The sequence below is a fragment of the Thiohalocapsa sp. ML1 genome (assembly GCF_001469165.1).
Lineage (GTDB): Bacteria > Pseudomonadota > Gammaproteobacteria > Chromatiales > Chromatiaceae > Thiohalocapsa.
The window spans coordinates 1-55,973 of sequence record NZ_JABX01000039.1 but is presented as its reverse complement, the minus strand read 5'-3'; the positions used below and the strand labels follow the sequence as shown (position 1 = coordinate 55,973).

The window sequence follows — 55,973 nt, the reverse complement described above, 5'->3', positions numbered from 1 at the left end:
GGAGGCGGCGCGCGCGGCCTTCGCGGAGTCGCTGGACATCCGCCGGCGCATCCTCGCGCGCGTCGGCGAGACGCCAGAGGCGCTGCGCGATCTGTCCGTCTCGCTCGACAACGTCGGCAAGACGGATCAGGCCCTCGGCGACCTCGAGGCTGCGCGCGCGGCCTTCGCGGAGTCGCTGGACATCCGCCGGCGCATCCTCGCGCGCGTCGGCGAGACGCCAGAGGCGCTGCGCGATCTATCCGTCTCGCTCGACAACGTCGGCAAGACGGATCAGGCCCTCGGCGACCTCGAGGCTGCGCGCGCGGCCTTCGCGGAGGGCCTGGAGCTCGCCGAGCGCCTGGCGGCAGCGCTGCCCAACCACGTGGATTACAAAGACCTGCCGGACTGGTTCCGCCGGCGCCTCGCGGAGATCGCCGACGCGGAGCGCGCGCGTCCGTCCGATGCCTGAGTCGCGCGGCGCGGCGGGCTGAATAGAGGTCGCGGCAATGCCGAGGGCTTTCGATGCAATGATCGCGGCGGACTGAAGTCCGCCTTCCCCGGGGGCCGACTGAAGTCGGCGTACCCAGGGGCAGCGCCGCGGCGGGCTAATCCGCGCCCGCCGCCCGCGCAAAGGCCGCGCTCTCACTCAGTCGAAGCTCCTCGCCGATCCGCTCCACGAACAGCGCCGCAAGCCCGCGCTCGTCCGCCAGCGCGCGGCCCCGCTCCGGCCCGAGCACCAGGAGCGCCGTGGCCCAGGCGTCGGCCTCGCCGCAGCGCTCGGCGAGCACGGTCACGGACGCGAGCTGGTGGTCCACCGGCCGGCCGGTGGCGGGGTCGATGCTGTGGGAATAGCGCCGGCCGTCCAGCTCGAAGAAGTTCCGATAGTCGCCGGACGTGGCCATGGCCTGGTCGGTGAGCGCAACCACGCGCAGCACGGCGCGTCGGCCGGGGTCCGGGCGCTCGACGGCGATGCGCCAGGGCTCGCCCTCGGCATTGACGCCGCGCCCGCGCAGCTCGCCGCCGATCTCCGCCAGGTAGTCGCGCACGCCTGCCGCCTCCAGCACCGCGGCAACGCGGTCCACGCCGTGGCCCTTGGCGATGGCAGACAGGTCCACGTAGACATCCGGCCGGTCCTTGCGCAGCGCCGGCGGCTCGGTGCGGGTATGCAGCAGCGTCCAGCCGACCCGGACCAGTGCCGCGTCGATCTCGGCCTGCGCGGGCAGCTCGTCCGCCTGCACCTCCGGCCCGAAGCCCCACAGGTTCACCAGCGGGCCGACGGTGACATCGAAGGCACCGTCGCTCAGCGTGCTGACCGCGAGCGCCGTGTCCACCAGCCGCACCAGCTCGTCGGAGACCGGGAACCAGTCCGTGCTCTCCGCGGCGTTGAAGCGCGACAGCTCCGAGTCCGCCTGGTAGGTCGACATGCGCGCGTTGACCTCCTCCAGCACGGCGGTGATGCCCGCGTACAGCGCCGCCTGGTCCACGCCCGCCGGCGGCCGCGGGAGCTGCACGCTCCAGCTCGTGCCCATGGTGGGGCCGGCCAGCGTCAGCGTGTGCTCGCGCGGGCCGCAGCCGGCGAGCGCGAGCAGCAGCAGCGGGATCACGAGAACGGCGCCGACGCGGAGCCCGGGCAGGCGGCAGCGATGGCTCGTGTCCGGCGCGGGCATGGCGAGTAGAGGCATCTGGGTACAGCGGGCTCGGGTGGATGAGAGGGCGCGAGGCTCGATGCCCGCACGCGGCGGCTGAGGCGCACGGCGCCGCGGCTGGACATCGCCGAAGCCGTTGCCCATGCTGCGCGCCAACCTGGGCAGCGGGCGGTGCAGCCCCCGGATGATGGCGATGTACAAGCTGGTGGTCTCCGACCTGGACGGCACCCTGCTGGGGCCGGATCACCGCCTCGGCGATTATACGCGGGGCGTGTTGGCGCGCGTGCACCACGCCGGGGCGGACCTGGTGCTCGCCTCCGGGCGGCATTTCATGGACATCCGCGTGCTGGCCGGGCAGCTCGGCGGCGACGCGACCCTGGCGGCGGCGCGGCAGCGCGGCGCTCTGGTGAGCTGCAACGGCGCGGCGGTCAACGCCGCGGACGGCCGGCTGCTTCAGACCACCTGCATCGCGCCCGACGCGCTGGGCTTTCTAACCCGCGACCCGCTGTTCCGGCAGGTACAGACCAACGTGTTCGTCACCGATGCCTGGCTCGTGGAGCAGGCGGAGCCGAGCCTGCTGCGATATCACCAAGACTCCGGCTTTCGCTACCGCGTCGTCGATTTCGCCCGCCTGGACGGCGCCGCGGTGCTGAAGGTCTTCTACTACGGCGAGCACGCGCACTTGGTGGATCTGGAGGCCGCGATCCGCGAGCGCCACGACGGCCGCCTCGGCACCACCTTCTCCCTGCCGCAGACGCTGGAGGTCATGGCCGCCGGCGTCAGCAAGGGCGCCGCGCTGGCGCGGCTGCTGGATGACCTCGGCCTCACGCCCGCCGACGTCGTCTGCTACGGCGACGGCCTCAACGACCTGGAAATGCTCGCGCTCATCCACGACGGCGGCGGCCTGGCGCTCCTGATGGCCAACGCCGACGCCCGCCTGCACGCCGCCCTGCCGGACCCGCCGCGCATCGGCAGCCACGCCGAAGAGGCCGTCGCGCGGCACCTGGAGGGGCTGCTCGCGGCGGGGCTGCTCGCCGACGGGCCGCGGCGCCGCGGCTGACGCCCGGGCTGGATGGTCCGCAGCATCCGGTCGCGCCCGCGCCATCCACCTATTGCGCGCGAGTTACCCGATGACGCCAACAGGGGCGCCCCGAGACCGGCATCGGATCCCGACCGACCAGACACGATGTGGGATAGTCGCCGCCAGATGCCGGACGCGCCAGCGCGGCCGACCGATCTCAAGGACAGGAGCCCGCCATGCCCACACCTGCCGCAGCCACCGCCAACCTAGAGCGTATCGACTTGGGCGACGGCCAGTTCGTCTGGGTGCAGACCACCGACGTGCGCCCGGCCGGTGCCCGCCTCGCCGGCGACGAGGGCGCCCCGCCCACGCGAAGATGCCGGCGCTCCAGCGCACATCCTTGTCGTGCCGGCCGCGGGCGGCAGAGCCTCGGCACGAGACGATTATCCGCTGCGCCCCCGCCAGCTCCGCGGTGCCCGGCGCACGTGCGCCACCGCCACGATCACGATCTCGTTGTCCTCTGCCGCGTACAGTATCCAGTACGGGAAGCGCGTCAGCCGGCAGCGCCGAATCGGTTCATCGACAATCGGGAAGGCTCGCGGTGAGTGGCGCACCAACTCCACGGTATCCCAGGCTGCTTGGCGAAAGGACTCCCCGAGGCCTGGCCGTTGGGCTTCGTAATGGTCGAAGATTTCCGCGAGCTCCTGCCGAGCCGCGCGGAGGAATTTGACCTTCACCGATTGCTGCCGCGCAGGTCGGCGAACACCTCATCCGCCTCGATGGCGTCCAGCTCGCCGGATCGGTAGGCGGCCAACCTGTCTTTCGCCTCAGCCGCCCAGAGCGCGGTGATGTCAAGCTCCGTGCGCTCCAGGCTGCGAATCAGCTCGTCGACCAAGGCCGCCCGTTCCTCCGCGGGCAACGCGAGCGCTTGGCTGAGGACGGTTGTGCTGGCTGGTTGCATTGGCATGTCTCCGATGCTGGGCCTTCGGCTGTTCGGGCGTCGAGCGTAGCAGAACGCTCGACGCGGTGGTGCCGAGGCAACGGGGCTCGGCACAGGCGGCGCGCGGAAGATGTCCCACACGGAGCCGCAAAGACACGGAGAAGAGCGCCTCGGCACGACGCTCACGCAGAGCGCCGCGGTTCGGCAGCGGCAGCAGATACGCGGACTCGAACCGCGCCACAGTCCCACGGCCATCAGGGCAGTGGGCTGCCTCTTTGCTCCGTGTCCTTGTGCCTCCGTGAGAGGCCCCCTCTTCTCTCCTGGTGCCGAGGCAGAGCCTCGGCACGAGCAGAAGGCGTTAGGCTGCTCGTCGCCCACGAGGTGCAGCCGGTGGCCCGAGTTGCCGGCGTACCAGGCATGGGCATCGGCACCGGCGGCGTCGTCGCCCGAGTGCCAGCGGGTCTCGGTGCTGGCGCGGCAGGCGTACTCCCACTCGGCCTCGGTGGGGAGCCGGTAGGCGTCCGCATCCCGATCCCAATGCCAGTCGTCGCCGGCCTGGCGGTAGTAGCACGGGCGCAGGCCCTCAGCCTGCGACAGCGCGTTGCAGCAGGCCAAGGCATCGGGCCAGGCTACCCGCGTTGCGGGCAGGTCATCATCACCATCCCGCCAGGCGCTCGGCACCGGGCGGCGCCAGGACTCGGGGGCGCCGGCCATCACCTGCCGCCAGAGGCCGCGGGTCACCGGGACGCTGCTGATGCTGAACGGGCCGACGCGCACCCGATGCCGCGGCAGCTCGTCGTCGTAGGCAGCGGGATCCAGCGCCTTGTCGGAGCCCATCCAGAATTCGCCGCCGGGCAGCGCCACCAGGGGAGCAAGGGCGCGGACTCGGGGCTCGGCTCCGGCTCGTCCGCGGCGACGGGGCCCGCGACGGCGGCCGCCGCTGCCGGCTCGACCGGCCGCGGCGGCGCGGCCGGCGGCAGCGCCTGCGGTGTCCAGTCCTGCCCGCTGACGCGCGGCTGCAACCCGAGCCGGAAGGCGAGCGCCGCCGTGGCGCCGCCGAGCAGCAGTGATGTCGTAAGCCCCCAGCCGCCCGGCAGCCGCCACACCAGGGCGAGCACCGCGGCGGCGGCGAGCAGCCCGAGCCCGTAGCCGAGCGCGGCAGGGAGCGCATCGAGCCGGCGGCGCAGGCGGTAGCGGTCGGGGAGCATCGGGTTGCGGTGCGGACTTGGGTCGTTGCGCAGGCCGTCGGCCGGCGCGGGGTTCGGGATAGGATAGGCCGAGCGACAACGCCCGCGCGACAGAGGAACGGCCGTGGCCCTGCACATCACCCCCGACATCGCCATCGACGAGGACGAGCTGAGCGAGCGCTTCGTGCGCTCGCCGGGCCCTGGCGGGCAGAACGTCAACAAGGTCGCCACCGCGGTGCAGTTGAGCTTCGACGTGCGCAATTCGCCGTCGCTCCCCGCCGCGGTGCGCGCGCGGCTGGAGCGGCTTGCGGGCTCCCGGCTCGACACCGCTGGCGTGCTCACCATCCACGCCCACCGCCACCGCACCCGCGAACGCAACCGCGCCGACGCCCGCGAGCGCCTGGCGGAGCTCATCGCCAAGGCGAGCCACGTGCCTAAGCCGCGTCGGCCCACCAAGCCGTCGCGCGCCGCGAAGGCCCGCCGCGTGGACGAGAAGAAGCAGCGCGCCGGGATCAAGCGCATGCGCGGGGCGGTGCGGGGCGGGGATTGATCCGCCCGGGGCCGGGTCGGTGCGGCGGCGTCCTGCCCAGCGACACACCCCCGCGGTCAGGTGACAACGCTTGGCCATAAGCGGCACACTGCGCGCATCCAACCCCCAGCCCGAGGGAGATGCCGATGGCCCGGACCGCGAGCGCTGAGCCCCGCACCGCAGAGCCTTGGCTCGACGAAGCACCGCAGGAGTGCATGCCGGCACCGCCGCCGACCCAGGATGAGCTGCCCTGCGATGATGGAGAGCCCATGGAGACGCAACGCCACAAGTGGCAAATGGATCTGCTGATCGAGACGCTGGACCCGTGGCTCGCCGCGCGCGGCGAGGGCTATGTGAACGGCAACATGTTCGTCTACTACACCCTGGAGCAGACCCGCGGGCTGCATTTCAAAGGGCCTGACTGCTTCGTCGCCCTTGGCGTGCCGCGGGGCGAGCGCAAGTGCTGGGTGGTGTGGGGCGAGGGCAAGGCCCCCGATGTCGTCATCGAGCTGTTGTCCGCAACGACCCGGCGGCAGGACAAGGGCGAGAAGATGCAGGTCTACCGGGACTGCATGCGGGTGCCGGAGTACTTCTGGTTCGACCCTTTCGATCCTGCGGACTTGGCGGGGTTTCGCCTCAACGGCGGTCGCTACGAGCCCATCGAGCCCGACGCCGGCGGGCGCCTGGCGAGCGCTGCGCTGGGGCTGACGCTGCTGCGCTGGAGCGGCACCTACCGCGGCCTAACGGGCACTTGGGTGCGCTGGGCGAGCGCCGACGGCGAGCCGCTGCCCACCGACGCCGAGGCCGGGGCGTCCAAGGCCGCTGCGGAAGCCGCACGCGCGGACGCCGAACGGCAGCGCGCAGAGCGCGCCGTTGCCGAGCTCGCCGCGCTGCAGGCGGAGCTCGGGCGGCGAGGTGGCCACTGATCAGCGGCGGATCACGCGCGTCGAAGGATGAGTGACCAGCGGTTCAGAACCAAAACGTGCATCTAACAAAACCCGGTCTGGGAATGCCTCGCCGCCGCCGCGTCGGCACGGCGTTGACAGCGGCCGAGGCGACACCGGCTTGACCGCCAAATCCCGGCGGTGGTAACAACCGAGAACCTCCAGTCCGCAGGAGCCCCCGCCATCATGTCCAGCCCTGCCGAACAGCTCTTCGAGCTGCCGCGCCTCCCCACCGAGGATGACCTCCCCTCCGACGACGGCATGCCGATGGAGACCGAACGGCATTTGCTGCAAATGGATCTGCTGCTCCAGGGCCTGGAGCTGTGGGCCGACGCACGCGACGACGTGGTCTTCAACGGCAACCAGTTCCTTTACTTCAACGCCGAGCACCTGCGGGCGCGGGACTTCCGCGGCCCGGATGTCTACGTCGCCGTCGGGGTCCGCCCCGGGGAGCGCAAGAGCTGGGTGGTCTGGCAGGAGGGCAAGGCCCCCGACGTCGTCATCGAGCTGTTGTCCGAGAGCACGGCGCAGATGGACAAGGGCCGCAAGAAGCAGATCTACGAAGGCCAGCTTCGGGTGCCGAACTACTACTGGTTCGACCCCTTCAACCCGGAGGACCGGGCCGGTTTCGCCCTCCAAGGCAGCCGCTACGAGCCCTTGGCGCGCGACGACGCGGGCCGGCTGCCGGTGCCGAGCCTGGGGCTGATGCTCGGCCTCTGGCAGGGCGGCTTCCGCGGCATCGACGCGACTTGGCTGCGCTGGATGGACGCGGCGGGCGAGCTGCTGCCGCTGCCCTTGGAAAAGGCGCAGGCGCAGGCCGAACAAGCGGAGCAGGCCGCGGCCATCGCCCGCCGAGAAGCCGAAGACGCGGAGCTGCGGGCCGCAGCAGAGAAACAGCGCGCAGACGCCGCCGAGGCCGAGCTCGCGCGGCTGCGCGCGCAGTTGCGCCAAGGGTAAGCTTCTCCCTTTTTCTTCTTTACGCCTTTGCGCCTTTGCGCCTTTGCGCGAGACTCTTTTTCTTGACGGCGCGCTCGGTCTCAGCACCGGCGATGCGAGCTGGCAAAGATCGAGTCGCAGGCCCAAACTCAGTGCAACGAACACCGCCCGCCGGAGAAGCCGATGCCCCGGAGCGCAACCGCCGAGCCCTGGGTGAATGACGAAGCACCCGACTACCTGCCGTCGCCGCCGCCGACGCAGGACGAGCTGCCCTGCGAGGATGGAGAGCCGATGGAGACGCAGCGCCACAAGTGGCAGATGGATCTCTTGATCGAGACGCTGGACCCCTGGCTCGCAGCGCGCGGCGAGGGCTATGTCAACGGCAACATGTTCGTCTACTACACGCTGGAGCAGACGCGCGGGCTCCACTTCAGAGGGCCGGACTGCTTCGTCGCGCTGGGCGTGCCGCGGGGCGAGCGCAAGTGCTGGGTGTCATGGGCCGAGGGCAAGGCGCCGGACGTCGTCATCGAGCTGTTGTCCGCAACGACCCGCCGGCAGGACAAGGGCGAGAAGATGCAGGTCTATCAGGACTGCATGCGGGTGTCGGAGTATTTCTGGTTCGACCCTTTCAATGCCGAGGACTTCGCCGGTTTCTTTCTGAACGGCGGGCGCTACGAGCCCATCGAGCCGGATGCGGCCGGGCGCATCGCCAGCGGCCTGCTCGGACTCACGCTCTGCTGCTGGGCCGGCACCTATCGCGGCATCGAGGCCACCTGGCTGCGCTGGGCGACGCCGGACGGCGAGCTGCTGCCGACGGATGCGGAGACCGGTGATGCGCGGGCGGCCGCGGAGGCGGCGCGGGCAGACGGCGAAGCGGCTCGGGCCGAGAGCGAAGCGGCACGGGCCGCAGGCGAAGCCGAGCGCGCAAACGCCGAGCGCCTGCGGGCGGAGCGGGCAGAGGCGGAGCTGGCCGCGCTGAGGGCTGAGCTGGGGCGGCAGGAAGGCGGCTGAATGGACCGGCGCGGGGGCGGTCTGCCCCCGGGGTATTCGGTGCCGGCTCCGCACCCGGTGCCTCAGGACTGATTGGTTGGCAGGGAGCTTTGTCGCGGCTAAAGCCGCCCCCACGAGGCGTCGCGGCTAAAGCCGCTCCCACGGCGGCTCGCGGCTGAAGCCGTTCCCGCTAACGGCGCGCGGACAGCTCCGGGCTGGCTGCCGGCGGCTGCTCGGCAAAGTCCTCATCGATCTCCTCGACGATGTCCATGCTCTGCAGCTCCTTGACGCGCTCCGGCGCGTAGCCCAGCGCCGCGTAATCGAGGATGCCGTCGGGGCTGTGGCAGTCGAGGCAGGTGTGGCCCTGGCGCTCGATGCCGTGGTTGACCATCAGCGTGCCCATCTGGCGCATCCAGTTGGGTTTGACGTTGGGCGTGCTGCCGTCGGCCTCGATGGGGAACACGGTCTGCCAGCCGCCCTCGACGCCGAAGTAGGCCATGAACTCGTCCATCATGTAGAGCTTGAAGGGCTCCTGGTACATGCGCTGGACGATCTCGTCCTGCACCGCGACCTTCATGGCTTCGAGCGTGTTGCCGGTCTGATAGTAGGTCGCGTAGTCGAAGGGCAGGATCATGGCCCCGAACGGGCCTTGGTTGGTCATGTCCTCGTACATCATGGCGTTGAAGGGCTTGAACGGGTAGATCTTGCTCGTGCCGCTCGCCATGGCTTGCTTGAGGTTGTTGTCGATCATCTCCCGGCGCTTGGCGAGCATCTCGGGCGAGAGCTGCGAGAGCGGCTGCGTGGCGGCCTTCACGTAGGCGTCCACGTCGATGTCCGGATAGCGGCTCGCCAGCTCCTCGGCCTTGGCGCGAATGGCGGCGATGGCCTCGGGATCGGTGATCTCGGCGATCTGGTTCATCAGCGGGTCGTAGCTGCCGTCGCCCTCCGGATTGCTGCCCAGCGCGTTGGCGAGGAAGGTGCCGTTGCCGTTGAACCAGAGGTAGATGATGCCCTTACCGGGCTCGCCGGAGCGGTAGATGTCAGTGAACTCCCACAGCCCTTCTTCTTCGTTCCAGGTCGGGTGCACCCAGTCGCGCAGGATGACGTTGTTGTCCTCCAGCTTCTTGATGTGACAGGTCTCGCAGGCGAGGCGGGCGATGTGGCCGTTCAGCAGCGCGCGGTGCTCGGAGGCGTTGTGGGGCGCCTTGCTGTGGCAGCCCTCGCAAGTGACCTCACGGCCCGGCAGGTCGTTGGCCACCAAGTCCACGCCCATGTTACCGCGCGGGATCTTATGGCCCTGCGGCACATGGCAGTCGGTGCACTGGATGTTGGCGGCGGCGTGGGCGTCGTGCTCCGGGCTGAACGGGTTGCCGCGCTTGGCGCCGGTGTGCAGGATGCGCTGGTGCTTCTCGCCTAGGCTCTTGGCCGCGACGTTATGGATGTAGGCATCGCCGCCCATGTTGTGTTGGTGGCAGTTGAGGCAGTTCTCCTTGCGTGTCGGCCCGACCGTGAGCGCCGCGCGCATGCTGCGGTCCTGGTTCCAGCGCTTGCCGTGCTTGTCTTGGAGCACGTAGCGCTGGTTCATGTCGTACTCGCGCGAATGGCAGATGAGGCAGTCGATGCCCTGCTTGGCCGTGTCCGGCACGTCGCCCACCGGCATCATCTTTTCCGTCGCCGGGTGGTAGTTGCCGCCGATGTGGCATTGGCCGCAGCCTTCGCTGCGCAGCACGATGCGCTCATCCGGCAACTGCGCGACATCCGCCACGGCCTCCGAGTGCGGCGCGCTCTCAACCAGCGCTGCCCAACCGGTCCAGGAGAAGCTGCCGGGGATGCCGCAGGCGCGGTTGATCTTGCCGACCGGGATGTGCCGGCTGCCGGGGGCGTTGACCAAGCGCCCGTCGTAGCCGTAGGTGGAGAAGCCGCCGGCGACCGTGCTCTGGAACTTGAAGTGCACGGAGTTGACGATGTCTTCCAGCGTGTCGACAGCGTGTAGCGTGCCGTCCGCGTGCTGCACCTGGATGCTCTGGTGGCAGGTGAGGCAGGTGGCCGGGCCCTCGTAAGTACGGATGCCGGCATCGCGGAAGTACTTGATATGGCTGTACTCCGTGTCCTCCATGAAGGAGGGCGTCTGCATCAGCATCTCGACCTTGAGCTCGCGCGCAAAGGGGTCTTGGTCCTGCACGACGATGGCCTCGGCGCGCTCACGCCGCGATGCCGCGCTCAGCTCAAGCGCAAGCTGATCGATCTCGGCATCGGAGAGCGTATCGCTGTTCGGATAGGTGAGCGGTGCGTTGGTGACACCGGTGTAGGCGTCGAAGACGATGGGGTAGACCAGCTTGTAGAGCAGGTAGCCCGCCGCCAGCACGGCCAGCAGCACGAGCACCCAGCGGGCGCCTTGGGGCAGTTTGCCTGAGTCTTGGGCTTTGGCAGAGGTGTTCATAGTCGCGGGGTCGGCCTGGGTATAGCCTGTTTGACGCTTGGGCTGGTCATCGAGTTTCGGCAGCGGGCTCACCGGTGTCGTCGCTATCGATCGTCGCTTGCCCCTCGGCGCTCTCGCCTTCCTTATGCCATCCGGTGAACATGGCCTTGAGGTTCGTCGTCGGCGTCTCGCCGGTGGTGATGATGTAGACGTGCACCACCAAGAACAGCAGCAGCATCCAGGCAAGCAGCAGGTGCGCCATGGCCACGATCCAGATGCTGCCGTAGCCGAACAGCGTATCGGGAATGTCACCCGAGAACAGGAAGGCCCAACCGCTGATGATCAGCAGCGGCATCAGGCCGTACATGACGCCGACGTAGCTCAGCGTCTGCAAGGCGTTGAGCTTATGCTCGGCACTGACGTGGAACGGGTGCGGCTCGTTGACGAAGATGCCGTAGACGTAGTAGCGCACCTGCCGGTACAGGTCCATCGGCAGCGCCCGGATGTCGATGAGATAGTGCTTGCCGTTGCCGCCGACGACGTTGCCGACGAGGAAGGCAACCCAAGAGACCGTCAGCAGGACGCCGCTGGTATTGTGCACCGGCACCGCGACATCGAACGGGATCAGCCAGCCCAGCGCGAAGTGCATGCTGAGGCCGGTGACCAGCGAGGTCAGGAACAGCAGGGCGTTGAGCCAATGCCAGAGCCTGAGCCAGACGGGGTAAAGGTAAATCGCGCTCATGCGGCCTCCTCCCGCTTGGGCGTCTGCGCCCGCTTGTGGGCCAGATAACGACCATAACCGTGGGCCGCGACGCCGACAACCGTGAGCCCGACGATGGCGAGCCCGAGCAGGTCGATTAAGGGGCTGCGGCTCATGCCGATGATATAGGCGTCGTTGTACAGGGCATGGGCGAAGAAGCCCTCCTGCTCGCGCTCCAGCTCGGCACGGTGCACGTAGAGCTGGGCCAGCAGCTCGCTGCCCTTGCTGTGGCATTCCACGCAGTTCTGGTTGCTCTCGGTGGCGCCGAGCAGCTCGTGCGACGGTGCGTAGAGATCGCGGCCCTCCACCGGCGTGTGGCAGTCGATGCAGCGCACGGCCGCCCAATGCTGCTGCGGGCGCGGCAGCCAGCCATGGCCCTTCGGCACCGGCGAGCGCAGCTCCGTGTGGCAGTCCAGGCAGAGCGCGTTGTTCGCGGCCACCACCTGCTGCACGGGCGTGTCGTGAGCCAAGGGCCGGAACGCGTGCGGATTGTGGCAGGAGAAGCAGTTGAAGGGCTCGCCGCCCTCGGTATTTGCCTCCAGCGCGTGCACGCTGTGCTGGTACTGGAGGTCGAAGCCGGCGAGGTTCGGCGGACTCACGTCCGGGTCGTCTTGGCGCTCCTCGTGACAGCCGACGCAGCTTAGGCCCTCGTCCGCGCTGCTGGTGCGATGCGGATAGTGTTTGTAGGCGCGGTCGTGGCAGTCGCGGCACGCGAGCTCGTGGTGCACCGAATGCTCATACGCCTCGCGGTCGATGGAGAGGTCCACGATCTGCCGCGTGTTCGGATCGCGGTACGCCATGGTCTCCATCCAATGGCAGCGCATGCACTCGGCGCTGTCTTCACGCGTCAGACCCGAGGCCCCATCGGCTGCGCTCGCCGGTGCCTGGACCGAGCCGCCGACCGGGGCATCCATCGGCGGTGCGGCCAGCGCGGCGGGCGCAGGCGCCGGGGCGACGGCCTGGGTCGCCGGTGCGGGCTGGGTGCTCGCAAGCGCCGGCCGCGTCCCGGGCAGAGCAGCCGCGGGCGCAGCCGGCGGCGTTGCGGCAGTGCCCGCGGGCACCGACGGCTGCGCCGAGGCTGGCGCCGCCGCCGGCCAATGCTGCGCGGGCGGCGGCGCGTAGCCGGGCGGCCCGGGCGGATAGCCCATCGGCACCGGCGGCCACGGTTGCGGGACCTGTGCGTAGGTGGCGTCCGCGTCACCCGCGAGCGTCGCCGCCGCATGCATTTGAAGCGCAATCAGCACGACCGCCGCCCAAATGACAGCGCGGCTCCGAGGGAGATTCAGCATGCCTCTCATCAGGGTACTACTCGCGACAGCTCACGGGGAATCCGAGCCGGGTCTGCCCGGCGAGGTTCACGCTACTCGCCCCGGCGGGCGAGTGTAATGACACAGGGCAACGCGGCGAGCGCACCGGCCGCCGGTCCGCAACGCGACATGGCGGCCGCGCGGCTCATCTCGCCGCTGGGGCGCGCCGACGTCGGCGATGGCGACGCCGCTGCACGAGCGTCAGTACCGGACCCGACACCGCATAGGCCAAGAACAGCAGAAACAGCACGATGGGCGGATCCAGCACCACCAGCGCGACACCGAGCATCGCCAGCACCAGCACGACAAAGGGCACTTGCCCGTGCAGATCCAGCAGCTTGAAGCTCTGGTAGCGGAAGTTGCTCACCATGAGCAGCCCGGCCGCCGCGGTGAGCACCGCGACGGGCAAACCCATGCCGGCCCCGGTTAAATCGTTGTCGACACCGATCCAGACCAAGCCCGCGATGATGGCCGCCGCCGACGGACTCGGCAGGCCTTGAAAGTAGCGCTTGTCCGCAACGCCGAGCTGCGAGTTGAAACGGGCGAGCCTGAGCGCCGCGCCCGCCGTGTAGACAAAGGCCGCGAGCCAGCCCAGCTTGCCGAGCCCCGCCAGCGACCACTCGTAGGCCACCAGCGCCGGCGCGACGCCGAACGCCACCATGTCCGACAGGCTGTCGTACTCGGCACCGAAGGCGGTCTGGGTGTTGGTCATGCGCGCGATGCGCCCGTCGAAGCCATCCAGCAGCATGGCCGCGAAGATGCCCAGCGCGGCGGCTTCGAAGCGCCCGGCATTGGCCGAGAGCACGGCGTAGAAGCCCGCGAACAGGGCCGCCGTGGTGAACAGGTTCGGCAGCAGGTAGATGCCGCGGCGACGCTTCGGGCGTGCGCGCTCCGAGGTCGGGTCCGCCGGGGCATCCGGCGCGGTGGTCGGCTCGGGCTCTGTCATGTCCGGTGGTGCTGGCGGTGGCTCGCAGGGGGGCGGGACCGGCGCGGATGCCGGGCCGGTGCGACGCCAGTATAGCCGCGCCACCGACCTGCCAACCAGTACACGCGAACGCGGCGCTGCGAATGTTCGGGCCGACGCCCGGCTCGCCCGCCGTCATCCAATCTTTGCTTTCACAATCGCGGCAAGCACGATTTAATGCGGCCTGAGCGCGGCGTCGGTGATGACCTTCGCGGGGGCCCGTTGCAGGGCCTTGTCGGCATGACCCCGGGCGCAGCGACAGCCCGATGCCGACCATCGGGCGGCCACCGAGCAAGGCCGCCCGCGACGGCCGCCGACCCAGCGGCAACCGACGCCCTGCCCGGGCCAGCCAACCGCCGCCGGCGTGTCTGAACACGCGCGGCTCCAAGCAACTCCGAGGGCCTCCCGACCATGCAGCGAACCCCGCCGGACCTGCCCAGCAACGACAAGCGCTGGAAGCTGGTCAACGCCACCATGCGCCGCAACGGCTACGCCGGGCACGCGCTGATCGAGTCCCTGCACGCGGTGCAGGACGCCTTCGGCTTCCTCGACGAGGAGGCCATGACTTTCGTCGCGGGTTCGCTGGACCTGCCGCTCAGCAAGGTCTACGGCGTCGCGACCTTCTATCACCTGTTCATGCTCAAGCCCCAGGGCCGCCACTCCTGCGTGGTGTGCACCGGCACGGCCTGCTACATCAAAGGGGCCGGAGCGCTCATCGAGGGCATCCAGGAGCGCTTCGGCGCCGCCCCCGGCGAGACCACCGAGGACAAGTCTCTGTCCGTACTCACGGCCCGCTGCGTCGGCGCCTGCGGCCTCGCCCCCGCCGTGGTGCTCGACGGTCATGTCATCGGCAAGCTCGGCACCGAGCAACTGTGTGAGCGCATCGAACGGGAGATCGCAGAATGAACCTGGACGACCTCGAAGAGCTCGCCGCCAAGTACCGCGCCGAATCAAAAGAGCCTGACACCGAGATTCGCGTCTGCATGGCCGCGAGCTGCCAGTCATCCGGCGCCGGACCGGTGCTGGAGGCGCTGAGCGCGGCCTGCGCGGACACGCCGCCAGGCCAGTGCGCCGTCAAAGGCGTCGGCTGCATGGGGCTCTGCTCCGCGGGACCGCTGGTGGCCGTCGCCGCGCCCGCCGCGCCGCTGGACGAGGCGATCATCTACCGCGACGTGACCGCTGCCGACGCGCCGGACATCCTGGCCAGCATCACGCCCGGTGCGGCGCCCGTCGAGCGGCTGCGCATCCCGAGCGACATGCCTTTCTTCGCGCGTCAGCATAGGATCGTGCTTGAGAACTCGGGCATCGTGGACCCGGACAGCTTCCGTGGCTACGTGATGGTCGGCGGCTATGCGGGCATGGTGCGGGCGCTGAGCGAAATGACGCCGCAGGACGTGATCAACGAGGTAACCACGAGCGGGCTGCGCGGGCGCGGCGGCGGCGGCTACCCGACCGGCCTCAAGTGGTCCACGGTCGCCAAGATGCCACCGGGGCAGAAGTACGTCATCTGCAACGCCGACGAGGGCGACCCGGGCGCGTTCATGGACCGCGCCGTCCTGGAGTCCGACCCGCATCGCGTGCTCGAAGGAATGGCGATTGCCGCGTACGCCATCGGCGCGAACAAGGGCTACGTCTATGTGCGCGCGGAGTACCCGCTCGCCGTGGAGCGACTCAAGACCGCCATCCGCAAAGCGAAGCGCACCGGTTTCCTGGGCAACCACATCTGCGAGACGCAGTTCAACTTCGACATCGAGATCCGCCTCGGCGCGGGCGCCTTCGTCTGCGGCGAAGAGACGGCGCTGATGGCCTCCATCGAAGGCGGCCGTGGCCAGCCTCGCCCGCGCCCGCCCTACCCGGCGGAGTACGGGCTCTGGGGCTGCCCCACGCTGATCAACAACGTCGAGAGCTACGCCAACATCCCGCCCATCATCTCCAACGGCGGCCAGTGGTTCGCCGGCATCGGCACCGAGAAGTCCAAGGGTACCAAGGTGTTTGCGCTCGCCGGGACCATCGTCAACACCGGTCTCATCGAAGTTGACATGGGCACGCACCTGCGCGACATCATCTTCGAGATCGGCGGCGGCATCCCCGACGGCAAGGCGTTCAAGGCCGTGCAGACCGGCGGTCCGTCCGGCGGCTGCGTGCCCGAGGAACATCTCGACATTCCGGTGGACTACGACAGCCTGAAGACGCTGGGCACCATGATGGGCTCGGGCGGCATGATCGTCATGGACGAGAGCTCGAACATGGTCGATGTGGCGCGCTTCTTCATGGAGTTCTGCATGGACGAGTCCTGCGGCAAGTGCATCCCGTGCCGCGCGGGCACGCAGCAGATGCATGGGCTGTTGGACAAGATCGCCAAGGCGCAGGCGAGCCGTGCGGACCTGGAGCTGCTGGAAGAGCTGTGCGAGGTGGTGCAGGCCACCAGCCTATGCGGCCTCGGGCAGACGGCGCCGAACCCGGTGCTGAGCACGCTGCGGTACTTCCGGCACGAGTACGAGGAGAAGCTGGGATAAGGCGATCCTGCAACAGGCGCGAGCGGTATGACCGACAGCGTTCAGAACCTGATCTTGGAGCACCTGCGGGGTCTGCGCGCAGGACAAGACAGCATCGTCCGCGAGATTCGAGAGCTTCAGTCGCGCGTCGTCAGCAGCCTCGAGGCTGCGGTGCTGGGCACGAAGCGCGATCTGGTGTTCACTCAAGAAGACGTTGCACGACAGCAGGTGACCCTCGACTCCATCAAGGACCGGCTTAGCCGCGTCGAGCGCCGGCTTGATCTCGTGGACGAGGAATGACTTGGGCATCGCGCAACTGTGGCCCGGTTTGGGCCTGGCTCCCACGCTCCAGCGTGGGAGCAAGCGCAGACGCTCCAGCGTCGCCGCGTGTGCAGCGCCGGGGCTTGATCAAGCGCTTGGAAGCCATGGGCCGTGCGCTGATTTGCCATGGCGGCAGGCACGACTGGTAGCACAACCCGGAGCCCAAAGCGTCAACGGCGGTCCTGAGACATAGCGAAATCCGCGAGCATCTCGCAAACCAAATCATCAAAAAGCCGAGCTGACCGCTCTTTACCTATCGGCATCAAGTCTACGCAACCCCCGGACGAGGACATTCCATGCCCATCCGCGCCGTGCAACCCAACGTCCGCGTCGTCACGCTGAACATCGACGGGCAGGATCTATCCGCCCGCGAGGACGAGACCATCATCGAGGTCTGCCGCGAGAACAAGATTCCAGTGCCGAGCTTGTGCTGGCTGGAGGGGCTCTCGGTGGTCGGCGCCTGCCGGCTCTGCGTCGTCGAGGTGGACGGCGGTCCGCGCCTGCAGGCCGCCTGCTCCACCCGCGTCCGCGAGGGCATGCGGGTGCAGACCAACACCGACAAGCTGCAACGCTACCGCCGCACGCTGGTGGAGCTGTTGTTCGCGGAGCGCAACCACGTCTGCTCCGTCTGCGTCTCCAACGGCCATTGCGAGCTGCAATGGCTGGCGCAGCGCTGCGGCGTCGATCACGTGCGCATGCCCTACCGCAATGCCAGCTACAGCGTCGACTCCAGCCACGAGATGTTCCGGGTTGACCACAACCGCTGCGTGCTCTGCACCCGTTGCGTGCGGGTCTGCGATGAGATCGAGGGCGCCCACACCTGGGACATGATGGGGCGCGGCAGCGGCTGCCAAGTCGTCACGGACCTGGCCAAGCCCTGGGGCGACAGCGAGTCCTGCACAAGCTGCGGCAAGTGCGTGCAGGTCTGCCCCACCGGGGCGCTCGTCAAGCAGGGCACTTCCGTCGGGGAAATGGTCAAAGACCAGCAATTCCTGTCCATTCTGGCGCGGCGGAGGAGTCACCGATGAGCGGCAACGGCAAGATTACGGTCGCCACCACCTGGCTCGACGGCTGCTCCGGCTGCCACATGTCCTTTCTGGACATGGACGAGCGGCTGGTGGACTTGGCCCAGCACATCGACGTCGTCTACAGCCCGCTGGTGGACGCGAAGGAGCTGCCGGAGCACGTGGACTTAGGGATTCTGGAGGGCTCCATCAGCAACGAGGAGGACCTGCACAAGGCGCGCGAATTCCGCGCCCGCTGCAAGCTCCTGATCAGCCTTGGGGACTGCGCCGTGAACGGCAACGTCCCGGCCATGCGCAACCCGTTCAAGCTCGACGACGTGATCGAGCGCGCCTACCGCGAGAACGTGGACCTGAATCCGCAGATCCCGACCGAAGGCGTGCCGGCGCTGTTGGCGCTTGTGCAGCCGATCCACGGCGTCGTGCCCATCGACATCTTCGTGCCCGGCTGCCCGCCGCACGCGGACGCGATCCACTACGTGCTCACCGAGCTCATCGCCGGGCGCACGCCGGACCCGGGCCGCGTGACGCGCTTCGGCGCCTGAGCGGCAGGCGGATGTGGCCGCGGACTGAGGCCGCCGCGCCCACCCCCACCCGCCCGCCACCCGCGGACACCTTCAATCACGCAACCATCGGGCCACGCACCATGAGCCGCACCATCAGCATCGAACCGGTTACCCGCATTGAGGGCCATGCGCGCATCACGCTGCAACTGGCCGACACCGGCGAGGTCGAGGACGCCAAGTTCCACCTCACCCAGTTCCGCGGCTTCGAGAAGTTCTGCGAGGGCCGCCCCTATCGCGAGATGCCGGCGCTGACGGCGCGCACCTGCGGCATCTGTCCGGTGAGCCATCTGCTGGCCTCGAACAAGGCCTGCGACGACCTGCTCGCGGTGACCATCCCGCCGACGGCGGAGAAGCTCCGGCGCATCATGAACTTGGCGCAGCTCCTGCAAAGCCATGCGTTGAGCTTCTTTCACCTGTCATCGCCGGACCTGCTGCTCGGCTGGGACTCCGACCCCAAGGATCGGAACATCTTCGGCGTCATGCGCGCGGAGCCTGAGCTGGCGAAGAGCGGCATTCGGCTGCGGCAGATCGGCCAGACCATCATCGAGAGCTTGGGCGGCAAGAAGATTCATCCGACCTGGGTCGTGCCGGGCGGTGTGAACGAGCCGCTCACGGTCGCGAAGCGCGATGCCATGCTCGCGATGCTGCCCGAGGCGCTGACCATCGCCAAAGACACCTACGCCTTCTACAAGACCCTGGTGCCCAAGTTCCTGGACGAGGCGAGCCACTTCGGCACCATGAAGACCATGTTCCTGAGTCTGGTGTCGCCGGACGGCCACCTGGAGCACTACGACGGTTATCTGCGCCTCAAGGACGCCACCGGCCGCATCCTCGAGGACAAGGTGCCGCCGCGCGACTACACCCGCATCATCGGCGAGGCGGTGGAGGACTTCAGCTACATGAAGTTCCCGTATTACAAGCCGCTCGGCTACCCGAAGGGCATCTACCGGGTCGGCCCCCTCGCCCGGCTCAACAACGCCGACGCCTGCGGCACGCCCTATGCCGACGTGGCGCTGGCCGAGTTCCACACCCTGCAGGAGGACGCGGGACCCATCGCCTCCAGCTTCCACTATCACTACGCACGGCTGGTGGAGATCATCTACGCCATCGAGAGCATGCAGCGCCTGCTGAAGGACCCCGAGATCCTCGACACCCGCGTGCGCGCCCGCGCCCGCGGCAACAAGAGCGAGGGCATCGGCGTGTCCGAGGCACCCCGCGGCACGCTGATGCATCACTACAAAATCGACGATGAAGGGCTCATCACCTGGGTGGACCTCATCATCGCCACCGGCCACAACAACCTGGCCATGAACCGCAGCATCAAGCAGGTCGCCGACGCCTACGTGGACGGCACCGACGTGAAGGAAGGCATGCTGAATCGCGTCGAGGCCGTGATCCGCTGCTACGACCCCTGCCTGTCGTGCGCGTCGCATGCGTTCGGGCAGATGCCGATGGTGATCGATATCAGGAATGCGGCGGGCGACGTGGTTCGGCGGATTGCGAGGGGGTGAGGGAAGAAGTACGGAGTACGGGAATAAGTACGGAGTACGGGAAGAAGTACGGAGTACGAAGTACGGGGGGCACCGCCTGTACGGCCTCGGCGACCCGTACCTCGTGCGCCGGCCATGCGCGGCGGTCGGGACCCAACTCCGGCGGTACAGGTTCCCTCACCGTACTCCGTACTCCTCCGTACTCCGTACTCCGTACTCCGTACTCCTCCGTACTCCGTACTCCGTACTCCGTACTCCTCCGTACTCCGTACTGAATCACATGCAAACCCTCATCATCGGCTACGGCAGCCCCATCCGCGGTGACGACGCGGTGGGGCCGCTGCTCGCGGACCGCATCACCGAGCTGGTGGAGCAAGGCAATTGGCCCGCCGGCACCGAGGTCGAGGCGCGCCATATCCTGACCGCCGAGCTGGTGACGGAGCTGCACCGGGCCGAGCGCGTGGTCTTCATCGATGCCGCCGCGGAGGGCACGCCCGGGGAGGTGCGCACCCGCCGCCTCGCGCCGGACCCAAGCGCGCCGTCGACCATGGCCCACTTCCACGACCCGCGCGAGCTGCTCGCGTGGTGCGAGGGGCTCTACGGCGCCGCCCCCGAGGCCTGGCTCGTGACCATCTCGGGCGGCGCCTGGGACTACGGGCACTTCGAGCTGAGCGCGGCCGTCGGCGCCGCACTCGCCCCCGCCATCGCCGCGGTGCGCGAGCTCTGCCTGACCGGGCCCGCCGACACCTGAGCCCGCGAGCGCCCTGTCGCACTCGGCTCGGCGTCGGCCACGGCTCGATGCCGTACCGGCGGCGCCACCGTACTTCGTACTTCGTACTTCGTACTTCGTACTTCGTACTTCGTACTTCGTACTTCCTACTTCCTACTTCCTACTTCGTACTTCCTATTCACATGACCGCATCCACCGCCGATGATCCGTTGTTCGCCCCGCTTCAGGCAGGCGAGCTCAAGCTCCCCAACCGCATCGTCCTTGCACCGCTGACCCGCTCGCGGGCCGCGCAGCCGGGCAACGTGCCGACCACGCTGAACGCCGAGTACTACGCCCAGCGCGCCGGCGCCGGGCTCGTCATCTCGGAGGCGACCAACATCTCCGAAGTGGCCATGGGCTATGCGTTGACCCCCGGCATCTTCACCGATGAGCAGATCGCCGGCTGGCGGCTCGTCACCGAGGCCGTACACGCCGCCGGCGGGCAGATGGTGCTGCAGCTCTGGCATTGCGGGCGCATGTCCCACGAGGCGCTGCACCCGGGCACGCCGAACATGGCGCCATCGGCCGTCCACTGCGACGGTTGCCAGGTCTTCTACGTGGACGACGCGGGCCAGGGCGGACTACGCCCCGTGTCGCCGCCAAAGGCGATGACCAAGGCCGACATCGACGCGACCATCCAGGACTACGTGACCGCCACGCGCAACGCCATGGCCGCGGGCTTCGACGGTGTGGAGGTGCACAGCGCCAACGGCTACCTGCTGCACGAGTTCCTCGCCAGCAACACCAACCAGCGCACCGACGCGTACGGCGGCGGCATCGTCAACCGCGTGCGGTTCCTGTTCGAGGTGATGGACGCGGTGCTCGGCGAGGTGCCGGCCGGGCGCGTTGGCATCCGCGTCTCGCCGCTCTTCACCTTGAACGGGATCGACGACGCGAACCCGGCCGAGACTTATGGCTACGTGGCGGAGCACCTGAGCCGGCGCGGCATCGCCTACCTGCACGTTGCGGACACGGACGTCATGCGCGGCGCCGAGCCCCAGATGGAGCAGATGCTGTCCTTCACCCGGGGCAAGTTCGACGGTGTGGTGATGCTGAACGGCGCCTACACGCCGGAGCGCGCCCGCGAGGCGCTGCGCAACAACGACGGCGACTGCGTCGCCTTCGGCCGGCTCTACCTCGCGAACCCCGACCTACCGGCGCGCATCAGACAGGGCGGCCCGTACAACGCGCCGAACCCAGCTACGTTTTACGGCGGCGGCGCCGAGGGCTATACGGACTATCCGACGCTGGAGTGATGCGTTGGCACAGGTGGCGCCGGCATCCTGCCGGCGGCACGCATGCATCTTGTGTTGGCTGCCGGCTGCAAGCCGGCGCCGCAACAACGCAAGGCTCAGGTGGCCTGCGCGGCGATGGCGTCGCCGGTGCCGGTGACCTCGTTGTGCTCGTTGCAATAGACGAGTGTCGGCTTGAAGACTGCCGCCTCCTGCTCGGTCATGCCGGCATAGCAACAGATGATGACGCGGTCTCGGGGGCTGGCCTTGTGCGCGGCGGCACCGTTGATGGAAATGATGCGCGAGCCCGCCTCGGCGCGGATGGCGTAGGTGGTGAAGCGCTCGCCGTTGGTGACGTTGTAGATGTGAAGCTGCTCGTACTCGCGGATGCCCGCGAGACGCAAAAGGTCTTCGTCGATGGCGCAAGAGCCCTCGTAGTCGAGCTCCGCGTGGGTGACGCAGGCGCGGTGCAGCTTGCACTTGAGCAAGGTGAGTTGCATGGGGCTCGTAGTCCTCCCATGGGCGGCAGGATGGCCATCCGGCGCCCGGGCTGATGGTGGGCAGGGTCGTCGCCGTCGCGGCCGAACCAGGGTGTCACTGGGGGCTTGGATGCCGTCGGCGTCGTTTTGCTGCGGTGCAATATGCGCGCTATTGTCGCAACGCCTGCGCTCTAACCGCAAGTGGTATCCGGGCTTTCCTTGGTTTTCCGCTGGGAGCGGCGGATGCAGGCGCCGCTCGCCATGGCCGTCAGCATGGCGGCACCACGGACCGCTCGAAGCAGAGGTTGTCGATGAGCCGCGCACGCCCGAGCCGGGCCGCCGCGAGCACCACCAGGGCGCTGTCCTGCGCCACGGCTGGCGCCAGGTCCTGCTGCCGGCGCACGCTCACGTAGTCGGGCGTCAACCCCGCATCCCGCAGCGAGCGCAGCGCGGCCTGCTCCGCCGCAGCAGGCGCGGTGCCGGCGGCGACCACATCGGCGAGCGCGCGCAGGGTTCGATACAGCGCCGCTGCCCGGACCCGCTCGTCGGCGCCGAGATAGCCGTTGCGCGAGCTCATCGCGAGCCCGTCCGGCTCGCGCACCGTCGGCAGGCCCCTGATCTCGATGTCCATGCTCAGGTCCGCCACCATGCGCCGGATCAGCATGAGCTGCTGATAGTCCTTCTGCCCGAACACCGCGACGTCGGGCCGCACCAGGTTCAGCAGCTTCGCGACGACCGTGGTGACGCCGGCGAAGTGCCCCGGCCGGCTCGCACCGCAGAGCTCCGCCGACAGCCCGGGCACCTCCACAACGGTGTGCCCGACGCGCCCATGCGGGTACATGGTCGCCTCGGACGGCGCGAACAGCAGGTGGTTGCCGGCGTCGACGAGCCGCTCGGTGTCCGCGGCAAGCGTGCGCGGATAGGCGTCCAGGTCCTCCCCCGGGCCAAACTGGAGCGGATTGACGAACACCGTCGTCACGACCCGCTCCGCCTGCGCCAGGGCGTCTTGCACCAGCGCGATGTGGCCGGCGTGCAGGTTGCCCATGGTGGGCACGAGCCCGATGCGCAGGCCCGCCGCGCGCCACTCGGCGAGCCGGGCGCGCAGCGCCGGGAGGTCGTGCAGGGTGTCCATCAGCGTATTAGGCATCAAACCTAGCGAGGCAGAGCCTCAGACCGACCAGGGCACGCCGCCTCGTCTTGCGCAACCCGCTCGTCGGCGCATTGAACCAAGGGCCAAGGGCCAAGGGCCAAGGGCCGAGGCGGGCTCCCTTGGCCCTCGGCCCTTTTGCCTGCAAGCGCCTTGTCGTCGTGAAACTTGACTCATCTGCAAGCATTCGGCGCTGTCAAGCAATCTAGTCGGCATCAGAAGCGCGTCTCGTCCGGCCCCGGAAAGCCGCCGGCCTTGACCTCCGCGACGTAGCGCGCCAGCGCATCGGCAACGCCGCCGCCCGCGGCCATGAAGTCGCGGCTGAACCGCGGCGCCCGCCCCGGCAGCAGCCCGAGCATGTCGTGCAGCACCAGCACCTGGCCGTCGCAACGGTTGCCGGCGCCGATGCCGATGACCGGGATATCGAGCCGCGCGGACAGTTGCTCGGCGAGTGCCGCCGGCACACATTCCAGCACCAGCAGCGACGCCCCGGCCTCCTGCAGGGCCAGGGCGTCCGCCTCGATGCGTGCGGCGCCGGCGGCGTCCTTGCCCTGGTAGCGATAACCGCCGAGCTGATGCACCGACTGCGGCAGCAGCCCGAGATGCCCGCACACCGGCGCGCCGAAGCGGGTGAGCCTGCGCACGGTATCGGCCAGCTCGGCACCGCCCTCGAGCTTGACCATCGTCGCACCGCCCTCGCCCATCAGGCGCTCCGCGGCGGCGAGGGCACGGTCTTCCGTCGCATAGCTGAGAAAAGGCATGTCCGCGATCAGCAGCGCCCGCTCGGCGGCACGGCTGACGCAGGCCGTGTGGTAGACCATGTGCTCCAACTTCACGGGCACCGTCGTCGGCTGCCCCTGCAGCACCATGCCGAGGGAGTCGCCCACCAGCAGCACCTCGACGCCGGCGGCCTCCAGCAAGCGCGCAAAGGCCGCGTCGTAGCAGGTCAGGCAGGCAATGCGCTCGCCCCGGCGCTTCATCGCCGCCAGGGTGGCACTGGTGATCCGCTCGCCGCGCATGGCTTCGCGCTCCTCGGGATGCGTTGAAGGAAATGTCGGCCGCTGCTTGGTCCGGATCGAAATCGAAATCGGGATCGGGATCGAAATCCCCCAACGCAGCAGGCTCAAGCGACGCCGGAGTGCGAGACATCTGCGTCATGCGCTGCCGCTCACCGTCGATTTCGATAGCGACTTCGATAGCCCAACGTCGGGCTCAAAAGGGCCGAGGGCCGAGGGCCGAGGGCCGAGGGAGTCCTCCTCGGCCCTTGGCCCTTGGCCCTTTGCTTCACCTCTGGTCGGTTTGAGGCTCTGCCACGCCAGGATCAGGAGGATAAGCGCACGCCGGACGGCTTGCCATCCCCGCCGGGGGTCATCGGCATGCGTCAGCCAACGGTCGGCAGCGCGAGCGGGACAGGCGCCAGCGGCTCCACCCCATGCTTCGGCACCGCCGCCAACAGCGCATCGAGCCGCCCCTGGCCGGGGATGTCCAGGTCCACCGGCGCCACCTCCGCGAGAGGCACCAGCACGAAGGCGCGGCGGTACACCTCGGGATGGGGCAGCGTCAGGCCCGGCTGGCTCTGCCGGCGGCTGCCGAAGACCAGGATATCCAGGTCCAGCGTGCGCGGCCCCCAGCGCGTGCCGTCGCGCACGCGGCCGTGGTCGCGCTCGATGCGTTGCAGCGCGGCGAGCAGCGTGGACGGCGACAGGCGCGTGACCAGCCGCGCCGCCGCGTTGACGTAGTCCGGCTGCACCCCCGGCCCAACCGGCGCCGTGCGATAGAGCCGCGACATCCGCTCCAGCCGGCTCGCCGGCAGATGGGTCAGCGCCGCCGCCGCCTGCTCCACGTGCGCACGCGGGTTGTCGAGGTTCGCGCCCAAGCCGATGTAGACGGTCTCGGCGACAGCGTGGTCAGTCGACATCCTCGCCCCCGGCGCGCCCCTCAAAACCCGCAATGGGCTCGCCGATGCCGCCATCCTCGCCCGCACCGCCGGCGGTCTTGGGCTTGCGGCGCCGACGCGGACGCTTTTTGGTGCCGGCGCCGGTCATCTTGGCGCGGTCGGTGGTGTTGGCGTCCTGGAACTTGGTCCACCATTCGGCGAGCTCCGGGTCCACCTCGCCCGCCTCCGCGCGCAGCAACAGGAAGTCGTAGGCGGCACGAAAACGCGGATGACCCAGGAGCGCCATGGGCCGGCGGCCCTGGCGGCGCTCCAGCCGCGGCTGCAGCGACCAGATCTCGCGCATGGGCATGCCGAAGCGCTTGGGGATCGCGATGTGGCGCTGCTGCGCCGTGGCGACCTCATGCGAGGCGAGCGCGATGGCATCCGCCCACGCGCTGCCGGCATCGAGCAGTTCCTGGTAGCGCAGGCGCACCGGCTCCCACAGGAACACCGCGAACAGGAAAAACGGCACCACCGATTTGCCGTCGAGCACGCGGCGGTCGGTGGTGTCGAGCCCGCGGCTCACAAACACCATCGGAAACTCATGCTCCTGCCGGGCCAGACACGCATCGGTGGCCGGAAAGAGCTGCGCGAAGAGCCCATAGCGGCGGAGCTTCTCGAACGCGTGCAGCCCGTAGCCCGCCTGGAACATCTTCAGGATCTCCTCGAACAGCCGCGCCGGCGGCACCTCCGCGAGCAGCGGCGCGAGCTGCGGCAGCGGCGCCTCGCACGCGGGGTCGATCATGAAGCCGAGCTTGCAGGCGAAACGCACGGCGCGAAGCATGCGCACCGGGTCCTCGCGGTAGCGGGCCTCGACGTCATCGCCGATGAGCCGCAGGCGCCCGGCCTTGATGTCCGCGAGCCCATCGGCGTAGTCCACCAGCGAGAAGTCGTTGATGTTGTAGTACAGCGCGTTGATCGTGAAGTCCCGGCGCACCGCGTCCTCGGCGATGCTGCCGTAGACGTTGTCGCGCAGGATCATGCCGTTCTCGGTGCGCAGCGTATCGTCCTCACTGCCGTCCTGGCCGGCGGGCACGGCGCTGGCGCGGAAGGTGGCCACCTCAATGATCTCGGGGCCGAAGAAGACATGCGCGAGCCGGAAGCGGCGCCCGATGAGCCGGGAGTTGCGGAAGACCGTCCGCACCTCCTCCGGCGTCGCATCGGTGGCGATATCGAAGTCCTTCGGCTCATGGCCGAGCAGCAGGTCACGCACGCCGCCACCCACCAGATAGGCGGCATGCCCCGCATCGCGCAGCCGGTACAGGACCTTCAACGCGTTCGGGCTGATATTGCTGCGCGAGATGTTGTGCTCGGCGCGGGGGACGATCAGCGGTTCGGGATCAGCGATGGCAGACAAGGGATACAAACGGCTGTTGGGGGATGGTCGGCTGTGTGGAATCCGGGTCCGACGGTGTGGCCGGCGCGGGCCGGAAGCCGCGAATGTTGGACGAAAACAACGTCGCGGCAAGCTCGCAGCCGAGGCGGCATGACCGCCGGGGCCGGGGCTCGCGGCATCAGGATGCAGCCCGCGGCGAACGCTTGAGCAGCGCCTGATTTCCTGTATAGTACGCGATTCGCGCAAGCGCATCTGCTCCCTTCGTCTAGTGGTTAGGACACTGGCCTCTCACGTCGGCAACAGGGGTTCGAATCCCCTAGGGAGCGCCAACTCCCGCGCTTAAACGGCCCAACGAGTGGCCCAACGCCGCGCCTCGAGGCTACCCTTCTCTTCTATTGCCGTGTCCGCGTGCGCTGCTTGCGCGGCGCTGATGGTGCGTGTCCGAAAGCCCGAGACGTCGCCTGGCTTTTTGTACGAGAATCGCCGACCAAAATGAGAGAGAATTCGTCGGTTTGGCCGCTCAACCCTTAGAATTTGACTGCCTGCTATTCGTTGCCGAGCGGAGGCTACAGCGTGGCCGCCGCGCCCGCACGCCGACGTCGTGCAGTTCGGCCGTTGCGCGCGATCCTCTTCATCTGTTGCATGCCCAAGCCGCTCACCGCTCGTCAGCGTCGGCAGGGTTCGCTTTGTTTCACTTCACTTTGTTTCACTTCACCCTGAATCGGAGGTTTTCATGATGTCACTGATGACACGCTCCATTGCCGAGGCCATCGGCACCTTCTGGCTCGTGCTCGGCGGCTGCGGCGCAGCCGTGCTCGCCGCCGGCTTCATGGCCGACATCGGCGGCAGCAATGTCCACATCGGCATCGGCCTGCTCGGCGTCTCCTTTGCCTTCGGCCTCACGGTGCTGACCATGGCCTACGCCATCGGCCACATCTCCGGCTGCCATCTGAACCCGGCCGTGACCGTCGGTCTCGCCGTGGGCGGGCGCTTCAGCTTCGCCGAGGTGCCCCTGTACGTGGTCGCGCAGACGGTCGGGGCCATCGTCGCCGCCTTCCTAATCCTGATCATCGCCAGCGGCAGCCCCGGGTTCGCGCTCGCGGCCAACAGCCTCGCGGTGAACGGTTTCGGCGAGCTCTCCCCCGGCGGCTACGGCCTGATCCCGGCGCTCATCACCGAGGTCGTCATGACCTTCATGTTCCTGTTCATCATCCTGGGCGTCACCGACAAGCGCGGCACCGCCGTGGCGGGCGGCTTGGCCATCGGCCTCGCGCTGACGCTGATCCACCTGATCTCGATCCCGGTGACGAACACCTCCGTGAATCCGGCGCGCAGCACCGGCCCGGCCCTGGTGCTGGCCTTGAACGGCGAGGGCTTGGCCTTGGCCCAGCTCTGGCTGTTCTGGGTCGCGCCCATCGCCGGCGCCGCCCTGGCCGGCGTCGTCTATAAGCTCTTTGAGGCCGGCAAGCCCGAGCCCGCCGCGATGCCCGCGACGACCTGACGCGACCTCGGCCGACGCCTCACCGTCATCGCAACGGCGAGGCGTCGCCCCCCCTGGGTACGCCGACTTCAGTCGGCCTCTCCCGGGTACGCCGACTTCAGTCGGCCCCTCCCGGGTACGCCGACTTCAGTCGGCCTTTCCCGGGTACGCCGACTTCAGTCGGCCTCTCCCGGGTACGCCGACTTCAGTCGGCCTCTCCCGGGTACGCCGACTTCAGTCGGCTCGTTTCTGGCGCACCAACTACCGGCTGGTGACACCGCTCCAGCGGTGTCACCCGTCTCCCGGCGCTCCGCGCCGCGGCACGTCGAGCCCACCCTCCGTTGCCGGCCTGAAGCAGTAAGACACTCTACTACCACGACCAGCGCCGCGGGCTCCGTGCGTAGCCAGGGCTTCCAGCCCTGGTGGCGTCAGGCCAGGATCGCCTGACTACGCAGGCGACCGCTGCTGTGGCCGGAGTTATGATCAAGGCCTCCGCGGGATCGGCAGCAAGGGTCGCAATTTCGGCATCAGCAATCGGGAGATATCCGGCTCCGTGCTTCCTATTTGGTTGATTTAGTAAACTGTCAGCGTAATTCCCGATAGGGCGATCCGCCAGCCCCCGCCCAGCGAAGCGTCGCCAAATCGAAGCATGCGTCGGAATGCGCGGTCAGCATCGAGCTCGTCCGCCGTTGGCGGAGCCGCTATCGCGTTCCGCCCTACGCGGGCTGCGCGCGACTTTCATGGTATCGCCGCTCCCAAAGGGCGAGGCCTCAGCCGCCGCGGGCCACCTTGTCCTGAGCAAAAGCGAGGCCGTCGCGGCTGCAAGCCGCGGCCACCCGCTGCCGATGCAGGCTCGGGTCCACAACGGCCGCCATGGCGTGCTCATCCAGCGGTTCATTGCCCAGAGGCCCGCCGACAGGCCCCAGGAACAGCGCGACCCGACGCGCCATCTTCTCGGGCTCGGCCAGCACCTCGGCGTGGTTCAGCCACAGCGTCGCGACGCTGCCGTGCTGACCCAGGAGGCGCTTCAGCCCGGCGATCTGGCCGGCATAGGCCTGTTTGAGCTTGTCCTTGGGCAGCCGTGCGCCTTGCTTGTCCAGGTTCGCGAGCATCACGTCCTGGGAGGCCGCCACCTCGTCCAGATCCCGCTCCATGAAGATCACCTTGAACTGGTGCGGCTTCGGCGGGAGGTAGGGCAAGAGCTGGGCGATGATCTTCACCGCCTTGCCGTCGGCCGCCGGCAGCCAGGTGCGGTCGGTCATCAGGCGCTTGGCGGGCTCGTACTCGAAGTAGCCCTTGGGGTTGTCGCCGTCGGCGGTACGCTCGCCGTCGGTGAGCGGCGCGATGCCGCCTGCGCTGAGCATCTGCATCATCATGCTGGTGCCGGAGCGCGGCAGGCCGGAGACGACGACGATGTCGCAGGGGTTCTGAGCCAGCACCGGGTCCTCGGGCTTGGGTGCGTTCGGGTCGTCCAGCTCGATGGGCGCGACGTCCGCTGCGCCGTCCACCTTCGGCACCGCGCCGGCACGCCGGGCGCGGTGCTGCTCGATGCGTTCGCCGATCTCGGCGATGGCGCGGGTGCGCTCCTCGGCCTTGGCGCGGGCCGCCGGTGAGCCGCCGAGCACGTGGCTGTACAGGTGCTCCAGGCGGCGATGGGCGTCGAGCAGGTTCGGGTTCTGCGAGACGGCCACCTCGAAGGCCTGCACCGCCTGGCGGTAGCGCGCGAGGCCCTCCAGCGCAACGCCGAGGTAATGGTGTGCCCACGGGAAGTGATAGCGCAGGCCGACGGTCTTGAGCCCGAGCTGCGCCGCACGCTGGAACTGCCCGCGGGCCAGCGCGACCCGGGTCAGGCCCAGGTGCGCATCGGGGTTGAGCGGGTCGAAGCCGATGACCTTGCCGAAGGTCTGCTCGGCGTCGTCCGGCCGGCGCATCTCCAGGTACACCCGCCCGATCAGGGTCAGCAGCCGCACGGACTTGGGGCTCGCCTGCTCGGCCTTGGCGAGCACGGCCAGCGCCTCGTCGTACTGGCCCTCGTCGAACAGCACGTTGCCGAGCAGGTAGTGCATGAAGTACGGGCTGAACTGGGCCTTGGCGCGCAGGTTCAGGTACTGCTCGCGCTCCTTCACCGACATCAGCGGGGGCTTCTCGGCGTCCGCCTCCTCGGGTGTCTCGAGGGATTGGCGCAGGCGCTCGGCCTCGGCCTCATCGGCGGCGGCCTGCTCCAGCTCGGCCTCGTCCGCGGCGTCCTCGCCGCGCTCGGCCTTGCGCTGCTTCAGCACGGCGTGGAACGCCTTCAGGTGCTCGCGGGCGGCGTCGGCCTCCTGCTTGCGGCGCTCCAACAGGGCCTCGACGATCTGGCGCTGGAACCCGGTCTGTCCCAGCATCTGCGCGCAGTAGGCGAGTCGGACCCCGAAGCGGTGCTCCATGGGCCAGTCCCTCCACAGCCGCTCCAGGATGTCGATGGCATGCGCGAAGCGCCCGGCGTCCATCAGGGACTCCGCCAGGTTGAAGTCCAGCTCGCGCTGGGTCTGGCGCTGGGCCTCGGACTTGTCCACGTCCGGCCGCTCGATGTAGCCGAGGTCGACCAACTGCTGCATGGTCTCGGCGTCGTCGCCGCCCGGCATCTCCTTGGCCTCCGGGTGGCGGCCGTCGTCGCCCGGGATGGCATCCCAGCTCTCCACCCACTCCACCTCCGGCAACTGTTCCCCTTGGGGCTCGAAGCACTCCAGCAGCGGCTCGCCGTCCATGTCCTCGCCCACCGGCAGCCCGAAGACGGTCAGGATGGTCGGGGTCACGTCCAACAGGGTCGCGCCATGGATCAGGGCATCCTTCCGGATGCCGGGGCCGGCAATGAGAAAGACGCCGTGCTCGCGGTGCTCCACCGCGGGGCCCGCGGGCTCCTTGGGGATGGCGCGGGGGCGCAGATGATCCGGGTGGAAGCCGTGATCCGAGCAGATGACCACCGTGGTCTGGTTCAGGTCGATCTTGGACAGGGTCTGCCCGAGCATCAGGTCATGGAACCGATAGCCCATGTCGATGATGTTCGAATAGAGCTCGAAGTCCCGCTCCGGAATCCAGTCCTGGCGCGGGTGGTGGTACTTCATGAAGCCATGGCCGAAATGGTCGATGGCATCGAAATAGACGGCCATGAAGTCCCAGGGCTCGCGGTCCATCACCCAATCGGCGCAGGCATGGATGCTCGCGGTCTCGGCCAGGATCTTCGCCACGCCGATGGGGCGCTTGTCCTTCTCGAGGTCGATCTCCTGGAGCTTGGGGATGAAGGGCTCCAGCACATCGGCGCCCAGCTCCTCCGGGCGCACGCGGAACTCGGCCAAGGTCTGCGCAAGGCGCTCGGGCCACACCGTCTCCGGGCGCAGCGGCCACGGCTGACCGGGGCCGTGCTCCACCTTCGGCGCCTTCTGGTACATGTCCGAGACCATGACGCCGTTGATCCGCTCCACCGGATGGCTCGGCCACCAGCCGATGACGTTGGAGCGCAGGCCGCTCTGGTTCAGGATGTTCCAGACCGCCTTGGTGCTGCGCCCCAGGTTGCTGATGGCCCGCGCGCCGCCCTTGGGGTCCGGCTCGGCGAAGCCGTGGATGCCGTGCTTGAAGGGCCGCTTGCCGGTGGCGATGCTGGTCCAGAGCATTGGTGAGAGCACCGGGTGCAGGGTGGTCAGGTTGCCGCGGGTGCCGCGCTCGATCAGGCCCTTCAGGATGGGCATGTCGCCCTGGTCCACCAGGCGGTCGATGGTCTTCCAGTCGGCGGCGTCCCAGCCGATCAGTAGGAGCTTGCGCGTCATGGGTTGCGATCCTCTCATCTGCCGATATGCTATGGCATATGTTGCTGGTGTTGGATACCGACGTGGTCGCCGCCGGCGTGATGAGCGCGACGGGCGCGTCGCGCTACCTGCTGGAGTCGGTGGGCCTCGGCGCGATTGCGGCCGCCGCGTCGGTGCCGCTGTTCCTGGAGTACGAAGCCGTGCTCAAGCGCGAGACGACGCTGCTGCGGGCCGGCGCCACGGTGCACGATATCGACACGATCCTGGATCAACTGGCCTCGGTGCTCGTCCGCGTCGACATTTGGTACCTGTGGCGGCCGCAGCTTCGAGACCGAGACGACGATATGGTGCTGGAGGCCGCGGCCAACGCCGGCGCCACACACCTCGTCACCTTCAACCTTCAGGATTTCGGTCCGGTTCCGATGCGCTTCGGCATCCAGACCTGCCGGCCGGCCGATGTTGCCCGCCGGCTGCGCGCCGGCTGGATTCATGAGGGGCCGATTCGATGACCCGCGCGAGCTGAGGCCCGAGCCCATGAGCAAGAGCAATTACCCACTGAAGGCACCCGCCAGCATCCTCGCCGCCGCCCGCCGTGCCGCGGCGCGCGACGGCGTCAGCCTGAACCAATTCATCAACACCGCGCTGGCCGAAAAGGTCGCCGCGCTCGCGGCCGAGGAGGTCTTCACCGAGCGTGCCGCCCGCGCCGACCAGGCCCGGTTCCTGGACGTGCTGCGCCGTATCGGCCCAGAGCCGCCGCGGCCCGGCGACGAGCTGCCGGCGGACTGACCCCGGGGACCGCCGGCTTTCAGCCGGCCCGCCCTCGTCGCGGCTCGATGCCGCGCCGAGGGCGTCGCGGCGGTTCGGCTTGGGCTGCGCGCCTTGGAGCAACACACCGCTCGCAGCGAGCCCGCGGCGGGTGCAGCCGGCTAGGCAGCCGGCGCTCCCGGGCATCGAGGCCGCGGCAGCCAACGCCGGCTGAAAGCCGGCGCTCCCGGTCAGCCGGCCCTCCCGGCGCGGCGACCGGGCTCAGGCCGCGGCGCCCTCCTGCTCCGCCGCCAGCCGCTTCAGGCCCGCTTCGCGCCGGCGGCGATAGGCCGAGAGACCCACGGCGCCCAGGCCGAGCAGGGTCAGGAGCGGGGTGGCGGGCACCGGTACATCCGTCGGCTGGCCGGTGTCGCCGACGGCGATGGACGCGCCGCTGTTGTCATAGGCCCATTCCAGGATGTTCATCGTCAGGGCACTCGGGGCCTGCCAGGCGAACGAGACCTTCACCCACGCATATTGGGTAGCGACGGTGCCCGTGTCGCCCTCGAAGCGCAGCCCCAGGTAACCGGTCGTGCCGTTGAAGAACGGGCCATTAGCACTGCCGATAAGATTGATGTACCAATCCGCGCCGCCATTAGAAAACCCACCTGATGCCAAGGTTGGGCCGACGACAAAACCAGGCGAGAGTTTAAGCGCCGCACCGCCGCTTGCAACAGTCGAGCCTGGGCCGGCGTTTGAATGGGATGCGAAGGCATAAAAGTAGCTCCCGGAAAAGTAGACGTCGCCCAAGAAGAGCCCCCAATCAGCATTGCCCGCGCCATCGAGATCAAGTTGCGGAGATGAGATACTGTCATTAACGGCGAAAGCGGTGCCAGTCGTATTATGCACGATGGCGCCCAGGGCATCCCCGCCGGCAAAGGCGAGCCCGCCGGCGGCGGCGGTGTAGCCCAGCACCTCCGCGGCGCCGGCCTTGCGGCGGCGACGCCCGGCGCGCTGGCCGTAGGCGCTGAGCTGGGTGTCGAGGGCGTCTGCGGCGGTGGTGTCGCCGGTGTCGCCGGTGGGTGCGGAGATCTGATGCATGCTATGGGTCCTGTGCTGGGATGGATGCTGTGTCGCGTCCGCTTTGGCGCGGGCTCGGATTTGGTGACCGAGCCGGCGCCAAGGCGTAGCGCCCAAAGCCACGCAACACACACGCCAGCATTCTTAGATTATTGTTTTATATTATTTTTTCTGGATTCGACCAGCACGACCGCCTGGCGCCGCGATGAACTTTACAGGGCGCTTTACACTCCGCGGGGGCTCGATGTCAGCCTTTTCCTTACAAAAAGCGCAGGGCTGCGCGGCACAGGCCGCAAGCGCTCAGCATTTTCCTGATTCTGTTCAAAGGTTTGCATGACACGACGAGCGGCGTCTTACTCAGTCCCTGACTGTAAAAAAGCTGACACCCGGACGACACGCGGCGGCGCATGGGGCTCTGCCTGCGACCACGCCGGCGACTAAAGTCGCCGTCCCCCAGGGCCGGATGAATCCGGCGTACCCAGGCGCCCCGCCCCACCTACACCGACTTCAGTCGCCCCACCCGGGTACGCCGACTTCAGTCGGCCTCTCCCGGGTACGCCGACTTCAGTCGGCCCCCCGGGTACGCCGACTTCAGTCGGCCCCTCCCGGGTACGCCGACTTCAGTCGCCCCACCCGGGTACGCCGACTTCAGTCGGCCTCTCCCGGGTACGCCGACTTCAGTCGGCCTCTCCTGGGTACGCCGACTTCAGTCGGCCTCTCCCGGGTACGCCGACTTCAGTCGGCCTCTCCTGGGTACGCCGACTTCAGTCGGCCCCCCGGGTACGCCGACTTCAGTCGGCCCCTCCGCGTACCCCGGCATCAGTCAGCGCCCCCACCCCATAGAATTCGATACCGCCGCGGCGCGGACGGGAATAATCTCGGCTCCACAATCACCCCGGAGTCCAGCCGTCCATGACCGACCGAGCCCGCTTGAGTTTGGGCGACGCCCAATATGAGTTTCCCGTCCTCGAGGGCAGCGAGGGCGAGCGCGCCATCGACATCCGCGACCTCCGCGCCAAGACCGGCCACATCACGCTGGACCCGGGCTACGGCAACACCGGCAGTTGCGAGAGCGCCATTACCTACATCGACGGCGAGCAGGGCATCCTGCGTTACCGCGGCATCCCCATCGAGCAGTTCGCCGCAGAGCCCAACTTCGTGGAGGTGGCCTGGCTGCTCATCTTCGGCGCGCTGCCGAGCGGGGACGAGTACACCAGCTTTGCCGCCGACCTGACCCGGCACGCCAACCTCGACGAGGGCATGAAGCACCATTTCGAGGGCTTCCCGCGCGCCGCCCCGCCCATGGCCATCCTGTCGGCCATGATCAACGCGCTGTCCTGCTTCTACCCGGAGCTGTTCGAGCTGGAGGACCCCGAGCGCTTCCGCGGCGCCGCCGCCCGGCTCATTAGCAAGATCCGCACCATCGCCGCCTATGCCTACCGGCACTCCCGCGGGCAGCCCTACATCTACCCGAATCCGCGCCTCAAGTACGTGCCGAACTTCCTGCACATGCTGTTCTCGGAGCCCTACGACGACTGCGCCTGCGACGAGAGCGTGATCCGCGCGCTGAACCTCGTGCTGATCCTGCACGCCGACCACGAGCAGAACTGCTCGACCTCTACCGTCCGCATGGTCGGCTCCAGCGGCGCGAACCTGTTTGCGTCCTGCGCGGCCGGCGTCTGTGCGCTGTGGGGCCCGCTGCACGGCGGCGCCAACGTGGAGGTGCTGGACATGCTGGAGCGCATCCACAACGGGCACCTGACCCCGGAGGCGTACGTGAAGCTCGCCAAGGACAAGGACACCAAGGTCCGGCTCATGGGCTTCGGGCACCGCGTCTACAAGAACTTCGACCCGCGCGCCAAGCTGCTCGGCGAGGTGGCCGAGGAGCTGCTCGCCCGGCTCGGCGTCGACGACCCGCTGCTCGACATCGCCCGGCGGCTGGAGGAGATCGCGCTCAGCGACCCCTACTTCATCGAGCGCAAGCTGTACCCGAACGTGGACTTCTACAGCGGCGTCATCCTGCGCGCCATCGGCATCCCGACCAACATGTTCACCGTCATCTTCGCCATCGGGCGCCTGCCGGGCTGGATCGCCCACTGGCGGGAGCAGCGCGCGGGCGGCAGCCGCATCGCACGGCCGCGACAGATCTACACGGGCAGCACCAGGGCCGACTACGTGCCGATGGCGGAGCGCGGCTGAGTTTGCGCGGTCAGACGTAGAGCGGCGCCATGCGCCGCCAGTAATAACCGCTGTGCGCGCGGCCGTCCCATTCGTGCCGCGCGTGCCGCACGCCCTTCTCCCACAGCACCCCGCTGATCCAGCGGTTGTTGTCGAGAAAGGGGTCCTCGCGGCCGATGACCAGCACGATGTCCATGCGTCGCAACTGATCGAGCCGCCACGGGCAGTGGAGGTTCGGCAGGTACTGCGCCGGCGTATGGAAATAGACGTTCTCGTCGCGCCAGCCGTCGAGCAGGTCGCGAAAGTGCTCGATACTCAGCGTCAGGTCATAACGCCCGGAGAAGGCGACCAGCTTCCGGAACAGATGCGGATGGCGAAACGCGATATTCGCGGCATGGAACGCACCCAAGCTCAGCCCGTGGGAGATGGTGCAGGGGTGCGGATTGCGCTGCTGCATCAGCGGCAGCACCTCGTTCAGCACATAGTCCTCGTAGGCGATGTGCCGCCGCACCCGGTCCGCCGGATGGCACCAGAAGCAATAGAAACTCTCCCAGTCGACGCTGTCCACGCACCAGAGCTGGAGCTGGCCCGCGTCGATCTTGTGCCGAAGCGCGGCGACCATGCGCAGGTCTTCGTACTCGTGGAAGCGTCCGTCGCGGGTTGGAAAAACCAGGACCTTGGCCCCCGCGTGGCCGAAGACCAGCAACTCCATATCGCGGCCCAGTCGGGGGCTGTGCCAGCGGTGATACTCGCGGTTCATCGTCGTCGCCAGTTCGCAGACACGGCGGCCGGGAGCCGGCTCCACCTTGAAAGCGCACAAGCATAGCCGGCGAATGTAACCCGCTGATGACAGCAGCGTCCACGGGCACTGTCAGCTCGCGAGCGGCGCGAAAAAGGTCGCGAGCGACTTGAGCAGCGCCGCTTCGCGCGCGGCCTGGCGCGGGTAGGGAAAGTGCCCGGCTGGCAGCACGAAGCGCACCTTCTCGCCCGGGATCGCGTTGTAGATCGCGAACTGCCCCGGCGGCGGCACCACCGGGTCGAACAGCGCCAGCGCCAAGTGCATGGGCTGGCGGAGATGACGCGCGGCGACGGCCGCGTCGTAGCAGCGCAGGGTCTCGGCCGCGTCCGGATGCGCCGCCACGAAGCGCTGCACGGCCTCGGCGCTGCCGATACAGGGCAGCGTCTGGCGCAGCGGATGATGGCCGAAGGTCGGCACGTTGAGGTGCCCCCGCGCGATGCGGGTCTCCCACGGCAGCGCGAGCGCCCCGATGCCGCCGCCGAAGCTGATGCCGAGATAGCCGATGCGCCCCGCCAGCCACGGGCAGAGCATGAGCAGCGCCGTCGTCGCGGTCCAGAGGTCCTCCACGCAACCACGCAGGATGTAGCGCTCCAGCTTGTCCAGGTCATGCAGCACATGCCAGTGCGGCTCGGTGGCGATGGGCGCGCGCGCGCTGCGGCAGAGCCCGCGGAAACAGGGCATCAGATAGGCGGCGTCGGCACGCGGCAGCGGAAAATCCGGGGCCTCGATGCCGCCGTAGCCGTGGCCGAGGATGAGGCCGAGCCGCGGCGAGGCGGCCTCGGGCAACAGCAGCCAGCCACGGATCGGAAAGCCGTCGGTGGTGCGATACTCGACGTCCAACACCCGAAACCCGGGCCGTCGCGCCGCACTCACGCGCACCTGCGGGGCAGGGTCGATGGCAAGGGCCGCGGCATACCGCGCCCGCCAGGTCTCGACGAAGCCCGCCGGCTCCGGCGGCGGGGCGATGGCGAGGAGACCGGCCAGGTCGTAGCCATAGCTCGGGTCGAAGGGGAAATCATGCTCGGGCATAGCGGGGGGTCACCAGCGGGATGCGCCGCGGCCCGCGGCCCGGCACGCAATGCGCTGATGATCCCCGAACGGCACGACACTGCCCAGCGCCGACGTGCCCGGCTGGCGTCGCCCGAGCCCGCTAAGCCGCGCCTGCAAGCCCCGCGCCCACGCTGCGGATGGTCGCGAGCAGCGCGTCGATGTCACCGGTCTTGCTCAAATAGGCACTGGCGCCGGCCTCGATCATCGCCGCGGCGCGGTCGGCCTCGTCGTACATCGACAACCCGATGATACCGACACCGGGCCAGCGCGCCTTGATCCGCCGCGTGGCCTCCAGCCCGTCAAGTCGCGGCATGGCGAAGTCCATCAGCACCACATCCGGCTGCAGGTGCTCCACGGCGTGCACCGCGTCCAGGCCATCGGCCGCCTCGCCGACGATGACCACGTCCGGCGCGTCCTCCAGGGTCGCGGCGAGCGCCCGGCGGACCATGGTGTGATCGTCCACCAGCAGCACGCGCAGCACGCCGTCGCCGGCAAGCGCGGGCTCGCCGTCCGGCACCGTCGCCGTCGCCGGCGTCGCGGGCAGATCGAGCGAGCGCTGCTCCGTCGCGCTGGGCCGCGGCACGCTGAGCGTCACCCGCGTACCCTGGCCGCACCGGCTGTCGATGACCACATGGCCACCGAGGGCATGCAGCCGCTCGCGCATCGAAAACAGCCCGAAGCCGGCGGGTGACGCGGCGCCGGAGTCCTGCGCGGCGGCGTCGAAGCCGACGCCGTCGTCCTCGATGCGCACGCAGAGCCAGCCATCGCCGGGCTCGGAGACGGCCACCGACGCGTGGCTGCACTGCGCGTGCTTCACGGTATTGAGCAGCGCCTCACGCACGCCATCGAAGACCAGGCTGCGCAGATCCTCGGGCAGCGGCGCAACGGGCTGCGGCAGGTCCAGCCGGACCTCAAGCCCGTAGCGTTCCCGCATGCGCCGCGTCAGCCAGTCGAGCGCCTCCGCCAGGCCCGCCTCATGCAGGATCAGCGGCGCCAGGTCGGCCACCAGGGTGCGGGACACGTCGATGGCCTCCTTCAGCGCGTCGGCGACGTCGGCAAAGGTGGCCGCGAGGTCGGCACACTCGGGCTGTCCCTTCGCGGCACGCCCGATGCGCTCGAAGCCGAAGCTCGCCCCCACCAGGAGCTGCTGCAGCTCATCGTGCAGCACCTTGGCGAGGCGCTTGCGCTCGCGCTGCTCGGTGAGCGTGAGCTGCGAGGCGAGCCGCGCGAGCTGCTCGCCGTGCCGTTCCAGCTCCAGGTGCGACGCCTTGAGCGCCGCCTCCGCCGCCTTGCGCTCGGTGATGTCGAGGCTCGCGCCGACGACGCCGCCGGGCTCGCCATCGGCGCCGAAGAAGGGCCGCACGAAGGACTCGAGCCAGCGCCACTCGCCATCCGCGCGGCGCATGCGGCACTCCCCATGGAAGGGCTGCCGCGCGGCACGCTGCGCTTCGAAGGCCGCCAGGTAGGCGTCCCGGTCATCGGGGTGCAGCCCGCCCTGCCAGCAGGCCTTGACGCCGACGGGGGCGGGCAGCCCGAAAAAGTCGCGGCAGGCGCGATTGGCAAAGCCGGGCTCATTGCCCGCCTCCTGCAGCCAGATCATCAGCGGCAGCTCATCGGCCATGGTGCGAAAGCGCCGCTCGCTCTCGGCCAGCCGCTCGGCCCGCCAGCGGCTAATCTGCTGCTGGCGGCGCAGCGTCAGCAGATTGCGGCAGCGCGCGCGGCATTCGTGCTCGTCGATGGGCCGGTTCAGAAAGTCCGTGGCGCCCGCGTCCAGCGCCCGATAGCGGACGCCGCGCTCGTCCACCACCGTGACGACGACGATGGGCACGTCGCCGAGATCGGGCAGCTCGCGCACGCGGCGGATGAAGCTGATGCCGTCCATGCCCGGCATCAGATAGTCGGTGAGGATTAGGTCGGGGGTGCGCGCCTCAATGGCGGCCAGCGCCGTTGGCGCGTCCGCAAACACCAGCACGTCCAGGTCGCGCTCGACGGTGTGGATCAGCCGCTCCAGCACGCGGCGGCCCGTGCTTTGGTCATCCACGATGACGACGAGCTCGCGCGGGCCGGGGTCGGCCAGCGTCGACGCGCCGGTCAGGGGCAGAGGGCGATGGTCGCTGTCTCGATGCATCGTAGAGCGGCCGGGGCCGCGAGCAAGTCTTCCTGGGGACGCTAACCGCTCGGCCAGGGCGGAACCATCAGACGGAACCGACAATGCGGTGTCCGAAGCGCCTAGGTCTCGGCCGTCGCATGGCCGATGCTTGTATTGCGGCATCCCGTCACACATGGCATTGCCTAAGGGCCCGCCCGTGGCGTCGTTGAGGCCATCAGCCCGCGCGCAGGGATCGCACCGATCGGGGCCGAGACCAGAACTAAAGGTTTAGTCCCTTCTGCACAACGTAAGAAACGCCCACCCGCCCAGCAGCGGAAGCGGGGAGACGAGCGACATGATGACTCTCTATTGCGGTGGAGGCTGTCTTAAGTCGCCATCGGGGAACTGCCTAAGGCAAAGGCAACGGCGGAAACGAACGCGGCCGAGGCTGGCTCGCCGTCGGACCAAAGGGCCGAGGGCCGAGGGCCGAGGGCCGAGGGCCGAGGGCCAAGGATGTCTCCCTTGGCCCTCGGCCCTCTTGCCCGAACCGGGCCCAGAAGCCGAGCCCGGTGGCTGAAGGAGCCGAAGCCCGAAAATCTCAGGCCTCGATCAGCTCGCGGTAGGCATACCAGCTACCGTAGCCGAGCAGCGGAAAGATCAGGGCCATCGCCAGAAAGGCGCTCAGCGCGCCGAGCAGCATCAGGCCCACCACCACGCCGGCCCAGGCAAGCATCGGCCGCGGATTGGCAGCCACCGCCCGCCAGCTCGCGTGCGCCGCCGCAACGGGGCCCGCGTCCCGATCGACGATCAGCGGCACGGCGATGACACTCGACACGAACACGCCCCCCGCCAGCAACGCCCCACTGACGAGGAGGAAGAGCGTCATCAGCGGGTCGGCACCACCGCCCAGGGCGGTCACGTAGCCGGCCGACGTCGGCGCCAGCGCCGTGACCTTGATCGCGAACAGCACCACCGTCGCCATCATCCAGGTCGCCACCACGAAGATCAGCAACAGCCCGAACAGCGCCAGGCTGGAGCGGCGCTGGCCGTCGAGCGCGAAGCTCCGCCAGATGCCGGTGGCCTCACCCGCGTGGTGCTGGCGCGCGTTCACGTGCAGGCCGGCCGCCAGGAAGGGGCCGAGCAGCAACAGCGCAATGATGAACTTCACCGTCAGCCCCGGCATTGCCTGGCTCATCAGCACCACGCCGAAGCCCACCGCCGCGCAGAGACCGCCGTAGAACAGGCTCACCCCCGGCGCCCGCCCCACGGCGGCCCAGCCCTCGCGCAGCCAGCGCATGGCAGCGCCGGGCTCCACTTGCCGAATACGCAGATCGTTTGCGTTGACACTGTCGCGATGCCCGTCGAACGCGGCAATGTCGGTCTGCTGATTGGTGCTCATGGTCGACTTACTCCAGATCTGTTGCAAAGGTGTCTGTTGCAAAGGTGTCTGTTGCAAAGGTGTCTGTTGCAAAACTCGGCGGCGGCGGCCCGACGACACCCCGCGAGCCGTCCTCAGCCCGCAACCGTGCCCACGCAACCGCCCTGCCGCCCTGTAAGCACAGTATTCTGCTCAGCCTTAAATATAAGTACATCAGAATTTACTGATGTATCGATTGAGTTTTCCGCACCCGCCCGCCACGCCGCGTGGCTCCGGCGTCCAGCCGGAGGGAGCCCGCTGTCCCGTGGTTCCGGCTTCCAGACGGACCCACGGGCATCCCCCCGACCCGAGCACCCCGGAGCCGCGGCCGCCCAGCCATCCCCAACTACAGAAGCGCAAGCATCCAGGCATTATCGGTCTTGAAAAGTCTGCGTTATCCTGTCCGCAACTGCCTCATCTTGGTCTCCCTGTATGCTAGCTGCCAACACTGAGGCCAGATCCTCACCATCAAGGAAGCCGGGGAGCACCTGCAGTTGACCGAGCGCACCATCTACCGCGTCGCCGGCACCAAGAAGATCCCCGCCTTCAAGGTCGGCGGGACCTCGCGCTTTTCTCGTGCGGACATCGACGAATGGATCAGGCGCCAAAGTGGCGAGCAATCCGACGATCACATGGGAAAGCAAGGATAGGAAGCCACTCGTCATGCTCCCACGACTAAAGCAACTGCTCGACGAGGTCGCGCCCCTGCATAGCAAGCTGATCCTGCTGATCGGGCCGCCCGGCTGCGGGAAGACCGCATTGCTCTATAGCCTCGCCGAGCAGGCCAGCGCCTCGGTGATGAATCTCGGACTGGAGCTAGGGACGCGGCTCGCCAAGCTCCCCAACAAACAACGCCGACTCCAGGCCGGTCACCTCCTGCGCGACATCGCGGACGAGCATGCCAGCGGCGACCTGCTTCTGGTCGACAACATCGAGCTGCTGTTCGACAGCACGCTTACGATCAACCCGCTCGACCTACTCAAGCGCCTGGCCCACGCCCGGCGTGTCGTGGCGGTATGGCCCGGGGAGCATCGACAAGGTAGCGGCGCGCCGCGTCTCACCTACGCCGAGACCAGCCATCCGGAGCACCGGGACGACGCCCTCGATGGCGTCGTCCCCTTTTACATCCAGACCTAAAGCTCAGCATCAGAGGAAGACGAGGACCGCATGCGCTACGGAGATCTCATCCAGTTCGAGCCGATCGAGAAGACGATCGAATTGCGACACATCAAACGTCCGGGAGAGGGAAAAAAGCTCCTCTCAACCTACGTCATCTCCGACGAGATGGCAGAGCGCATCGCAAGGGTAATGATCCCACAGCTCTCGTTCGACGTTGACGTCGACCACCAGGGCTTGCTCGTTGTTGGAAACTACGGCACCGGCAAATCGCACCTGATGTCGGTACTCTCACTGGTCGCGGAAGACGCTGCCTACCAGCCCATGCTGCGCCACCCCAAGGTGGCCGAGGCAGCCAACAGTATCGCCGGCAAATTCAAGGTGCATGGCTTCGAGATCTCCAGCGAGATGCCGCTGCGAGAGATGGTCACAGGTGAGCTGACTCGGTTCCTGGATCAGATTGGTGTGGCGTTTGACTTCCCGCCGGCGGACCAGGTCGTCAACAACAAGGCCGCGTTCGAGGCCATGATGGCCGCGTTCAACGAGGTCTACCCGGACCACGGCGTCCTGCTCGTCGTCGACGAGCTCCTCGACTACCTGCGCTCCCGTAAGGACCACGCGCTGGTGCTCGATCTCTCCTTCCTGCGCGAGATCGGTGAGGTCTGCAAACACCTGCGCTTCCGCTTTGTCGCCGGCGTGCAGGAGGCAGTCTTCGACAGCAGTCGGTTCGAGCACGTCGCCGACAGCCTGCGGCGCGTCAAGGACCGCTTCACCCAGGTCCTGCTCGCCCGAGCGGACGTAAGCTTCGTGGTGTCTGAGCGGCTGCTCAAGAAGACGGCCGATCAGCACCAGAGAATCCGCGGCTATCTGACCCCGTTCGCGCGCTTCTACGGCAACATGAACGAGCGCATGGACGAATACGTCCGCCTGTTCCCGGTGCACCCCGACTACATCGGCACCTTCGAGCGACTGGTCTTCACCGAGAAGCGTGGCGCCCTGGTCACCATCCGGGACCAGATCCAAGCCATCCTGGACAGCGAAGTCCCCGACGATCGCCCCGGCCTGATCGCCTACGACAGCTTCTGGGAGACCGTCACCACCAACTCCGTTCTGCGCTCCGATCCCTCGATCGGACCGGTGATCAAGGTCTCCGAGGTCCTCACCGGACGGATCAAACAGGCATTCACCCGCCCCGCATTCAAGCCGATGGCGCTGCGCCTGATCGCGGCCCTGTCCGTCCACCGACTCACCACGGGCGGTGACATCTACGTGCCGATCGGCGCCACCGCGGCGGAGCTGCGCGACACCCTCTGCCTCTTCCACCCCGGATTCGAGGACATGGGCGGCGAGCCCGCATCTGACCTCCTAGTGCAGGTCGTGACCTGCCTGCGCGAGGTCCTGAAGACCGTCAACGGCCAGTTCATCTCCAAGGCCCCCGGCACGGAGCAGTACTACCTCGACCTCAAAAAGGACATCGACTACGACGCCCAGATCGACACCCGCGCCGATGCGCTGTCCGACGACGCCCTGGACCGTGCCTACTTCAGCGCCATCCTCCAACTCATGGAACGTCGAGACGAGACCACCTACATCTCCGGCTTCCAGATCTGGCAGTACCAGATCGAGTGGCAGGAGCGCCGCGTCGAGCGCATCGGCTACCTCTTCTTCGGCGCGCCCAACGACCGGCCGACGGCTCAGCCGCCGCGGGACTTCTACATCTACTTCATCCAGCCCTTCGAGCCGCCGCGCTTCCGCGACGAGCATCTGTCCGACGAGGTGTTCTTCCGGCTGAAGGGGCTCGACGACGACATCACGCGCAGCTTGCGCAGCTACGCCGCCGCGCTGGATCTCGCGGCCACGGCCAGCGGCAACGCCAAGTCCATCTACCTCTCCAAGGCACAGGACGCCCTGCGCGCCATGAGCAAATGGCTCCAGGAGAAGCAGATGACGGCCATGGAGGTCAGCTACGGCGGCAAGAGCAAGCCGCTGCAAGACTGGGGCCGCGGAGTCTCCATGCGGGACAAGGCCCGGCTCGGCTCGGATGAGCGCATCAACTTCCGCGACGTGGTCAACGTCGTCTCCGGCCTCGCCCTTGGGCAGCACTTCTCCGACCTTGCCCCTGAATACCCGGCGTTCTCGCTCCTGCTCACCGAGATCAACCGCAAGCAGTATGTTGGAAGCGCGCTACGCTGGCTCGCCGGCGGCTCCCGCACCAAGGACGCGGTCGCCGTGCTGGATGCATTGGAGATGCTGGACGGCGACCGCATCGAACCGGCCCGCTCCCGCTATGCCCAGGAGGTCCTGAATCGACTCCAGGCCAAGGGGCACGGCCAGGTCGTCAACCGCGGCGAGCTGCTCAGCGGGACGACCGACATCGAATACTTCGCTCCGGTCAAGTTCCGCCTGGAGCCGGACCTGCTGGTGGCCGTGCTCGCCGGCCTCGTCTACTCCGGCGACATCGTCCTGGCCATCACCGGCGACAAGATTGACTCGGGCAAGCTCTCCCTCCTCGCCGAGCGGTCATTGGACGATCTGAAGGGCTTCAAGCACATCGAGGCCCCCAAGGAGATCAACGTCTCCGTGCTGCGCGCCCTGTTCGAGGCACTGGGCTTGCCGACCGGTCTCGCCCAGATGGCCACCCAGGGCAAGGAAGAGCCGGTCAAGGAGCTGCAAAAGGCCGTCTCCGAGCAGGTCTTCCGCCTGCTGACCGCCGGCACCGACCTACAGAGCCGCCTCAGCTTCTGGGGACAGCCCCTGCTGCGCGATGACGAGCTGGCCGACTGGCATCAGCGGCTCGCGGCGCTCAAGACCTTCCTCGAGAGCCTCCAGCCCTACAACACCGTCGGCAAGCTCAAGAACTTGCGCGTCACCCAGGCCGACGTCGACACCCAGAAGAATAACTTGGGAGTTCTCGCCCAGGTCGAGCGCCTCCGCGATCTGGTCGCCGACCTCGGCACCACCGCGGCCTATTTGTCCCAGGCCGAGATGGTTCTCGACAGTGGTCACCCCTGGACGCAGAACGCCCAGGCCGCCCGCAGGTCGATCCTCGACAAACTGTCGCAAGACCGCACGGCGCAACATGCCGCGGAATACCGGCAACGGCTCGCCGCGCTCAAGAAGGATTATGTCGCGGCCTACGTGACCAGCCATGCGAAGGCCCGGCTCGGCGTCTCCGAGGACAAAACCAAGTCCGCGCTGCGCAAAGACTCGCGTCTCGTCACCCTGCGCGCGCTGGCCGCGATCTCCCTGATGCCGACCGGCCAGCTCACCACCTTCGAGGACAAGCTCGACAAGCTCAAGAGCTGTGCTGCGCTCATCGAGTCCGAGCTAACCGCGAGCCCGGTCTGCCCGCACTGCAATTTCAGGCCCGCCAACGAGCAACGCGAGCTGCTCCCCGCGGCCAATGTGCTCAAGGGCTTCGACGACGAGCTGGACGCCCTGCTCACCGCCTGGCAACAAACCCTGCTGGACAACCTGGACGACCCCATTACCCAGGCCAACTTCGACCTGCTCCAGGCGGGACAGCGCGATCAGATCCAGGGGTTCCTCGCCAAGAGAACGCTGCCCGACTCGGTGACGCCGGGCTTCATCAGCGCGGTGCAGGAGGCGTTATCCGGGCTCGAGAAGATCATCGTCAGCGCAGACGACATCAAGCAGGCCCTGCTGTCGGGCGGGTCCCCTGCGGCGCCGGACGAGTTGCGCAAGCGCTTCGAGTCGTTCCTCAGCGAGCGGTGCAAGGGGAAGGACACGAGCAAGCTGCGGTTCGTGGTGGAATGAACCATGACGGGTCCACAATGATGCAAAGGCGGCTTCCATGCTGAACTCCATCGAGTTGATCGACTTCAAGAATCACGTCGCCACCAAGATTCGGCTGCAACGCCTGACCTTGTTGGTTGGGCCCAACGGGGCGGGCAAGACCAGCGTGTTGCAGGGCATCGCACTCGGTGCAGCGGCGCTCCGCGACTCTCGTGCAATCGCGCCTGGAGGGTCCGACGCAGCTCTTGCCCGGCGTGGATCGCCGGGCTATCGCCTGTCGTTTGCTGGCGACGCCCTGCCTGACGCCGGCAACAACGCTGGGCCAATCCCTTGGGTGCTCGACGTCAGCTCCACCGACGCGGTGAGCTTTCGTCTAGGAGGTCGGAAAGCTGATCTCGGCGATCGCGATGGAAGGTTGTTTGCTGATCCGCCACTAGTGCAAGAAGCAAGAATCGCTGTCGGCCCGGCGCGGCTCCTCCGCCTGGATGCACCGCGCCTTGCCGCCCCGAGTTTTCTCGGTTCGGTCGATGCCAAGCTAGGCCACGACGGCTCAGGCCTGGCATCCACGATTGCCCACCTGATGACCTACGAACGCGAGCGCTTCTTAGCCCTCGAGCAGCAACTGATCGAACTCGTGCCGAGCGTAGTTTCGATCCGGGTTCGCCGTGTTGAGATGAACCGTCCTACGCGCGGAACCTCCACGACGCAAGCCGGAAGGCTGCTGGCACTCCTCGACGACAAGGAGGACGCCGATCACGAGCTGGTCATCGGCGACGAGCTGGTCTTGGATACGCGCTCCGGCAAGGAACTGCCCGCAGCCGCCCTCAGCGAAGGCACCCTGATCCTGCTCGGACTGCTCACGTTCCTGACCGAGCGCGAGCCGCCTCGACTCCTGCTCATCGACGATCTCGACCGCTCCCTGCACCCGCGCGCCCAGACGCAGCTGATCGATGTGCTCCGCAAGACCCTGGATCAGCACGCGGGCCTTCAGATCGTCGCCACCAGCCACTCCCCGTACCTCATTGATGAGCTTAACGATGACGAGGTCTGGGTGCTGAATCTTCGCGACGACGGCACCGCCGCCGCCGCCTGTCTGGCCGACCACCCCGATGCCGAGCGTTTCCGCGGTGTGCTGCGAACTGGCGAGTTTCTGACCTCCGTCGGGGAAGACTGGGTTATTAGTCCCACCAACTCGGACAAGGGAGATGCCGATGCGGCTGGTACTGATCGTTGAGGACCGCGCGGATGCCGAAGCCGCGAGCATGCTCGCTGATCGCGTCTTCATCGAAGGCGATGCGGGCTGGATCGACGCCGAGACGCTTCCGAGTCTACGCGAATGGACAGGGATCGAGCCAGAGACGCGATACACCCGCTGGGTGGGCTTAGGCCAACTTGCCACTCGGCATCGCATCAAGGCCCATGGCCGTGGACTCGGACCTGACGGCGCTGCGGCGCGAAAGGCGCTGCTACTGGTGATTCAGACACACGCGCAAGACGACAACATCCAGGCCCTCGTGCTGGTGCGCGACATGGACAACCAGCCCGAGAGGCGCGCAAGCATGGAATCCGCGCGCGCCGAGCTTGCGGATAAGCTCGCATTTCAAGTGGCCATCGCCGCACCCGACCCGAAACGCGAAGCCTGGATACTTCACGGCTTCGAGCCCCAGAACGACAACGAGACGACCCTGCTAGCGGATCAACGCAAGACGCTGGGATTCGATCCCGTTACCAATCCGGAACGGCTCCGCGGCGACCGTCGCAAGAACGCCGACCAGGCGGATCGAGACATGAAATTGGTCATCGAGCGCCTGACCCACTGCGAATACGAACGGGAGCTTCAGTGTTTGGAGACCACGCTGCTGTCAGTGCTGAGAGAACGCGGACAGGCAACCGGCTTGACTGCCTATCTGGCGGAAGTTGAAACACGGCTCTTGCCGCTGCTGGACCCTGGCGCGTCCGCAGGCACGGCCGTCGGATTGGATGCATGAACACGCCAGCACCACGGAAACTCGCGCGGCGCCTGACCGTACAAGCCTTGCTTGCACCGCTCCGAGAAGGCGGTCACGTGTTCGGCCTAGCGGAACATCTACGCCCCAGGTTTCGCCCGGAAGACCACGACGCCGGGCTTGCGCAACAAGGTGTTGCCACTCCTTCGAGCACGCGCAGGCAGACTGAACAAGTCACTGAACAAGTCGTGCCAGAAGGCACTGCACAAGTGGGGCCACTTGTGCAGTTGACGGACGTGCAGTGGACCATCGTCGAGCACGCCGACACGCCGCGCACACTCAACGAGCTGCTGGACATCACGGGCTACGAGCAACGCCCGCACTTCAAGGCGCAACACCTGGAGCCGCTGCTGGACGGCGGCGTGCTGCGGATGACCGTACCGGATAAGCCGACTTCTTCCAAACAACAGTACGTGTTGACCGACAACGGCTTGACGCTCAAGGCACTGCGCGGAAAGACACCGGCACGCGACGACCAACAAACGGACTGACCACCATGGCATCCACTCCATCCCTGTTCGACGACGAGCCGCTGTTTTCTGGACCCGTTGAATGTCTCGGCCAGACGTTCCCGAACGACGACGCCCGTCGCGAGCACTATCTCGCCATTCTGCGCGAGAAGCTAAAGGACCCGGCTTTCCGCAAGATCGAAGGATTCCCGATCGGGAGCGATGAGGACATCCTCGCGCTGTCAGACCCACCTTACTACACGGCCTGTCCGAATCCGTTTATTGAGGATTTCATCAAGCACTACGGGACTCGATACAATCCGGATGTTCCTTACAGCAAGGAGCCTTACGTGGCTGATGTCAGCGAAGGCAAGAACGACCCGATCTACAACGCGCATAGTTACCACACCAAGGTCCCGCACAAGGCCATCATGCGGTACCTCTTGCATTACACGCAACCAGGTGACTTGGTCTTTGATGGATTCTGCGGAACGGGGATGACTGGTGTTGCCGCTCAACTTTGTGGTGATCGCTCTGTTGTAGCATCGCTCGGATATCGAGTCGAAGCCGACGGCCAGATCCTTGCCCCAGAGCAGACTGACGGAGAATCCGTATGGCGGCCGATTGCACGGCTAGGAGCGCGTCGAGCGCTGCTCTCGGATCTGTCGCCTGCGGCCACCCTGATTTCATACAACTATAATACGCCAACGGATTTGGCCGTTTTTGACATGGAAGCGAGAAAGATTCTATCTGAAGTAGAATCAGAGTACGGCTGGATGTACCAAACCCTTCACGACCCCACTGATGCTCAGATCGCCGCTGCGCTAGATGAAATTGAACGGGATACTATTCCAGATCTTACAGTGGCCGGCGTTGTTGCAAAGATTGCATACACGATATGGTCTGACGTCTTCAGCTGCCCGGAATGCGCTGAAGAAATCGTGTTCTGGGATGTGGCAGTAAACCAGGAAGCCAACGAGATTCGCGAAGAATTTCTTTGCCCTCAATGCTCTGCCGCGCTGTCTAAGAAACTCTTAGAGAGAACTTGGGTTCGCGCTCACGACAAATCCACTTCCAGCACCACTCGGCTAGCGAAACAAGTACCAGTACTGATCAACTATCGCATTGGCCGGAAAGGATTCTTCAAGAAACCGGACCGAGCTGATCTCGCGCTTTTTGATCGAATTGAAAAGACTGATATTCCCCACTGGTTTCCTACAGATGCCTTGCCAGCCGGCGACAAGATGGGAGAGCCGTTGCGTGTAGGTATTACGCACGCTCATCTTTTCCATACGAAAAGAGACCTGGCAGTCATCGCTGCGTTCTTGGATCGTGCCGAGCGCGCGCAGTCTTCCCGCTTACTGAAGCTCTGCATAACAAGCCTATTGGTCTATGCGTCTAAGGCGAGTCGTTGGCGTTTAGAGAACAAAAGTGGTCCGCTCTCGGGAACATGGTATATATCCTCGACAGTAATGCCTCTCGATGCGATGACGATCTTACCGAACCGAATAAGACGTCTAGCTAAAGCTAAAGCTTCCGTGCCGACCTTTCGCGCCGGTGATGTTATCGTAAGCTGCGTGAGTAGCACGCACCTCACGAACGTTGGTGGCAATTCGGTAGATTACCTCTTCTTGGACCCTCCATTCGGGGCAAATTTAATGTATTCGGAGCTGAGCTTCCTATGGGAAGTCTGGCTGCGCGTCAAAACAGCGATTAGCTCGGAAGCGATCGCGAACAAGTCGCAGAACAAATCCCTTGACGAGTATCGGCGGCTAATGACCCTTTGTTTTTTAGAGGCATTCCGCATCTTGAAACCGGGTCGATGGATGACGGTGGAATTTTCGAACACACGGGCAACCGTGTGGAACGGTATTCAAACAGCATTGCAGGAAGCGGGATTCGTGGTCGCGAACGTAGCAGCCTTGGATAAAAAACAAGGAAGTTTCAAGGCGGTCACAACCACAACTGCTGTCAAACAGGATCTTGTCATTTCCGCCTACAAACCCAACGGCGGCCTCGAAGAGCGCTTTGCCAGATCTGGTGGCAGCGAGGAATCCGCCTGGGACTTTGTCCGCAGCCACTTAAGGTACTTGCCAACCGTCAAGCTTCAACATGGCCAGTTGGAACAAGTCGTAGAACGCGAGCCTCGAATCATTTTTGATCGACTCGTCGCCTGGTTTGTCCGTCACAGTTTTCCTGTCCCCCTGTCCAGCCAAGAGTTCCAAGCAGGACTCACCCAGCGTTTCGCCGAACGTGACGGCATGGTCTTCCTGTCCGATCAGGTCACGGAGTACGACAAGAAGCGTCACCAGATCGCCCGCGCGCCGCAGATGGAGCTTTTCATCGCCGATGAGCGTTCGGCAATTGACTGGCTGACAGATTTTCTGAAAAAGCGGCCGTCCACCTACCAGGAGGTGCACCCCGAGTTCATCCAACAGCTCGGCGCCGGCTGGAAGAAGCACGAGGCAAAGCCCGAGCTGTCCGACCTGCTCGAAGCCAATTTCCTGTGCTACGACCCGAAGTCCAAGGACGGCTACGAGGTGCCGCCTCAGATTCACAGTTACCTGTCCACGAACTGGGCGGACATGCGCAACCTGGACAAGACCGACGAGCGCCTCAAGAAAAAGGCAACCGGCCGCTGGTACGTGCCGAACCCTAACAAGGCGCGAGACCTCGAGATGGTCCGGGAGAGAGCGCTGCTCAAGGAATTCGAGACCTATCGCGCGCACAAGGGACGGCGGCTGAAGGTCTTCCGCCTGGAGGCCATGCGGGCAGGTTTCCGCAACGCTTGGGCGAACAAAGACTACGCGACCATCATCGCGGTCGCGAAGAAGGTTCCGGAAGAGGCGCTTCAGGAAGACGAAAAGCTGTTGCTCTGGTATGACCAAGCCCTGACACTGAGCGAGACGGGCGGCTAAGCCGCCCAACGGAGGCCCTTATGCTGCAAGCCATCGAAGCCGAGGTCAGCCCTGACGGGAAGGTGACCCTGCTGGAGCCGGTGCATTTGGCGCAGCGGTCCCGTGCCGTGGTGACCATCCTCGCGCCAATCGACGAGACCGCCCCGAAGCGCGGTTCTGCCGCGGCACTGCTCGGCGTCCTTGATAGCCCCGAGTTCGCCAGCGCAAAACCCGGTGATCCGGACCGCATGGAGCGCGAGATCGCCGCGAATCGGGATGCCTGGGGCGACTAGCCGGATGGACAAGGTCTATCTCGACTCCTGCCTCGTGATCTACTTGGTCGAGCGGCATCCACGCTTCCACGGTCCCTTGCGTGCGCGCCTCGCGGAGACGACCGATGCCACCTTTTGCGTGTCGGCGCTCACCCGACTGGAGGTCCTGACACGTCCACTGCGCGAGCATGACGACCCATTGGTCCGACGCTACGAGTCTTTTCTCGGGGTGCAGGAGCAATTGGCGCTCGACGACGACATCGTCAACGCGGCTTTGAACTGGCGGGTCTCAGGCCTGAAGACCCCGGATGCCTTGCATGTCGCGCTGGCGAAACGGTACGCGTGCACCGCCTTCTGGACCAACGACGATCGTTTAGCAAAGGCGGCCCCCGGTTGGAGCGAGAATGCGCTGAAGGATGTCGGACCATGAGATCGTCCTATCTCGAGGTGACGTTCCGCCACGGACGCCCATTGACAGCCTACCTGTACCTCCCGCGTTCGCCCGGTGACAGGAGCGACCATGTCGAGCGGTCCGGTTCCGGACTTCTGGTGGATTACACCGCCGACGGTAAGCCGATCGGCATCGAGATCACCGCGCCTGCGCAGGTCAGCATCACGGAACTGAATCGCGTTCTTGGCCGTCTGCATGCGCCAGCCGTGATCAACGAGGACATCGCGCCGCTGCGCGCGACCTGAGCTCGGCACGCCACCCCTCATGTCGCCCCTCAAGTTTCCCCCCAAGGCTCTGGGCTGCTGCGCAAAGCCATGCGACGCGGCCGGCCCGGCAGCGGCGGATGGGTCGGAATGATGAGCGAGGCATTCAAGGTCGGCGACTGGTGTCGGCACACGCGCCACACGACACCGTGCCGGATCATCGACCGGCAGTCGATCTGGAACGAGACGGTGTTTCGGGTCTGGCTGCCGACCAAGGACGCCGTCATCCGCGCCAGGGCGTCGGACCTGGCGCCGCTGGCCAGCCTCGCACCGACCGAGAACGAGATCCTGCATACGGCGGCAGCGGCCAAGCTTAAGGATGCGCTGGAAGACAACCTGCTGCTGGCGCCGATCCAATCGAGCGTCGTGCCCCTACCCCATCAGTTGCATGCCTTGAACAAGGCGATGTCCGCGGAGCGCATCCGCTACCTGTTGGCGGACGAGGTCGGGCTGGGCAAGACCATCGAGGCCGGGCTGATCCTGCGGGAGCTGAAGCTCCGCGGGATGGTGCGGCGCGTGCTGGTGGTGGCACCGAAGAGCCTGGTGCGTCAGTGGCAGGCGGAGATGCGCCTGCACTTCGGCGAGTCGTTCCGGTTGATCGAACCCGCCGAGCTCGCCGCGCTTCGCTCCTTCGTCTCGTCGGCCGTGCCGGGGGACCGATCCGGTGCCGGGGAGCGGGATGACAACCTCTGGTTGATGCACGATCAGGTCATCTGCTCCATCGACTTAGGTCTTGTCCGCTCGAAGGTCGGCGAGGCTGGAGCCTGGAGCGGTTGGCAACCTACAACCGGGAGCGCTTCGAGGACCTGGTCGCCGCATCCTGGGACCTGGTGATCGTGGACGAATCCCATCGCCTCGGCGGTAGCACCGAGCAGGTGGCGCGCTACAAGCTCGGCGCCGCGCTGGCCGAGGCGGCGCCCTATCTGCTGCGGATCGAAGCCACACCCCACCAGGGCAAGACGGACCACTTCCTGCGCTTGATCCAGTTCCTGGATCGGGATGCCTTCCCGGACGAGGGCAGCATCACCCGTGATCGCGTACGACCATTCGTGATCCGCACCGAGAAGCGCGAGGCCATCGATGCCGAGGGTCAGCCGCTGTTCAAGCCACGCATGACGCGGCTTCAGGCGGTGACCTGGCAAGCGCGGCACGCCGCCCAGCAGCGTCTCTACGAGGCGGTGACGGACTATGTTCGCCATGGCTACAACCAGGCCATGGCCACCCAGCAGCGGCATATCGGATTCCTGATGATCCTGATGCAGCGCCTGGTGACATCGAGCACGGCGGCGATTCGCGCGACGCTGGAGAAGCGGCTGGAGGCGCTGAACGCGCCGTCGCCCCAGGCTTCGCTGTCGCTGTTCGAGGATGAGACAGATCCGGAGCAGTGGGCAGAGCTGGACGGCCAGTCTCAGGCCGACATGGCGGTGCAGACGGCCGTCGAGACCCGGGACGGCCTGGCACGCGAGAAGTCCGAGGTCGAGATGCTGCTCGACCTGGCGCGCGAGACCGAAGCCGCCGGCACCGACGCCAAGGCCGAGGCCCTGCTGGAGCTGATCTACGGGCTCCAGCAAGCCGAGTCCGATCCAACCGTCAAGGTGCTGGTCTTCACCGAGTTCGTGCCGACACAACGCATGTTGGCGGATTATCTCGAAGGGCGCGGTTTTACGGTCGCCCTGCTCAACGGCAGCATGGACCTGGATGCCCGAACCCAGGCCCAGCTTTCCTTCTCGCAGGACGCGCAGATCCTGATCTCGACCGACGCCGGCGGCGAGGGCCTCAACCTCCAGTTCTGCCACGTCGTGGTCAACTTCGACATGCCTTGGAACCCGATGCGCATCGAGCAGCGGATCGGCCGCGTGGATCGCATCGGCCAGCAGCATGTGGTGCGGGCGACCAACTTTGTGCTCGAAGAGACCGTGGAGTACCGGGTGCGTCAGGTCCTGGAGGAGAAGCTCGCGGTCATCGCCAAGGAGTTCGGCGTGGACAAGGCCGCGGATGTGATGGACTCGGTGGAGGCGGAGCCCTGGTTCGACGAGCTGTTCGTCAAAGGGATCACGGACCCGGACTCCGTCGACCAGCAGTGCGAGGCGGTGGTGACGCAGATCCGGGAGAAGGTCGCGGAGTCGCGCCAAGGCAGCGACCTGATCACCGAGGAGACGTCAGAAGGGCAACGGTTCTCCGCGGAGGAGGCCCGGCAGTGGCGGGATCATCCAGCGCAGTTCTGGCTTGAGCGCACGATCACCGCCGGACTCCCCGTCCGCGGCGGCGAGGCTGTCCAGGAAGGGGAACACTGGCGCATCCGCTGGCTGGACGGCAGCGAGTCGGCGCGGGCCTGCTTCGATGCCCGGACAGCCGTTGCCCGGCCGGAGCTGGAGTGGATCACGCTGGAGGACGCGCGCGCCCGCGCACTCTTGTGTGGACAGGGGGCCGAGCTGCCGCGCTGTATCGCGGGGCAGCCGATTCCGCGGGTGCGGATCTCTGGGCTGCCGGAGACGGTCACCGGCGTCTGGTCGCTGTGGGAGCTCTCGCTATCCGCGGACACCTTCAGCCGCAAGCGCTTCCTGCCCATCTTCGTCAACGATGACGGGCGGGCCTTCCTGCCCACCGCCCGGCGCATCTGGGATCTCCTGCTCACCGAGCGCATGGAGATCGTGGAAGCTCTGGCCCCAGCCGACTCGCAGCATTGGGACCAGTCGCTCGCGGCGGCGACCGTCCAAGGCGAGCAGCACATCCAGGAGCTGATGGAGCTGCACCGCACGCGCCTTAAGGAGGCGCGCGAACGTGCCCGTTACGCCTTCGAGGCCCGAGATCAGGCGATTGGCCGGATCGGTCTGCCAGCCGTGCGGGCCTATCGCCGCCGGCGTCTCGAGCAGGAGCACAAGGAGCGGATGGCCACCCTCGATGCCGCGGAGACCAGCCTCCCGGACCTCAACGCCATCATGATGCTCCGCGTTGGACCTGGCTTTGCCTCGGAATCGGTCGCTGCGGCAGGTGCATCATGATCGCGCTGGAACCTCTGCTCGACCGGATCATTGCGGATAACCCGCTCGCCGCGGTTCCCCAGGGACTCTTCCACTTCGGGATCCGCAGCTATCCGAACATCGCGCTACGTGAGGCGTTGCTGAACGCCTTCATCCATGCGGACTACCGCATCCACGGCCCAATCCCGGTCAAGCAGTTCAAGCACCGCAGCGAGCTCGGCGCCTGCGCGATGCCATTGATGTTCCATTTCTCGCAAAGATTGGCGCAGCGATTGGGAGGGTGCCAATCTGAAGCCACTCGCCGCATCCTATGCGCGTCCTATGCGGCCGCCGATAGGCGCAACATGGCTCGGCGGGAAACGTCAGGCGAGCACGCCCCGAACCGCGGCGCCGCGGGCGACCGCTCACATCGACATCAACCAGACCGACAAGCTTCTGCAGAGAGTGCAACATGGGCCTTGATCATCACTCCGACCAGCGCGCGGGGGCTGCTACGGAGCGCGGCGGCTGTAGGGCCGAGGGCCGAGGATGGCTCCCTCGGCCCGCGGCCCTCGGCCCTCGGCCCTCGGCCCTTCCCCCAGGTGTCGTCGTACACTTGACTCATCTGCAAACTCTCAAACTGAGGTATGCCCGACAAGCGGGCTCGAGACCGCGCCGGCGCCGACTGGGAGCGCCGGCTTTCAGCCGGCTTCGCGTGCCGGGGGCTCGATGCCCCCGGCGCGCGATCTGCGGCGCGGGAGCGGGGCGG

Annotated in this window: 50 protein-coding genes, 1 tRNA gene and 1 pseudogene; 32 read left to right on the top strand and 20 right to left on the bottom strand. The window is 67.2% G+C overall.

The features are described from left to right. Positions 1-448, top strand: a 448-nt coding sequence (locus ML01_RS20515; RefSeq protein ID WP_156427882.1) for a tetratricopeptide repeat protein, incomplete at its 5' end; no start/stop codon positions are given. Positions 449-584: 136 nt separating this feature from the next. On the opposite strand, the gene ML01_RS20510 is transcribed toward ML01_RS20515, so the two are convergent. After that, entirely contained in the window at positions 585-1,661 is a 1,077-nt protein-coding gene (locus tag ML01_RS20510) for an FAD:protein FMN transferase (RefSeq protein WP_082674486.1), read from the bottom strand. A 106-nt stretch (positions 1,662-1,767) separates the two neighbouring features. Here ML01_RS20510 and ML01_RS20505 point away from each other — a divergent pair, with 106 nt between their 5' ends. Then, positions 1,768-2,685 (top strand): HAD-IIB family hydrolase, encoded by a 918-nt coding sequence (locus ML01_RS20505; RefSeq protein WP_254045336.1) that lies wholly within the window; start codon positions 1,768-1,770, stop codon positions 2,683-2,685. 404 nt (positions 2,686-3,089) lie between these two features. Here ML01_RS20505 and ML01_RS20500 read toward each other — a convergent pair whose 3' ends face one another. From ML01_RS20500 to ML01_RS20490, 4 genes and pseudogenes are all read right to left on the bottom strand, one after another. Further along, complete coding sequence (locus ML01_RS20500; RefSeq protein WP_058557251.1) at positions 3,090-3,383, bottom strand: type II toxin-antitoxin system RelE/ParE family toxin; 294 nt, start codon at positions 3,381-3,383, stop codon at positions 3,090-3,092. Further along, positions 3,380-3,607: an addiction module protein gene (locus ML01_RS30785; protein WP_058557250.1), complete on the bottom strand. Its 228-nt coding sequence runs from the start codon at positions 3,605-3,607 to the stop codon at positions 3,380-3,382. The genes ML01_RS20500 and ML01_RS30785 overlap by 4 nt, the downstream gene beginning before the upstream one ends. A gap of 435 nt (positions 3,608-4,042) precedes the next feature. Then, positions 4,043-4,423: pseudogene (locus tag ML01_RS31455) on the bottom strand (formylglycine-generating enzyme family protein); the annotation flags it as partial. Then, on the bottom strand, positions 4,324-4,794 hold the full coding sequence (locus tag ML01_RS20490; protein WP_058557249.1) for a hypothetical protein: 471 nt from the start codon (positions 4,792-4,794) through the stop codon (positions 4,324-4,326). The pseudogene ML01_RS31455 and the gene ML01_RS20490, both read right to left, overlap by 100 nt. Before the next feature lie 103 nt (positions 4,795-4,897). Between ML01_RS20490 and arfB the strand changes: the two genes are divergently transcribed. The 4 genes from arfB to ML01_RS20470 all read left to right on the top strand — a co-directional run bounded on the left by arfB (position 4,898) and on the right by ML01_RS20470 (position 8,193). Further along, positions 4,898-5,323: an alternative ribosome rescue aminoacyl-tRNA hydrolase ArfB gene (arfB, locus tag ML01_RS20485; protein ID WP_058557248.1), complete on the top strand. Its 426-nt coding sequence runs from the start codon at positions 4,898-4,900 to the stop codon at positions 5,321-5,323. A 125-nt stretch (positions 5,324-5,448) separates the two neighbouring features. Next, positions 5,449-6,228, top strand: a complete 780-nt coding sequence (locus ML01_RS20480; RefSeq protein ID WP_082674485.1) for a Uma2 family endonuclease — start codon at positions 5,449-5,451, stop codon at positions 6,226-6,228. A gap of 204 nt (positions 6,229-6,432) precedes the next feature. Further along, positions 6,433-7,203 carry a Uma2 family endonuclease gene (locus tag ML01_RS20475; RefSeq protein WP_058557247.1) on the top strand — a complete coding sequence of 257 codons (771 nt, stop codon included), beginning with the start codon at positions 6,433-6,435 and terminating at the stop codon, positions 7,201-7,203. Between the two features lie 162 nt (positions 7,204-7,365). Next, the gene (locus ML01_RS20470) at positions 7,366-8,193 is read left to right on the top strand and encodes a Uma2 family endonuclease (RefSeq protein WP_058557246.1); all 828 of its coding nucleotides are present in this window, start codon (positions 7,366-7,368) and stop codon (positions 8,191-8,193) included. 169 nt (positions 8,194-8,362) lie between these two features. Here ML01_RS20470 and ML01_RS20465 read toward each other — a convergent pair whose 3' ends face one another. From ML01_RS20465 to pssA, 4 genes are all read right to left on the bottom strand, one after another. Next, a complete protein-coding gene (locus tag ML01_RS20465; protein ID WP_058557245.1) occupies positions 8,363-10,612 on the bottom strand; it encodes a nitrite reductase in 2,250 nt (749 codons plus the stop codon). 46 nt (positions 10,613-10,658) lie between these two features. After that, entirely contained in the window at positions 10,659-11,333 is a 675-nt protein-coding gene (locus ML01_RS20460) for a cytochrome b/b6 domain-containing protein (protein WP_058557244.1), read from the bottom strand. Next, positions 11,330-12,640: a cytochrome c3 family protein gene (locus ML01_RS20455; protein ID WP_058557243.1), complete on the bottom strand. Its 1,311-nt coding sequence runs from the start codon at positions 12,638-12,640 to the stop codon at positions 11,330-11,332. Before ML01_RS20455 ends, ML01_RS20460 begins: the two co-directional genes overlap by 4 nt. A 163-nt stretch (positions 12,641-12,803) precedes the next feature. Further along, a complete protein-coding gene (gene pssA, locus ML01_RS20450; RefSeq protein ID WP_082674482.1) occupies positions 12,804-13,604 on the bottom strand; it encodes a CDP-diacylglycerol--serine O-phosphatidyltransferase in 801 nt (266 codons plus the stop codon). A 429-nt stretch (positions 13,605-14,033) separates the two neighbouring features. Here pssA and hoxE point away from each other — a divergent pair, with 429 nt between their 5' ends. The 8 genes from hoxE (at position 14,034) to ML01_RS20410 (ending at position 21,541) form a co-directional block, all read left to right on the top strand. Further along, positions 14,034-14,528, top strand: coding sequence for a bidirectional hydrogenase complex protein HoxE (gene hoxE / locus ML01_RS20445; protein WP_058557242.1), 495 nt, complete (start codon positions 14,034-14,036; stop codon positions 14,526-14,528). After that, positions 14,525-16,138, top strand: coding sequence for an NADH-quinone oxidoreductase subunit NuoF (gene nuoF / locus ML01_RS20440; protein ID WP_058557241.1), 1,614 nt, complete (start codon positions 14,525-14,527; stop codon positions 16,136-16,138). Before hoxE ends, nuoF begins: the two co-directional genes overlap by 4 nt. 27 nt (positions 16,139-16,165) lie before the next feature. After that, positions 16,166-16,417 (top strand): hypothetical protein, encoded by a 252-nt coding sequence (locus ML01_RS20435; protein ID WP_058557240.1) that lies wholly within the window; start codon positions 16,166-16,168, stop codon positions 16,415-16,417. A gap of 317 nt (positions 16,418-16,734) precedes the next feature. After that, positions 16,735-17,466 carry a bidirectional hydrogenase complex protein HoxU gene (gene hoxU / locus ML01_RS20430; protein WP_058557239.1) on the top strand — a complete coding sequence of 244 codons (732 nt, stop codon included), beginning with the start codon at positions 16,735-16,737 and terminating at the stop codon, positions 17,464-17,466. Beyond that, positions 17,463-18,005, top strand: a complete 543-nt coding sequence (locus tag ML01_RS20425) for an NADP oxidoreductase (protein WP_058557238.1) — start codon at positions 17,463-17,465, stop codon at positions 18,003-18,005. The genes hoxU and ML01_RS20425 overlap by 4 nt, the downstream gene beginning before the upstream one ends. 101 nt (positions 18,006-18,106) lie before the next feature. Continuing rightward, a complete protein-coding gene (locus ML01_RS20420; protein WP_058557255.1) occupies positions 18,107-19,537 on the top strand; it encodes a Ni/Fe hydrogenase subunit alpha in 1,431 nt (476 codons plus the stop codon). A 259-nt stretch (positions 19,538-19,796) separates the two neighbouring features. Further along, entirely contained in the window at positions 19,797-20,267 is a 471-nt protein-coding gene (locus ML01_RS20415) for a hydrogenase maturation protease (RefSeq protein WP_058557237.1), read from the top strand. A 161-nt stretch (positions 20,268-20,428) separates the two neighbouring features. Then, entirely contained in the window at positions 20,429-21,541 is a 1,113-nt protein-coding gene (locus ML01_RS20410; RefSeq protein WP_058557236.1) for an alkene reductase, read from the top strand. Positions 21,542-21,636: 95 nt separating this feature from the next. On the opposite strand, the gene panD is transcribed toward ML01_RS20410, so the two are convergent. From panD to pcnB, 5 genes are all read right to left on the bottom strand, one after another. Then, positions 21,637-22,017, bottom strand: a complete 381-nt coding sequence (panD, locus tag ML01_RS20405) for an aspartate 1-decarboxylase (RefSeq protein WP_058557235.1) — start codon at positions 22,015-22,017, stop codon at positions 21,637-21,639. Between the two features lie 247 nt (positions 22,018-22,264). Next, positions 22,265-23,128 (bottom strand): pantoate--beta-alanine ligase, encoded by an 864-nt coding sequence (gene panC, locus ML01_RS20400; RefSeq protein WP_058557234.1) that lies wholly within the window; start codon positions 23,126-23,128, stop codon positions 22,265-22,267. Between the two features lie 230 nt (positions 23,129-23,358). Then, positions 23,359-24,162: a 3-methyl-2-oxobutanoate hydroxymethyltransferase gene (gene panB / locus ML01_RS20395; protein ID WP_058557233.1), complete on the bottom strand. Its 804-nt coding sequence runs from the start codon at positions 24,160-24,162 to the stop codon at positions 23,359-23,361. Between the two features lie 362 nt (positions 24,163-24,524). Next, on the bottom strand, positions 24,525-25,061 hold the full coding sequence (gene folK / locus ML01_RS20390; protein WP_058557232.1) for a 2-amino-4-hydroxy-6-hydroxymethyldihydropteridine diphosphokinase: 537 nt from the start codon (positions 25,059-25,061) through the stop codon (positions 24,525-24,527). Next, on the bottom strand, positions 25,051-26,445 hold the full coding sequence (gene pcnB, locus ML01_RS20385; protein ID WP_371258228.1) for a polynucleotide adenylyltransferase PcnB: 1,395 nt from the start codon (positions 26,443-26,445) through the stop codon (positions 25,051-25,053). The genes folK and pcnB overlap by 11 nt, the downstream gene beginning before the upstream one ends. A 224-nt stretch (positions 26,446-26,669) precedes the next feature. Here pcnB and ML01_RS20380 point away from each other — a divergent pair. Both ML01_RS20380 and aqpZ read left to right on the top strand, forming a co-directional pair. Further along, a tRNA-Glu gene (locus ML01_RS20380) sits at positions 26,670-26,744 on the top strand. Positions 26,745-27,151: 407 nt separating this feature from the next. After that, positions 27,152-27,916, top strand: coding sequence for an aquaporin Z (gene aqpZ, locus ML01_RS20375; protein ID WP_058557253.1), 765 nt, complete (start codon positions 27,152-27,154; stop codon positions 27,914-27,916). A 749-nt stretch (positions 27,917-28,665) separates the two neighbouring features. Here aqpZ and ML01_RS20370 read toward each other — a convergent pair. Further along, positions 28,666-31,698, bottom strand: a complete 3,033-nt coding sequence (locus ML01_RS20370; RefSeq protein ID WP_058557231.1) for an alkaline phosphatase family protein — start codon at positions 31,696-31,698, stop codon at positions 28,666-28,668. Between the two features lie 38 nt (positions 31,699-31,736). On the opposite strand from ML01_RS20370, the gene ML01_RS20365 reads away from it, so the two are divergent. Further along, complete coding sequence (locus tag ML01_RS20365) at positions 31,737-32,186, top strand: putative toxin-antitoxin system toxin component, PIN family (RefSeq protein ID WP_058557230.1); 450 nt, start codon at positions 31,737-31,739, stop codon at positions 32,184-32,186. 25 nt (positions 32,187-32,211) lie between these two features. Next, entirely contained in the window at positions 32,212-32,463 is a 252-nt protein-coding gene (locus ML01_RS20360) for a hypothetical protein (RefSeq protein WP_058557229.1), read from the top strand. A gap of 240 nt (positions 32,464-32,703) precedes the next feature. Here the strand turns inward: ML01_RS20360 and ML01_RS20355 are convergent, their stop codons facing one another. Then, positions 32,704-33,522: a PEP-CTERM sorting domain-containing protein gene (locus ML01_RS20355; RefSeq protein ID WP_058557228.1), complete on the bottom strand. Its 819-nt coding sequence runs from the start codon at positions 33,520-33,522 to the stop codon at positions 32,704-32,706. An 891-nt stretch (positions 33,523-34,413) separates the two neighbouring features. Between ML01_RS20355 and ML01_RS20350 the strand changes: the two genes are divergently transcribed. Continuing rightward, the gene (locus tag ML01_RS20350) at positions 34,414-35,700 is read left to right on the top strand and encodes a citrate synthase (protein ID WP_058557227.1); all 1,287 of its coding nucleotides are present in this window, start codon (positions 34,414-34,416) and stop codon (positions 35,698-35,700) included. A gap of 10 nt (positions 35,701-35,710) precedes the next feature. On the opposite strand, the gene ML01_RS20345 is transcribed toward ML01_RS20350, so the two are convergent. From ML01_RS20345 to ML01_RS20330, 4 genes are all read right to left on the bottom strand, one after another. After that, positions 35,711-36,439, bottom strand: a complete 729-nt coding sequence (locus ML01_RS20345) for an esterase family protein (RefSeq protein WP_058557226.1) — start codon at positions 36,437-36,439, stop codon at positions 35,711-35,713. 111 nt (positions 36,440-36,550) lie between these two features. Next, positions 36,551-37,507: an acetylxylan esterase gene (locus ML01_RS20340; protein WP_058557225.1), complete on the bottom strand. Its 957-nt coding sequence runs from the start codon at positions 37,505-37,507 to the stop codon at positions 36,551-36,553. A 121-nt stretch (positions 37,508-37,628) separates the two neighbouring features. After that, complete coding sequence (locus ML01_RS20335) at positions 37,629-39,656, bottom strand: response regulator (RefSeq protein ID WP_058557224.1); 2,028 nt, start codon at positions 39,654-39,656, stop codon at positions 37,629-37,631. Between the two features lie 559 nt (positions 39,657-40,215). Continuing rightward, complete coding sequence (locus tag ML01_RS20330; RefSeq protein ID WP_058557223.1) at positions 40,216-41,016, bottom strand: DUF2189 domain-containing protein; 801 nt, start codon at positions 41,014-41,016, stop codon at positions 40,216-40,218. Positions 41,017-41,492: 476 nt separating this feature from the next. Between ML01_RS20330 and ML01_RS20325 the strand changes: the two genes are divergently transcribed. The 13 genes from ML01_RS20325 (at position 41,493) to ML01_RS20275 (ending at position 55,824) form a co-directional block, all read left to right on the top strand. Continuing rightward, entirely contained in the window at positions 41,493-41,684 is a 192-nt protein-coding gene (locus ML01_RS20325) for a helix-turn-helix domain-containing protein (protein ID WP_058557222.1), read from the top strand. 13 nt (positions 41,685-41,697) lie between these two features. Next, entirely contained in the window at positions 41,698-42,171 is a 474-nt protein-coding gene (brxF, locus tag ML01_RS20320; RefSeq protein WP_058557221.1) for a BREX-3 system P-loop-containing protein BrxF, read from the top strand. Positions 42,172-42,201: 30 nt separating this feature from the next. Continuing rightward, complete coding sequence (locus ML01_RS20315) at positions 42,202-45,927, top strand: DUF6079 family protein (RefSeq protein WP_058557220.1); 3,726 nt, start codon at positions 42,202-42,204, stop codon at positions 45,925-45,927. A 37-nt stretch (positions 45,928-45,964) separates the two neighbouring features. After that, positions 45,965-47,140 carry an AAA family ATPase gene (locus ML01_RS20310; protein ID WP_058557219.1) on the top strand — a complete coding sequence of 392 codons (1,176 nt, stop codon included), beginning with the start codon at positions 45,965-45,967 and terminating at the stop codon, positions 47,138-47,140. Beyond that, entirely contained in the window at positions 47,118-47,894 is a 777-nt protein-coding gene (locus ML01_RS20305; RefSeq protein ID WP_058557218.1) for a hypothetical protein, read from the top strand. Before ML01_RS20310 ends, ML01_RS20305 begins: the two co-directional genes overlap by 23 nt. Beyond that, on the top strand, positions 47,891-48,403 hold the full coding sequence (locus tag ML01_RS29105; protein ID WP_156427880.1) for a Fic family protein: 513 nt from the start codon (positions 47,891-47,893) through the stop codon (positions 48,401-48,403). Before ML01_RS20305 ends, ML01_RS29105 begins: the two co-directional genes overlap by 4 nt. A 5-nt stretch (positions 48,404-48,408) precedes the next feature. Beyond that, positions 48,409-51,279, top strand: a complete 2,871-nt coding sequence (locus ML01_RS20295) for a DNA methyltransferase (RefSeq protein WP_058557216.1) — start codon at positions 48,409-48,411, stop codon at positions 51,277-51,279. Between the two features lie 20 nt (positions 51,280-51,299). Continuing rightward, positions 51,300-51,551 carry a hypothetical protein gene (locus ML01_RS20290; protein ID WP_058557215.1) on the top strand — a complete coding sequence of 84 codons (252 nt, stop codon included), beginning with the start codon at positions 51,300-51,302 and terminating at the stop codon, positions 51,549-51,551. Between the two features lie 4 nt (positions 51,552-51,555). Further along, complete coding sequence (locus tag ML01_RS20285; RefSeq protein WP_058557214.1) at positions 51,556-51,960, top strand: PIN domain-containing protein; 405 nt, start codon at positions 51,556-51,558, stop codon at positions 51,958-51,960. Then, positions 51,957-52,226 carry a DUF2283 domain-containing protein gene (locus tag ML01_RS29100; protein WP_156427879.1) on the top strand — a complete coding sequence of 90 codons (270 nt, stop codon included), beginning with the start codon at positions 51,957-51,959 and terminating at the stop codon, positions 52,224-52,226. The genes ML01_RS20285 and ML01_RS29100 overlap by 4 nt, the downstream gene beginning before the upstream one ends. 111 nt (positions 52,227-52,337) lie before the next feature. After that, positions 52,338-53,078 carry an SNF2-related protein gene (locus ML01_RS30780; protein WP_254045334.1) on the top strand — a complete coding sequence of 247 codons (741 nt, stop codon included), beginning with the start codon at positions 52,338-52,340 and terminating at the stop codon, positions 53,076-53,078. Beyond that, on the top strand, positions 53,018-55,246 hold the full coding sequence (locus ML01_RS20280; RefSeq protein ID WP_254045333.1) for a DEAD/DEAH box helicase: 2,229 nt from the start codon (positions 53,018-53,020) through the stop codon (positions 55,244-55,246). Before ML01_RS30780 ends, ML01_RS20280 begins: the two co-directional genes overlap by 61 nt. Further along, entirely contained in the window at positions 55,243-55,824 is a 582-nt protein-coding gene (locus tag ML01_RS20275) for a hypothetical protein (RefSeq protein WP_058557213.1), read from the top strand. The genes ML01_RS20280 and ML01_RS20275 overlap by 4 nt, the downstream gene beginning before the upstream one ends. The last annotated feature ends 149 nt before the right edge of the window (positions 55,825-55,973 follow it).

What these genes read in the sequence shown, in the direction of transcription:
- ML01_RS20475 (WP_058557247.1), top strand. Translation starts at nt 6,433, where the DNA reads ATGTCCAGCCCTGCCGAACAGCTCTTCGAGCTGCCGCGCCTCCCCACC.
- pssA (WP_082674482.1), bottom strand. Translation starts at nt 13,604, where the DNA reads ATGACAGAGCCCGAGCCGACCACCGCGCCGGATGCCCCGGCGGACCCG.
- ML01_RS30785 (WP_058557250.1), bottom strand. Translation starts at nt 3,607, where the DNA reads ATGCAACCAGCCAGCACAACCGTCCTCAGCCAAGCGCTCGCGTTGCCC.
- ML01_RS20370 (WP_058557231.1), bottom strand. Translation starts at nt 31,698, where the DNA reads ATGACGCGCAAGCTCCTACTGATCGGCTGGGACGCCGCCGACTGGAAG.
- ML01_RS20295 (WP_058557216.1), top strand. Translation starts at nt 48,409, where the DNA reads ATGGCATCCACTCCATCCCTGTTCGACGACGAGCCGCTGTTTTCTGGA.
- ML01_RS20310 (WP_058557219.1), top strand. Translation starts at nt 45,965, where the DNA reads ATGCTGAACTCCATCGAGTTGATCGACTTCAAGAATCACGTCGCCACC.
- nuoF (WP_058557241.1), top strand. Translation starts at nt 14,525, where the DNA reads ATGAACCTGGACGACCTCGAAGAGCTCGCCGCCAAGTACCGCGCCGAA.
- ML01_RS20335 (WP_058557224.1), bottom strand. Translation starts at nt 39,656, where the DNA reads ATGCATCGAGACAGCGACCATCGCCCTCTGCCCCTGACCGGCGCGTCG.
- ML01_RS20490 (WP_058557249.1), bottom strand. Translation starts at nt 4,794, where the DNA reads ATGCTCCCCGACCGCTACCGCCTGCGCCGCCGGCTCGATGCGCTCCCT.
- aqpZ (WP_058557253.1), top strand. Translation starts at nt 27,152, where the DNA reads ATGTCACTGATGACACGCTCCATTGCCGAGGCCATCGGCACCTTCTGG.
- panD (WP_058557235.1), bottom strand. Translation starts at nt 22,017, where the DNA reads ATGCAACTCACCTTGCTCAAGTGCAAGCTGCACCGCGCCTGCGTCACC.
- folK (WP_058557232.1), bottom strand. Translation starts at nt 25,061, where the DNA reads ATGTCGACTGACCACGCTGTCGCCGAGACCGTCTACATCGGCTTGGGC.
- ML01_RS20305 (WP_058557218.1), top strand. Translation starts at nt 47,118, where the DNA reads ATGCGGCTGGTACTGATCGTTGAGGACCGCGCGGATGCCGAAGCCGCG.
- ML01_RS20505 (WP_254045336.1), top strand. Translation starts at nt 1,768, where the DNA reads ATGCTGCGCGCCAACCTGGGCAGCGGGCGGTGCAGCCCCCGGATGATG.
- ML01_RS20315 (WP_058557220.1), top strand. Translation starts at nt 42,202, where the DNA reads ATGCGCTACGGAGATCTCATCCAGTTCGAGCCGATCGAGAAGACGATC.
- ML01_RS20275 (WP_058557213.1), top strand. Translation starts at nt 55,243, where the DNA reads ATGATCGCGCTGGAACCTCTGCTCGACCGGATCATTGCGGATAACCCG.
- ML01_RS20360 (WP_058557229.1), top strand. Translation starts at nt 32,212, where the DNA reads ATGAGCAAGAGCAATTACCCACTGAAGGCACCCGCCAGCATCCTCGCC.
- brxF (WP_058557221.1), top strand. Translation starts at nt 41,698, where the DNA reads ATGCTCCCACGACTAAAGCAACTGCTCGACGAGGTCGCGCCCCTGCAT.
- ML01_RS20350 (WP_058557227.1), top strand. Translation starts at nt 34,414, where the DNA reads ATGACCGACCGAGCCCGCTTGAGTTTGGGCGACGCCCAATATGAGTTT.
- ML01_RS20345 (WP_058557226.1), bottom strand. Translation starts at nt 36,439, where the DNA reads ATGAACCGCGAGTATCACCGCTGGCACAGCCCCCGACTGGGCCGCGAT.
- ML01_RS29100 (WP_156427879.1), top strand. Translation starts at nt 51,957, where the DNA reads ATGAGATCGTCCTATCTCGAGGTGACGTTCCGCCACGGACGCCCATTG.
- ML01_RS20460 (WP_058557244.1), bottom strand. Translation starts at nt 11,333, where the DNA reads ATGAGCGCGATTTACCTTTACCCCGTCTGGCTCAGGCTCTGGCATTGG.
- ML01_RS20435 (WP_058557240.1), top strand. Translation starts at nt 16,166, where the DNA reads ATGACCGACAGCGTTCAGAACCTGATCTTGGAGCACCTGCGGGGTCTG.
- ML01_RS20410 (WP_058557236.1), top strand. Translation starts at nt 20,429, where the DNA reads ATGACCGCATCCACCGCCGATGATCCGTTGTTCGCCCCGCTTCAGGCA.
- ML01_RS20480 (WP_082674485.1), top strand. Translation starts at nt 5,449, where the DNA reads ATGGCCCGGACCGCGAGCGCTGAGCCCCGCACCGCAGAGCCTTGGCTC.
- ML01_RS20285 (WP_058557214.1), top strand. Translation starts at nt 51,556, where the DNA reads ATGGACAAGGTCTATCTCGACTCCTGCCTCGTGATCTACTTGGTCGAG.
- ML01_RS20290 (WP_058557215.1), top strand. Translation starts at nt 51,300, where the DNA reads ATGCTGCAAGCCATCGAAGCCGAGGTCAGCCCTGACGGGAAGGTGACC.
- ML01_RS20420 (WP_058557255.1), top strand. Translation starts at nt 18,107, where the DNA reads ATGAGCCGCACCATCAGCATCGAACCGGTTACCCGCATTGAGGGCCAT.
- hoxU (WP_058557239.1), top strand. Translation starts at nt 16,735, where the DNA reads ATGCCCATCCGCGCCGTGCAACCCAACGTCCGCGTCGTCACGCTGAAC.
- ML01_RS20340 (WP_058557225.1), bottom strand. Translation starts at nt 37,507, where the DNA reads ATGCCCGAGCATGATTTCCCCTTCGACCCGAGCTATGGCTACGACCTG.
- ML01_RS29105 (WP_156427880.1), top strand. Translation starts at nt 47,891, where the DNA reads ATGAACACGCCAGCACCACGGAAACTCGCGCGGCGCCTGACCGTACAA.
- panB (WP_058557233.1), bottom strand. Translation starts at nt 24,162, where the DNA reads ATGCGCGGCGAGCGGATCACCAGTGCCACCCTGGCGGCGATGAAGCGC.
- ML01_RS20415 (WP_058557237.1), top strand. Translation starts at nt 19,797, where the DNA reads ATGCAAACCCTCATCATCGGCTACGGCAGCCCCATCCGCGGTGACGAC.
- ML01_RS30780 (WP_254045334.1), top strand. Translation starts at nt 52,338, where the DNA reads ATGAGCGAGGCATTCAAGGTCGGCGACTGGTGTCGGCACACGCGCCAC.
- ML01_RS20510 (WP_082674486.1), bottom strand. Translation starts at nt 1,661, where the DNA reads ATGCCTCTACTCGCCATGCCCGCGCCGGACACGAGCCATCGCTGCCGC.
- hoxE (WP_058557242.1), top strand. Translation starts at nt 14,034, where the DNA reads ATGCAGCGAACCCCGCCGGACCTGCCCAGCAACGACAAGCGCTGGAAG.
- ML01_RS20425 (WP_058557238.1), top strand. Translation starts at nt 17,463, where the DNA reads ATGAGCGGCAACGGCAAGATTACGGTCGCCACCACCTGGCTCGACGGC.
- ML01_RS20330 (WP_058557223.1), bottom strand. Translation starts at nt 41,016, where the DNA reads ATGAGCACCAATCAGCAGACCGACATTGCCGCGTTCGACGGGCATCGC.
- ML01_RS20465 (WP_058557245.1), bottom strand. Translation starts at nt 10,612, where the DNA reads ATGAACACCTCTGCCAAAGCCCAAGACTCAGGCAAACTGCCCCAAGGC.
- ML01_RS20455 (WP_058557243.1), bottom strand. Translation starts at nt 12,640, where the DNA reads ATGCTGAATCTCCCTCGGAGCCGCGCTGTCATTTGGGCGGCGGTCGTG.
- ML01_RS20470 (WP_058557246.1), top strand. Translation starts at nt 7,366, where the DNA reads ATGCCCCGGAGCGCAACCGCCGAGCCCTGGGTGAATGACGAAGCACCC.
- ML01_RS20365 (WP_058557230.1), top strand. Translation starts at nt 31,737, where the DNA reads ATGTTGCTGGTGTTGGATACCGACGTGGTCGCCGCCGGCGTGATGAGC.
- panC (WP_058557234.1), bottom strand. Translation starts at nt 23,128, where the DNA reads ATGGACACCCTGCACGACCTCCCGGCGCTGCGCGCCCGGCTCGCCGAG.
- ML01_RS20355 (WP_058557228.1), bottom strand. Translation starts at nt 33,522, where the DNA reads ATGCATCAGATCTCCGCACCCACCGGCGACACCGGCGACACCACCGCC.